The following is a 57,671-nucleotide window of genomic DNA, read 5'->3' as shown; positions in this document are numbered from 1 at the left end:
AGTGCAAAAGCCGAGGAGGTCCAGAACATAACGTTCATCGAATAATCGTCGGCCAGCCAACTGCCAATGGCTGGCCCCAGCGACATTCCCATTGCCGTAAACAGGCCCAGCATCCCCATCGCTTCGCCCCGTCGGTTAGCCGGAACCACATCGGCAACATAGGCGGCAGTAGCCGTTGGCTTGGTTCCGGTCGAAAAACCATGGATCAATCGAAGGGTCAGAAAGCCCCATACCGTAATCAGGTATGGATACAAAAAACCGCAGAGAAAGCACACTATAGAGCCAAAAGCCATCACCGGTACCCGCCCGACAGTATCGGTGATTTTACCGCTGAACGGCCGCGAAACACCAGCCGTAAAGGTGAATAAGGCAATAATTAACCCAACATATTCCCGTCCGCCCAGCTTCGTCAGATAGTCGGGGAGTTCGGGAATCATCATCGAAAAACTAGCCGAAAACAGGAAGTTGCTGAAACAAAGCAACCAAAAGGAGAGCGTATAGAGCGATGTTGACGATTGACGGGAAAATGGCAAGTTCGTAAAGCGACGTTTGTATCTGCAAAGGTAGCGGGTTCCGATGAACTGTAGGCTAAAAACCCAAATCCGGCTCCGTTATTTAGGTTCAGGAGTGGTATTACCACCATCGATAACAAACCGCCACTGCCCATTGCGCTGTCGCTTCCATACGGTTACATAAACGCCATACTGTGCTTTGCGCTTACCAGCCTCGTCTTTAGATGTCAGCATCCATTGACCAAAGGTGTAGCCTAATTCACCCGACTGAGCAGCATCGGCTTTTAGTACCTGCCACGACAGCACCGACCCATCGCTGGGCAGTTGGCTCATCTGCGCCCGAATGGCATCGAAACCCACTGTTGGGGCAGTTCCATCATTCATTTTAATGGCCTCATCGGCCGCATAGGTCGTAAAGGCCTTGGCCAAGCCCTGTTTTTCGGCCATAATACTAAAATTCTGGTCGGCTTCGCGAATTTCATCGATGGCTTTCTGGCGCATGGCGGCTGCCGGATTCATGGCTCGGGGACTATCAACCCGCGTTCGGCAGGAGGCTGCCCACACAAAAATTAGCAAAAGAGAAAGTGAGATCTTCATTTTGGGTAGGGAATGATTGGTTTTGTTTTGGCTAACTTTGCATAACAATGCATTCTTAAAAAAATGAATAATGAACAATGCGTAATGAACCCTAAACAATTGTAATGCCAAAAATAGACCCGGCTTTTTTGGCCAATTGCCGTTCATTATCCGTTATTCATTATCCATTATTCATTTTCTGTCATGTCTCGTAATCTAAAAATTGGTCTGTTCCTGACCTTTTCTATCCTGCTCACCACATTTACGTTTTATTTCTGGCAGGTATTCAAAAGCCCTAATCTTCAAGTTAGAGATAACGACAAAACGTTTGCTCTGCTTATTCCAAAAGGTGCAACGTTCGAATCGGTTATGGATACGCTCCAAAAGCACGATGTCATTAATGATGAGCTATCGTTCCGGTTTCTGGCAAAACTGATGAAATACCCGGAACGCGTGAAAGAAGGTCGTTATGAGATCAGGCCACGCATGGGCAACCGCGAAGCACTCGTTAAACTGCGTAGCGGTAGCCAGGATGCTATGCCCGTTACGTTCAATACGGTTCGGCTCAAAAGCGACCTCATCCAGCGGCTGGGCAGTAAATTTGAGTTTGGTCCCGCTGCTCTCGGTAACTTACTGAACGATCCGGCAACCTGCGAAAAATTCGGTTTCGATACAACCACTATCGTATGTATGTTTCTGCCCAATACCTACGAGTTTTTCTGGACAATTAAACCGGAAGCGTTTCTGGAGCGGATGGGCAACGAATATAAAAAATTCTGGACCCCCGAGCGTCAGGCCAAGGCTCAGGCCCTGGGCCTGAGTCAGACGCAGGTTCAGGTACTAGCCTCTATTGTAGCTGCCGAAACCAACAAACGCGACGAACAACCACGCGTGGCGGGCGTTTATCTGAACCGGCTCAAAAAGGGTATAAAACTCGAAGCGGATCCAACTGTCATTTTCGCCCTGCGCGATTTCGGCATCCGTCGACTCCTGAACAAACAACTGACCGTTGATTCGCCCTATAACACGTATCGTTATGCGGGCCTGCCTCCCGGCCCTATTAACCTCCCCGCTCCTGCCACAATCGACGCCGTTCTGAATGCCGAGCACCACGATTACCTGTATTTTGTAGTAAATGCCAACTTCAACGGCTACCATACGTTCTCAAAAACACTATCGGAACATCTGGCCAATGCCCGCCTGTATCAACAGGCACTTACCCGGATGAAAATCATGAAATAACAGTCGATCAGTTCATTGCGGGAAGGCCCTGAAAACGATGCTCATTGCTTTCCCGCAACACACGATCCTTTACGCTCCCTATGTTTACTTATGACGTTACCGGTATCCGCGTTCGGTATTACGATACCGATCAGATGGGCATTGTTTATTACGGAAATTATGCCCGTTTTTATGAAATCGGCCGGGTTGAAGCACTCCGTTATCTGGGTATGGAGTATAAAACCCTCGAAGAAAGTGGGGTCAGTATGCCCGTTTATGCTATGAATTCCCGCTTCATCAGACCCGCCAAATATGACGACCTGCTCACCGTCCGGGTAACGATTCCTCAACTACCCAATACCCGAATTCTGTTTCAGTACGAGATTTTCAATCAGGCGGGTATATTACTCAACACCGGCGAAACAACCCTGATTTTTCTAAAATCGGCAACGGGCCGACCGGGGCCCGCACCACATGATTTGCTGGACGCGATCAAACCTTTTTTCGAGCAGCCAGTTTAACTAAATGAACATGCAGTGGAAACTGACAATTAGTTAACCGCTTACTATACAGATCATTATTCCGACATCTTCCGGTAAAATTTAGTTTGTCACACTTTATCTGTCATTGATAATCAGATAATTCGCCGGTCTGCCAGTAAGACCATTCGCTGTTCGTAAGCTCTAGTTGCTGCCCTGCTCCGCCAATAACTCACTGACTTACGTATGTTTGAAAAATTAATGAGCTTTAAGTCGTTACGGAACACCCGCATTTGGCTCCGAACTCACAATGCGCTCAACTCCCGAATAAGCTGGTACCATTTTCTGCGAAGAATTACCACTCAGATTTCGCAAAACGATACCAGCGAGCGGGCGGCCTCGGTGTCTTACAGCCTGATTCTGGCCGTATTCCCAACTATCATTTTTCTCTTCACGCTGATTCCTTACATACCCATTCCGAACCTCGAAGAGCAAATTATGAGCTTTTTGCAGGAAGTGCTGCCCGGCGACACCTTCAGTACGGTCGAAATAACCATCCGCGACATCATCAGTCGACCTCGTGGCGGAGTTCTGTCGTTTGGTTTTCTGCTCGCCCTATATTCGGCAACGAGCGGTGTGGTTGCCCTGATGAATGCGTTCAACTCGTCGAATGAAACCGAAGATCGGCGCAGTTTTTTTAAGATTCGCGCCATTGCTGTTGGGCTAACATTACTTCTGGCCTTTGCGCTGGTTCTGGCTATCATTGTACTGATTGTTGGCGGTGTAGTCAGTGATTATTTATTACGGTTTGGCATTCTGAACAATGTTGTCTTTATTAACCTGTTAGCCTTAGGACGGTATTTACTGGTTTTTGCCGTTTTTGTAGCAACTCTGTCGGTCATCTACCATTTTGGTCCCGATGTTAAAATGAAATGGACTTTTGTGATACCAGGTTCCGTTTTGGCTTCAGTCCTTATTGTGCTTACCACGCTGGGCTTTTCCTACTATGTTTCCAATTTTGGCTCCTACAACAAAGTGTACGGGTCTATTGGCACACTGATCGCACTCATGATCTGGATCAACCTGGTGTCGCTGTTATTAATTATTGGTTTCGAAATGAATGTAGCACTCTATGATCTGGAAGGCGATCCTGATCCTAGTGTTGAAGCAAAAACAACAAACGCCACCCCTAATAGCTGAGATGGCGTTTGCAAACCCTAACCCATAAATGTAAGTTCGGTTGGTGGATCAGAACCTGATACCAACACAACCGCTCCTTTATTCTTCCGAAAAATCGTGCCAATTATGATACTTCGTTAATATTGATGTATTCTTTTTTCCGTTTACTCAAAAAAGTACAAACTGGTGACAAAGCATTTTTAAATTTGCATTAGATGCCACGGTATATAGTGTTACTACATCTTTATTGACTTATTTTATTTATTGATCAGGCTGCATGATTTCCGTTACCGGCCAATCTAACCCATTACCGATGAGCCCTTATCTCAATCGGATAAAGCCGTGGGTCAGCGTAATTTGTACCTGTTACAATCACGAAGCATACGTTGAACAGGCACTTCAATCGGTAGTTGACCAGAACTACCCCAATGTTGAACTTATTGTTATTGATAACGGCAGCAGCGATCGATCGGCAGAACGGATTGCTGCTTTTGTAGAACTACATCCGGGCATACGGTTTATCAAAAACCCTATTAACCTTGGCCTAAATCGCGCTTTCAATCAGGGGCTATCCCTTGCCGAAGGGCGCTATGTTATTGATCTGTCGGCCGATGATGTACTCCTGCCCAGTCGTATTTCGCAGCAGACAGCCTTATTCGAGGAACTGGCGGGACCATATGCCGTCGTTTTTTCCAATGCGGCTTATATTGATGAAGCCGGAAAAACAACGGCTATTCATTACGCCGTAGACGCCAATGGCCGGGCTCGCACGGAGGTTCCGTCGGGTAATGTGTTCAAACACATTCTGGAATCGTACTTTATTTGTACACCAACCATGATGATGCGTCGGGATGTGTTGAACGAATTAGGCGGTTACGATGAATCACTCGCCTACGAAGATTTCGATTTCTGGGTCCGATCCTCCCGGCGATACCATTACGCCTACCTGGACGAAGTGCTTACGCTGAAACGTCGCCTTTCCAGCTCGTTATCTACTCAGGTTGTTCTGCCCGATAATCAACTGCTCAGTTCCTCGCTGGCAATCTGCTATAAAGCCTTCGACGAGTGTGCCTGCTCCGCTGAATATCAGGCGCTGTCCCGTCGGATTCAGAAATTTATTCGAAAAGCTTTTTATGCCGAACAATTCGAATTGGCCTCTCAATTTGGGCAACTGCTTCAGCATATCGAACGTCCCAATCTGCTCACCAGCATCATTCTTAAGCTTAGTCGGCTGCACCTACCGGTCAATAGTTTATACCGGCATTACATCAAATGGAACCCACGCCCGCACTCTGCTTATCCGCAGGTGAAACTGGTTTAGTGCATTTGTAGTTTTTGATATACGGTAAACAGTTTTCAGATTGCCTTCGTTGAACAAATGGATGCACGAACTCCTGCCACGACAAGCCGTATCTATTCTCTATGCCAGCAGAATTCATTAAACTATATCCACAAAATCCAGATACTCGCCGGATCGAGTACATTGTGAAAGCCCTGCGCGAAGGAGCCGTAATTATTTATCCTACCGATACCATTTATGGTATGGGCTGCGATATTCATAATGCCCGGGCCGTTGAGCGGGTAGCCCGTATAAAAGGGATCAAACCTACAAAAAACGATTTCTCCTTTATCTGCTACGACCTAAGCCATATTGCCGATTATGCGCGGGTGGGCAATCAGGCGTTTAAACTGATGAAGAAACTACTACCCGGTCCTTACACGTTTATCCTGGAAGCCAGTGGCAGTGTTCCTAAATTACTGAATACAAACAAAAAAACGGTCGGAATCCGGGTTCCCGATAATAATATCCCTCGTCAGATTGTGCTTGAGCTTGGTCATCCCATTATTACAACCTCTATCCGTGATGAAGACGAAGTGATCGAATATTCAACCGATCCAGAGTTGATTTTCGAAAAATTTCAGCATCTGGTCGATATTGTTATCGATGGTGGCTATGGTGGAAATGTGGCCTCAACCATTGTTGATGCTACTGACGATGACTTTACGATAATTCGGCAGGGCTTAGGTGAAATAACGCTTTGAAAAGTTACAATTTGATTCTATACTTGCAGAATAGGGTAAACGCTTCGCTGTGTAGAGTTTAACCTGTTGCATTACAACTTATCCCAAACTCATCTAATTAACATGCGTTTATCCCTGGCCGCGCTTTCATTGCTGGCTCTCGGCCAATTTGTTGGCTGCTCTTCACCCTCCAAACAGGAAAACCCGTCGCAAACGGGCAAAATTACGACCGAAGCAACCGCAGCCCCTGCTGCTGCCAAATCCGACACCACCCAAACATCAACCGAATCAACTGAACCAGTTGCGGCAAATCCGGCACATTCAACCGGCGATTCAACACTCGATTCGCTCACCTATGCACCTACCGCAGCCATTCTGCCCGAAAAACGTATTTTCGCCTACTATGGCAATCCGCATTCAAAGAAAATGGGGATTTTAGGAAAGTATCCGAAAGACGAAATGCTGGAAAGGCTGGACCGTGAAATCAAAAACTGGGAAAAAGCCGACCCGAACACACCTATTCAGCCAGCGTTACATCTGGTAGCTATTTCGGCGCAGGGTGCCCCCGGAAAAGATGGTGGCTACCGGCTTCGCATGTCAGACAAAACGATCAAGAAAGTTTTGAAATGGGGAAACGAGCATAAAGCCATCGTATTCCTTGATATTCAGCGAGGCCATGCCCCACTGGGCCCCGAAATGGCCTATCTGGAAAAATACCTTAAGCTTCCCTTTGTCCATCTGGGTATCGATCCTGAATTTTCGATGGTGACAGGTGCCCGCCCCGGCACTAAAATTGGCAGTTACGATGCTGCCGATGTGAATCAGGCCGTCCAGTTTCTGAGTCGGATTGTGAAAGAAAACAAGCTTCCGCCCAAAGTTCTGGTTGTTCATCGCTTCACGCAGGGGATGATCAAAAACTATAAAAATATCAAACTCGACCCCAACGTTCAGATCGTGATGAACATGGATGGCTGGGGGCCACCCGTACTCAAAAAAGACTCTTACCACGCTTACATTCAGAAAGAGCCGGTTCAGTATACTGGCTTCAAGCTGTTCTATGACAATGATTTCCGTAAGCCGGGATCACGAATTATGACGCCCGAGGAAGTATTGGCCCTAACTCCTAAGCCAATGTATATTCAATACCAATAATCGCCGTATCGACGAATAAGCGGGTGTTTTCTCCTTCTTTTAATGCCCCGAACAACCCGGTTGTTCGGGGCATTGACGTTATTATATTATGCCGTTCTGATGAGGCATCGTTTCGGGAACAAACTGCCTGACAGTCCATTGCTCAGCAATTTTACCCTTGTCGAGCCTGAACGTGTCGTAGAATACAGCGGGCTTTTGATTCCATATACCTGCTGCCTGCACAACTACAAAATTCCCCTCCCCAATGATCCGATGTGCTTTCTGTATCGAAAACTGATCGGCAGGTCGTTGTAGAAACTCGGTCAGGCCAGTTAATCCATTGGCTATTTCCGGACTATGCTGCACCATATCCGCCCAAACATAGTATGGCAGCCTTTCGATTTGCCGATGTATTAACACGTCATAATATTGGTCGACAATAGCTTTGTTCGGTTCGGCATCGTCGGAAGGATCGACTTCCGCATCACCATTCATCATTGGGTTTCCATTGCGTGAGCTGTCAGGCTCATCCTGCATGGCATCCCAGTGTTCAAGCACTTTTCCTCCTTCCAGCCGAAACAAATCTACTACTACTTTTTTCCTGCCCCCCAGCTCAACGCTCAGATTAGTAGCCACATAGTTACCATCGGCAATTAACCGCATAAACGGTTTTGCAGGATTGACGGGCTTAGGCATTTGTTTCAAAAAGCCCAACGCTTCCATAAGGCCCGCTTTACCAGGTTTCATAGGGCTATGCTGAATATAGGTGTCGGCAATTATTTCATCGGCATAAGCCAGATCGCCCTGACCAACAACCCGCCGGTACAAATGCTGGATGATTGATTTATTACTTACGTACTGTTCCATAACAAAACTCTGGTTCACTTTTGAGTTAAGAACTTGTCCGGCATAGGGCATCCTGAGGAATGCCAGCATGCATACCAGACCTGTTGGGGAATTAACTGATCCCATCAGATGAAAAAACAGAAAAAAAAACGTGGAGAAAGACAGATCCGGGCGCCCCTGTCTGAACGGGTACAGACTATCGACCTTCGTGCCGGAAGGTTACCTTAAAGAAAGTCTGCGCTATGGAACCAATGTGATATTCAGGGGGGTAAAGATACTCTTTTTCGCTAAAACTCGCTTTCGCCCCCATCTTTTTCTTTCTTTTTTGCCTGCCGTAATCGATAGCTAAGCGTCAGGTTAATCTGCCGAAGCCGATATTGCGAACTGGTTTCCGTATAAAAATTCTCTCCCTGCGTAATGGAACGAAACCGACGGGAATTGAACACATCAATCACGTTGAGTGTCAGTGTGCCATTGTTGTTGAACAAGTCTTTACTGACGGCCAGATCCAGTGTAGCCAGTGCTTTCCGGCGTCCCTGCGGTGTTTTTTGTGGTGCTTCGTAATTACCGCGTAGCTGAATATCAGTAGCTCCGGGCAATGTAAAGCGCGAAATCATACGCGTAAACCAACTGTATGTATCACTCTGGTAATTGACATCGAGATTACTCCCATTCGTGATGGCGCGAAAAAAGTTGAAACTTCCATCGAGTTTCCACCACGAATAGGGCGAATATGAACCCGCAAATTCAGCCCCGAATGAATGTTCGCTCAACAGATTTTCGGGACGCGTGGTTGAATAACCCAGATCGTTAACCCGCCGAATCGACAGAATTTTGTTGTCGGTATGCCGATAATAGACCGACGAGCTGATCGACCCTTTGTTAAAATATTTGATATGACCAATCTCAAAAGCATTGGTAAACTCCGGATTCAAATTCGGATTGCCACTCCAAAAATTGCGGTTGTCGCTAAAGGTCATGAATGGGCTCAGGTCGTTGTATTGCGGCCGACGAATCCGGCGGCTGTAGCTAAGTTGCAATGCATGCTGACGTGGCAGCTCGTAGGTGACGTGTACACTTGGGAACAGATTGGCATAATGCCGTGGATTTACGTCGTTGGTTTGGCGCAGGGTGGTCGTGACGTCGGTGATTTCGCCCCGCAACCCAGCCTGGTATGCTAATTTGCGGGTTTTATTACCAATAATTCCATAAGCAGCATTGATTCGCTCCTGATATAGAAAATCGTTGGTAAGTCCCGGCAAGGCCGTCCAGTTTCCATCATCATTCTGTTGAGTCACCGAATAATTATTCGTCATATCCCGCGAGCTACTCCGAATTCCGGCTTCAATCTTCCCATTCTTGCTAAACGGCCGCACATAATCGATCTGAACCAGCAGTTGTTTTTCTGTTTCATCATTCAGCGAACGCTGTAGCACGGCGGGAGTGCTGGCCGTAATGCCGTCGGGCTCGTAGGTATGCTGATCAAAATACTGATCCGAACTTTCCCAGTTGTCCAGGTAGCGCACATCGGCCGTAAGCTCATGCCCTTCGCGAGCAAACGAGCGCTTGTAGGTGAGTGCATATTCAGAGTTAGGCTCCGTTTCGGTTTCATCCTGAGTGCGTGTGGTTGTGCTACGCAGGGAATTTGTTGAAAACAGATAATCGCGGTACAGAATGTCTGAATAACGTTTCCCTTTACTGATTCGCCATGTGTATGACGCCGTCAATATGTTTTTTGGATTGAAGAAATAATCGAGGCCAGCGCGGGCACTGTTGTTTAAGCCTTTTAGTCGATTGGTTGAATTTTGCTGGGTGATGAAGGTAGAATCATTTCGGAAAACCTCCTGATACAGCGAACTCCGACCGGGCGTATTCCGAAACGAAGCGGTATAATTGACGAAGAAATTGAGGTTTTTGCGACGGTAATTTACGTTAGCCGCTAAACCAAAATTGCTGGGATAGCCCGTAATTACGTCAAAAGAGCCGTTTATACCTTCTTTATGTTCTTTTTTAAGGACAATATTGATGATACCCCCCATTCCTTCGGCCTCATACCGCGCCGATGGGTTGGTAATGACTTCGATTCGTTCGATAGCACTGCCCTGTAATTGCTGTAAACCACTTCCTCCTTTCAGGCTAACCAGTCCCGATGGTTTCCCGTCGATCAGTATCCGAACGCTAGTGCTTCCCCGCAGGCTTACATTCCCCTCGGCATCGACCGCCACCGACGGCACATTACTTAATATATCGACGGCCGTACCGCCCGCATTGGCCAGGTCTTTACCAACATTGAAAATTCGCTTATCCAGCGATAATTCCATTTGACTCTTTTCCCCCCGTACTACTACTTCGTCCAGGCGTTTGGTGCTGGCTTTTAATAAAACTTTCCCTAAATCGACAGGACGATCAACAGCCTTAACGGGCGATAGTTTCCGCTCCTGATAGGCAACAACCGATAGTTTCAGCCAGAAAATCCCAGGTTGAGTTCGAATTTCAAATTTTCCCGACTCATCGGACAAGGCACCAGTAACCATCGACGAATCGGTCTGGCGATGCAGCGTAACCGTACCAAACGGAATCGGTTTTGCCTGCTCATCGATAAGTACACCTTTTATCAGTACCTGACGATCTGGTTTTTGTTGAGCTGTTGACAGGAAAGGAAAAAGAACTAGAAGCAGTAAAATTTTTTGCATGAAAGGTAAAGAGGCTAACTAATGCGTCGGGCTCACAAACGGCTTATGCTTAATTAATACCGGTTTAAACAAAATTTACTGCCTATCAGGAAGAAATATTAAAATAAGATGAAAACGACATGAACAACCTGCTGCAAACAGGGCACAAAAAAACCCGGTCGGCCGACCGGGTTTTCAGAAACGATTGGTGAAGAAAATTAACGATTCTCGACCAGGGCTTTAAATTCATCGACGGTTACGTCCTGCGCAGTAATGGTTACCTGCGATTTTGCATAGTCAAGTACTTTATCGTCAAACACCCGGTTAAAGGTGCTGGTATAATTCTGGCCATTGTTTTTCTCATCCAACAGGTAGTTACGAGCAATCCGGTCGATGGTTTTGTTCATCTCATCGTCTTCGCTGCTCATAAAGCCGAACTGTTCACGAACCATCTGACGAGTAACATCGAGTACTTCTTCAAAGTCAACCTTGATGTCAGCTTTATCAGCGATTTTATTTTTGATCAATTGCAATTTAACCGATTTCGTAAAGTCGTCGTATTGCTCATCGATCTGTTCGGGGGTGAATTTTCCTTCGTTCACTTCCATCAACCAGTTTTTCAGAAACTCATCGGGCAGCAAAATAGGGGTATTGTCTAACAGCGTTTTCTCAATATCCAGGCGCAGCAGTTGAGTGGCCTCACGAGCGTAGTTGCTCTTGATAATTTCAATAACTTTTTCGCGGAACTGCTCCTCATTTTCAACAGCACCAACGCCCAGAACTTTATCAAAAAACTCCTGATTCAGTTCGGCTGGCTCATGCCGGGTAATATCGTCAATTTCGAACGTAAACTCACCGGTTAGCTCAGCGGCTTCTTCTTTCTTAACTCCAGTAGCATTGGCCCGAGCTTTCTCATCCGGGAAAGCCTGCTCCAGCACAAACGTTACTACATCCCCTTTTTTCTTACCAACAAACGATGGTTTTGCATCCTCGGCCATCTGATTCATCGGGAAAGCGGTTTTTGCCGAAAACGAGTCCTCTGTTTCGGTCTCACCTGCCCGCTTCAGCTCGCCATAGATGGTATCACCATCGCCCACTTCTTCGCCATGAGCATGGGTATGAAACCGTTGCTGAAGGTCGGCGATGGTTGACTCAACCTCCGCATCACCCGCCTGAATGTCGTATTGATTAACGCTGGGCAGATCATTGAAGTCGATATCGAATTCAGAAGCCAGACCCAGTGTGTAGCTGAAGGCAAAATCCGTTTGGTTATCCCAGTCGATAGCATCAGCTTCTTCGCGATTCGGAACCGGATCGCCCACTACCTGTAATTTATTTTCGCGGATATACTGGCTTACCGTTTTGCTCAACATAGCGTTAATCTCATCAACCAAAATGCTCTTTCCATACATTTTCTGGATGAGCGAAGCCGGTACGTGTCCAGGCCGAAATCCTTTCAGTTGAACCTTCCGACCGTAATCTTTCAGTTTCTTGTCGACTTCTGGTTTATAATCGTCTGGAGTAAGAACGATTTTGAGCGAAGCGTTTGTATCGCTGGCTTTTTCTAACGTAATATCCACTATTGTGTTGGTTTAAAATGACTGAATGACTGAGTAATTGAATGATTGAATTGCTGGCACAGAACCGTTTCAGCATTCAATTATTCAATCATTCAGTCATTCAAAGATTTGTACGGGCGGAGGGACTCGAACCCCCATGCCTTGCGGCACCAGATCCTAAGTCTGGCACGTCTACCAATTTCGCCACGCCCGCGGCTCATTGTTTGTGGTTTACAGAGACAGTTTTATAGTACGTTTTCAGTCGATCAACTGGAATCTGTACGTCTTTGCTGCCGTAAACTTCCGTTTTGGAGGTGCAAAAGTACAAAAGAATTTTAATTCACCAAACGAATTTTGCGAAGGTTTTATTTTTAACAACCCGATGATCGTTTTTCGATTAATATTTTGTTATCTTGGTAGTATGAGTACAACCCTGTAGGCAATTAGCTGCAAAGACGCCATCCATGATGAATACCCTCGAACGTCGTCCCGACGTTGAACCCGTTATTGATTTAGAGCAGGAACGGCAGGAAATCCTGAAACGCTATCGGCGATTATTGCGGGCTGCCAAGCCCATGCTGAAGGGCGATGATGCCAAACTGATCAAAAAAGCATTTAATACCTCCGCCGAAGCGCATAAAAACATGCGTCGGCGCTCGGGCGAACCGTACATCTACCACCCACTGGCTGTTGCCCAGATTGCAGTCGAAGAAATTGGATTAGGCACCACTAGTATCGTAGCTGCCCTTCTCCACGACGTTGTGGAAGATACCGACACGACTATTGCCGACATCGAACGGGCATTTGGCTCTAAAGTTGCCCGCATCATCGATGGCCTTACCAAGATTTCCGGCATTTTCGAGTATGGCACCTCACAGCAGGCTGAGAATTTCCGAAAAATGCTGTTGACACTATCCGACGATGTACGGGTAATTTTGGTAAAACTGGCCGATCGGCTCCACAATATGCGGACGCTCGACTCGATGCCCCGCGATAAACAGCTAAAAATTGCGGCCGAAACGATTTACATCTATGCTCCACTCGCCCACCGGCTGGGTCTTTATTCCATCAAATCGGAGCTGGAAGATCTCTATCTGAAGCATGTTGAGCCGGACGCCTATAAAGAAATTGCCAAAAAACTACGCGAAACACGCATCGCCCGCGATCGGTTTATTGGCCGGTTTATCGAACCCATCGAAAAAGACCTGGCCGAAACCAAAATCAAGTATGTTATTAAAGGCCGCCCGAAATCCATTTATTCGATCTGGAATAAGCTGAGCAAGTCGAAAAAACCATTCGAAGAAATCTATGATCTTTTTGCGGTTCGGATCATATTAAACGTACCGCAGGAAGAAGAGAAAGCTGCTTGCTGGCGGGCTTATTCGATCGTTACGGATCATTACAAACCCAACCCAGATCGTTTAAAAGACTGGATCAGCACCCCCCGCGCCAATGGTTACGAATCGCTGCATACAACCGTTATGAGCCGGTCAGGACAGTGGGTTGAAGTACAGATCCGAACCGAGCGAATGAACGAAATTGCCGAGAAAGGCTACGCTGCTCACTGGAAATATAAAGGCAACGACACGCAGGCAGGAGCCGGTATCGAAGCCTGGATCAGTCAGGTTCGCGACATGCTGGAATCGGCCGGAAATGGCGATAAAAAAACCGCTATCGAGTTTGTCGACGATTTTAGAAGCAACCTGTATAGCGAAGAAGTTTTTGTTTTTACTCCTAAAGGGGATCTGAAAGTGCTGCAACGGGGAGCCACAGCACTCGATTTTGCGTTCGATATTCATACCCAGATTGGTGCCCGGTGTATGGCCGCTAAAGTCAACAATACATTGGTTCCATTGAGCCATGTGCTCCAAAATGGCGACCAGGTAGAAGTCATTACATCGAACCGGCAGAAACCCAGCGAAGACTGGCTTCGGTTTGTGGTTACCTCGAAGGCCAAAACCAAAATAAAAGACCTCATTAAGGAGGAGAACAAACGGTTTGTTACCGATGGCCGCGATATGGCGCAGAAGAAACTGCGGGTGCTGAGGATGGAGATGACAAACGAAACCATCAACCAGCTCCGGGCTTATTTCGGGTCGAAAACCTCCGACGACTTCTTCTACCGTATAGGAAAAGGCCATATCGACGTTCAGGAATTCAAGAAATTTAAAGCCGACAAGGAAGCAAAGGAAAACCGGCAGAATAAGCTCAATACCGATGCACTCCAGGACGCCAAATCGTTCACCAAAGAACTCAAAAAGATTCATGGCGAACGCGCAGATGCCGACATGCTGCTCATTGGCGAAGATATGGACCGTATCGACTACACACTCTCCAAGTGCTGTAACCCCATTTCGGGCGACGACGTGTTTGGTTTCGTAACCATCAACGACGGCATCAAGATTCATCGCGTAACCTGCCCTAATGCGGTCGAACTAATGTCGAATCATGGAAACCGTATTATTAAGGCCAAATGGACTTCGCAGAAGGAGCTGGCGTTTCTGGCGGGTTTGCGCATTACGGGAACCGACCGGGTTGGCCTGGTCAACGACGTGACGCGCGTTATCAGCAATGAACTGCACATTAATATGCGCTCTGTTACAATTGACTCAAAAGACGGTATTTTTGAAGGTAATATCCGATTGTATGTTCACGATACAGCTCACCTCGAAATTCTGATGCGTAAACTGGAGCGCGTTCCCGGCGTATTTGAGGTTGTTCGGTTCGATTCTTAACCGGTTTTCGGAAGTTGGCTTGCGGTTCATACGATTTTATTCACCCACCTGCCACCGTAAACCGAATACCGTATACCTCAAACCTATAACTTTGTACTTTCAATCATCGGAACGGATATGGCTGCGCCGAAACAATCTAATTTAGAATCTGCCCGGACAATTTTCACAGCTTACCTTGAGAACAAGGGGCTGCGCAAAACACCCGAACGATTCGCCATTCTGGAAGAGATCTACAACCGTGAAGACCACTTCGATGTGGATGAACTGTATATCTCGATGAAGAATAAAAACTACCGTGTCAGCCGGGCAACGGTCTATAATACGCTCGATGTACTGGTAGACTGCGACTTAGTAACCAAACATCAGTTTGGACGAAATCTGGCTCAATACGAAAAATCGTATGGCTACCGTCAGCATGACCATCTCATCTGTACGGATTGCCATAAAGTGATGGAGTTTTGCGACCCCCGTGTGCAAAACATACAGAATATGGTCGGCGATTTGCTGAAATTTAATGTTATGCATCACTCATTAATTTTTTATGGTGCCTGCGCCCGCGACTCCTGCGAAAACAAACAACTGTCTCAGGTGGCACAGGTTCCTGTTGAAGAATAAACGATACCCATGATCGGAACCAGGAGGTATGAAGTATGCTCCATACCTCCTGGTTCATGTTTCATACCCACTATATATGCATCTTGCTCAGTTAAATATATCGCGGATGCTTGCCCCAACCATCGATCACCCGATTATGGCTGACTTTGTTGCGCAGCTCGATACCATTAATCAGTTGGCCGAACAAAGTGATGGGTTTATCTGGCGCTTAAAGGGCGAAGGCAACAACGCTACCGACTTTCGACCATTCGACGATGAGCGTATCATTGTGAATATGTCGGTCTGGGAATCGCCGGAAAAATTGCAGACGTTTGTTTTTCGAACCTTACATACCGACGTGATGAAAGACCGACGCAAATGGTTCGAAAAACCAGATCAGATGACAACCGTCCTCTGGTGGATTCCCGTAGGGCATGTTCCTAGCGTAGAAGAAGCCAAAGAACGACTCAGCTATTTAAACCAGTTTGGCACTGGCCCAAACGCTTTTACGTTTCGGGATATTCAGCCTATGCCCATAACCAGGGCTGTTCAAAGTAATGAATTAGCATAATCATAGCCGCTTAAGCGGCCAATTCGAATGGTAGATGTTTTATTAGGCCTCCAGTGGGGCGACGAAGGAAAAGGTAAAATTGTGGACGTGCTGGCGCCACAGTATCAGGTTGTTGCCCGTTTTCAGGGGGGACCCAATGCCGGACACACGCTTGAGTTCAACGGATTTAAGCACGTTTTACACCAGATTCCTTCTGGGGTATTCAGAGACGATATTCTGAATATCATTGGCAATGGGGTTGTGCTCGACCCCATTGTGTTTAAAAAAGAAATTGACGGGCTGGCCAAATTCAACCTGCCACTTACGGCCAACCTCCAGATTTCCAAGAAAGCCTCGATCATCATTCCAACCCATCGTTTGCTGGATGCTGCCTATGAACAGGCCAAAGGGGAATCGAAAATTGGCTCTACCCTCCGCGGTATCGGTCCTGCCTATCAGGACAAAGTAGCTCGTCAGGGCTTACGCGTTGGTGATATCCTGTCGCCAAATTTCCCGGCTAAATACAACAAACTGGTCGCTTTGCACAAAGTAATTCTGGAACAGAACAATTACGATTATGCAACAATATTGCCAGATGCTGAAGCTGAGTTTTTTGCCGCTGTCGAATTCATGAAACAGTTCCAGCTAACGGATAGCGAATATGCAGTGAATCAGGCGCTTACCGACAATAGAAAGGTACTGGCCGAAGGAGCTCAGGGATCGTTGCTCGACATCGATTTTGGTTCGTATCCGTTTGTTACCTCATCCAATACCATGACGGCCGGAGCCTGTACGGGACTGGGTATTGCTCCCCGGCAAATTGGCGAAGTGTTTGGTATTTTCAAGGCCTATTGTACTCGCGTGGGTAGCGGTCCATTCCCTACTGAGCTTTCCGATGAAACTGGCGAGAAAATCCGTCAGGAAGGCCGTGAGTTTGGAGCAACAACCGGCCGCCCACGTCGGTGCGGCTGGCTCGACCTACCTGCGCTAAAATATGCCATCATGATCAACGGCGTTACGCAACTGGTAATGATGAAGGTCGATGTTCTGAATATTTTCGAAGAAATTCAGGTTTGTACTCACTACCAGCTTGCCGACGGCACACTAACCGAGCAATTGCCTTATGACCTGTGCGACACGGCTGTGACGCCGGTATACAAATCATTCAAAGGCTGGCAAACCGACCTGGCCAACATTCATTCCTTCGATGAAATGCCTGCTGAGCTGGCCGCTTATGTCTCATTTCTGGAAGAAACGCTTAGCCTGCCTATCAGTTTTATATCGACCAGCCCCGACCGCGAAGCCATCATCCATCGGCAGGCGGTAGGGAGTTTGTAGTAATGAGTTTTTAGTTTAGAGTTTTCGGTGCTTCGCTTGTTTAGAACCTCCTTTTGTGGAGCACCGAAAACTCTAGATCATATCCATTTGCTGATAAATTGTCCGAAGGGTTCTTTGTACTGATCACTGACCGGAATGACGGCCGACCCAATCTGGACAGAATTGCGTGTGATTGAGTTTATTTTCTCCAACGCTACAATATATGACCGGTGAATGCGCATGAACCGGCGGGAAGGCAATTTTTCTTCCAATGCTTTCAGGCTTGTCAGCGATAACAGCGGCCGGTCGGGATCGGTTTGGCGATAAACTTTTACGTAATCTTTTAATCCTTCAATATACAGTATATCACCATAGGCCACCCGCACCAACTGATATTCCACTTTTAGGAACAAATAATCGTCAGTAGCATCGGCTGGGCTAATCGGAATCGTAACCAGTGGTGCAGGAGCTGATTCTGGACGCTGAATCAGTTCGAAATAGTGACGGGCTTTGCTGGCCGCCCGCAAAAATTCTTCATAATTGAATGGCTTCAGCAAATAATCCAGGGCGTCGACCCGAAACCCATCCAAAGCAAAGTGATCGAAGGCAGTGGTGAAAATAATGCGGGTTTTATGGGTTCCGCGGTGACTTCGTTCCAGTACTCTGGCTAGTTCCAGCCCTGTCAGGTCGGGCATCTGTATATCCAGAAAAATCACATCGACAGGTTGTTGTAACAACCCCTGTAAGGCTTCTACCGCGCTACTATACCGACCTTTCAGCTCCAGAAAAGGAGTTTTTTCAATAAAGGCACAAACGAGTCCCAGTGCAAGGGGTTCATCATCGACAGCAATACAAGTCAGGGTCATGATAAGGTCAGCATAAGTTGAACCTGATATTCGCCAGCCGGATTCTGTTCTTCGATATGCAGCGAATACTGATCGGGATACAACAGATCAAGCCGACGGCGTGTATTGACCAGCCCAATACCATTACCAACCTCCAGCGACGGAGCTTTTTGTGGAAACAACGTATTGCGTACATCCATCAGTACCTGATGATCCGTTTGTTGAATACGAATAAAAATGCGGCTTTTATCAAGTGTACTAACCCCATGTTTAAAGGCATTTTCAACAAAAGGCAAAAATAGCATGGGGGCAATCGATTGGTCATGTAAGGGTGAGGGCGTATCCAGGGTAACGGTTACCTTATCAGTTAACCGAAGCTGCATAAGCTGAATGTAATCGCTCAAAAAATCGATTTCCTTACTAAGTAAGGTTGTACCGGCCTGGGTTTCATATAACACATAACGCATCATTCTGGAGAGCCGATGAAGCGCTTCGCGAGCCGTTTCAACATCGATCAACGTCAGCGCATAAATATTGTTGAGTGTATTGAAAAAGAAATGGGGGTTAATCTGCGCCTTCAGAAAAGATAGTTCAGATGTTGTTTTTGCCTGTTCCAGAGCCAGCCGGAGGTTAGCATCGGCCTGCCATTTTTGCACCAGCGCAATGCTGGTACTAATACCAAGAATCAGGATAACCGTAAAGAGTGTCGGCTGAATCCATCCATAATATTTTGGCTTTCCGGTTCCGTCGGGATGAAAAGCACGGTGCATCTGAACGGGCAGGTTAAACCCATATTCCATGCAGGCAACCAGAATCAGAGCCATGCAGGCAACCAGAATCAGAGCCATTACGTATTTTCCCGTTTGACTGCGCAGCAACAACCGGGGAACCAAAATCAGGGCATTCAGGTAAAACATGCCAATCATCAGGCCAAAAAATAACACCTGACGCACCCAGAACATTTGGGGAAGCTGAATATCAGAATTGAACGAAGGGAAAAAAAACAGCGAAAACCCCAGTAAAATCCAGCCCAGTACATGAATTAGTACCGAAACATAGCGACGGGAAAAAAGAGTAGAAGCCATCATTATAAAGAAAGCTACAAGTATATAGTAAAATTCCGGGAAATGGCTATCGAATCGGCACATTTCCAGAGTTTCCCGACAGTATCGAAATTCTGACCGACGAATGGCTCCATTCGGTATGTAGTCTGAGTATATTTCTATTCATCGGTAGAATTGAGGGTTCTGCCGACATTTTCAGGGCTTCGGTCTATTGCATTTTTGGGAGAAATAAAATGGTTGTTGCTTTGGCTGTTTAATCTCAGAAAACAATGCGCCACGCACTTCTATTTTTACTACTCACACTTGGATTCTGGAGCGGTCTTACCGGCATTTCTACTACCAACGCTCAATTTGGCCCTCCGGGGGGCGGCCCTCCGGGTTTTGGTGGACAGAACGACCGACGGAAAAAGGAATTTACGGGCGTTGCGGAGGATACCCCAAAAGGCAATGGTAAAATAAGTGGTATACTGCTCGATTCTACCTCGGGCAAACCCGTTGAGTTTGCAACTATTGCACTCATCAGTCAGAAAACAAATAAACCCGTCGACGGAACGACTTCGGATACGAAAGGCTATTTCTCGATGACAAAACTGGCTCCGGGCGACTATCGGCTTCAATATTCGTTTATTGGCTATAAAAACCTGGATTCCAAACCATTCACTATTGCTAAAGGGACCGACATCACGATCGGAACCGTAAAACTGGCAGCCGATGTTCGAACACTGGGCGAAGTGGTTGTGACTGGTCAGGCGGCCCTGGTCGAAGAAAAAGTTGACCGGCTGGTTTTCAACGCCGATAAAGATCTGACCTCAAAAGGGGGTGATGCATCGGACGTACTTAAACGGGTACCGATGCTTTCGGTCGATCTGGACGGTAACGTTAGCCTGCGCGGTAGTCAGAACATTCGCGTACTGATCAACAACAAACCCTCTACCATTGTGGCAGCCAGTGTTGCCGATGCATTAAAACAACTTCCGGCCGATATGATCAAATCGGTTGAAGTAATCACGAGCCCATCAGCTAAATATGATGCCGAAGGAGCCGCCGGAATCATCAACATCGTCACGAAAAAGAATACCCTGCACGGCCTGACGCTCAATGTCGATGCCGGAGCTGGACTGCGGGCGTCAAACCTGGGGTTAAATGGCTCATACCGGCAAGGGAAACTGGGGCTTTCTCTGGGCGGCTTTGGCCGGGCTATGTACAACCATGCCTCCTCGACGCTGGATCAGACCACACTGGTAGGCACTAATTATCAGCAAACTCACCAGGAAGGTACTGCCTTCGATAAGCCACTATTCGGGCAATACACCCTCGGCATCGACTACGACCTGGCTAAAGATCAGTCGCTATCGGCCAATATCCGCTATGGCACCCGCAATTTTGTTCAACAGCAAAATCAACTAACCAGCGCTTCCATTGGCGATTCGTTGCTGAGAATGACCAACCGCGATGTAAACCGGAAAGATCTCTCGAACTCGGTGGATATGAACATCGATTATGTTCGCACGTTTAAGCCACAGCAGGAATGGAGCATTTCAACCCAATTCAGCCGGACGGGCCTGACGAATAATTTTTATGCCGACATTCTCAACAACGGCACCACCCTCACGGCCCGCCAGCAAAACCTGAATAATAACACCAATCAGGAGTTTACGATCCAGACCGATTACCAGACACCGATCCGCAAAAATCAGTTGCTGGAGTTTGGGGGAAAATCTATCATGCGCCGGGTCGACAGCCGGTATCAGTATCTGGTTGGTAGCAGCACCGGCGAACTGTCGTTCGACCCAACGAACCCATCTGGCACGCTCTCGTATAACCAGAATATTGGTGCGGGCTACATTTCCTATACCTATGTAACGCCCAGCAAATACACCTTTAAAGTTGGTACGCGCTACGAATACACGAGCATATCGGCTACGCAATCGACCGAGTCGAAGCCGAATACGGACCTCAACATTCCAAACTATAGCAATCTGGTACCAAGCATTAACGTATCGAAAAGTCTGAAAGGTGGCAGCACGCTGAAAGCGGCCTATAACCGCCGTATTCAGCGGCCTGGTCTACAGCAATTGAACCCTAACCCTAACGCTGCAAACCCGCAAATGATTAGTGTTGGTAACCCCAATCTGAGTCCGGAGCTAACTGATAATTTCGAGTTGAGTTTAAGCTCGACGATCAAGAAAACGTATCTAAATGCCGCCATTTTCGGCCGGTTAACGAACAATGCTATCACGCAGATCCGCATTCCTTCAGATACGCTGGCAGGAGGGATCATCACGACCTACCAGAACATCGGCGTGCAGCGTACCTTCGGCTCAAACATCTTTTTCAATACCAACCTAACCTCTAAATGGAGTGTAAATGGTGGCATTGACGGTTATTATGTGTATATGCAGGGCCTAACGCCAGACGCCACCGGAGAATCGATTACCATCAAAAAATCGGGCGTAAGCATTGGAGGTCGCCTGATGAGCCAGTTGCAGCTGAACAAAGGCTGGAGTGCTCAGGTATTCAGTTTCTTCCGGGGACCAATGCCGCAGCTTCAGGGAACGATGGGGAGTTTTTATATGTACTCGCTGGGTTTCCGCAAGGACCTGGCCAACAAACGGGGCAGCATTGGTCTGGCCGCCGAGAACTTTGCCACCAATGGCGTAAGAATGCGAACGAACCTGAGTTCTCCATTGCTTACTCAGGTCAGCGTTACCAATCTCTACAACGCTAACGTAAAAGTGACATTCACATACCGGATCGGCAAAATGACCTTTGAGCAACCTCGTCGTAAGGCTCGTGGCGTGAATAACGACGACATCAAAGGCGGTGATGGCGATGGCGGTGGCCAGCAACAACAGGCCGCACCAGCCGCCGGAGGCCAGTCGGGCGGTGGTCGTCCTCGCTAATAGCTTCTAAAATTTTATCCAATAGTTTGTTTTAACCTGTTAACGTAACATAACCATGAAGTCGGTTCTATTATCTGTTGCCACTCTGCTGGCTGTTTCGGCCGCAAACGCTCAAACCTGGACAGTCGATAAGTCACACGCCAAAGTTGGCTTTACGGTTACTCACCTGATGCTATCGGAAGTTGATGGCAATTTCAAGACCTTCGATACAAAAATCATCTCGGCAAAACCTGATCTCTCCGATGCTGTTGTCGAATTAACCGCCGATGTCAATAGCATCAATACGGATAACGACCGGCGCGACGGGCATCTGAAAAGTCCCGATTTTTTTGATGCTGCCAAATTTGAAACGATTACCTTTAAAAGTACCTCGTTCAAGAAAGTTGAGGGTAAAAACTACAAGCTGGCGGGCAATCTGACCATGCATGGCGTTACGAAACCCGTCACGCTCGACGCCGTTCTGACGGGTCCTGTCACGATGGACAGTCCACGCGGTAAGCAGGACAAAGCGGGTCTAAAAATCAGCGGGACCCTGAAACGGTCCGATTTTGGCGTCGGCTCGGTTCCGACAACGGTCGTCAGCGATGAAGTCGAAATAAAAGCCAGTGGCGAATTTGCCAGGCAGGATGGCGCGGTAGCCGAAAAGAAATAATCTCATTTCCCAGCCGCAGGTTGTTCGCAGCCTGCGGCTTTTTTTAAACTATTCCTTTCCTATGATATCCAGAAGACATTTTCTTCGCGATGCCAGCGCCCTTGCTATCGGCGGTCTGGCGCTTCCTCAACTCGCCCATGCCAGCGATTTACTGGCGGGTGCCCCTACGCGACCTATCGGACTTCAGCTATTTACCCTTTTCCGCCCAATGAACGAAGACCCGAAAGGCACTTTAGAGAAAGTGGCGGCTGTTGGTTACAAGGAAATTGAATCGGCTTTCAACCTGCGGGGCGGATATTATGGCTACACGGCCAAAGAATTCAAAAAACTCGTAGCTGACCTGGGTATGACCTGGCGCGCCCATCATGCAGGTGGTGCTCCTTTCCGTCCACGTCCGGCCGCAGCAGGTGGACCTCCTCCGAGTGGGCAAGCACCGGGCGGTAGTGCCCAGCGTCCGGCGATGGATTTTTCAAAAATGCCTCCGCAACTTAATTTACGCGACAACTATCAGCAGTTAGTCGACGAAGCTGTTGAAGGAGGTCTCTCCTATCTGGTCTGTGCAAGCACACCCGTTGCCACGCTGGACGAAATTCAGAAATCGATCGAGGTATTCCAGAAAACGGGCGAAGCCTGTAAAAAAGCAGGGATTGGCTTTGCTTACCACAATCACTCCACCGAATTCGACCCCGTCGAGGGCGGCAAAACGCCGTATGAACTGATTCTGTCGCAAACCGACAAAGATCTGGTGAAGATGGAATTGGACCTGGCCTGGGCTACCAAAGCCGGTAAAGATCCGGTCGAGATCTTCAACCAACATCCTGGCCGCTTCCCGCTCTGGCACATCAAAGACATTAAGGCCGATAACAAAACCATTACGGAAGTGGGCAATGGCGTCGTCGACTTTAAACGGGCATTTGCTGCGGCAAAAGTAGCCGGACTGAAATACTTCTTTGTGGAGCAGGACATGGCCGCTACGCCTATTGAAAGCATCACAACGAGCTATACGAATCTGACAAAAATTCTGGCCTGATGATTCATAAAATGAGGTAGGCTAAAACCTACCTCATTTTATGAATCATTTCTGACCTTCCCTGTTAACTCAACTCGCCTAACTCATTCGTATGCTCCTGAAACCTTTTTCTCTTTCGTTATCAGTCCTGGCTAACACAGCTTTGTTGCTTGGACTAGCTTCGTTTACCTTACAGGACTCCCCCGGCAAGCCCGACGAAACCCGCTTTACACCCGTAGTGGTAGCCGAAGAACTCGACGAGCCAATGGCGTTTGACGTCCTGAAAGATGGCACGGCATTTATCATCGAGCGCAAGGGCGCCGTAAAAAAATATGATCCGGCCAGCAAAACGGTCGATCTGATCGCAACAATTCCGGTCAATACCAAATATACCTCCGCCGAAGGGCGTGTTTCTGAAGCCGAAGAAGGGCTGATGGGTTTATCGCTCGACCCTCACTTTGATCAGAATCACTGGCTCTATCTGTATTATGCGCACCCGACGGAGAAAAAACATATGCTCACCCGCTGGGAATTCCGCGACAACAAAATCCAGTCGGAGAAAGTGCTGCTGGAAGTCCCCACTCAGCGTGAAGTATGCTGCCATACGGGTGGCGGCATGACCTGGGACCGAGCTGGAAATCTGTACCTGACCGTTGGCAATAATACGGGCAACCAGCAAGCTGCCCAAACCGACGAACGACCCGGCCGCAGTAGTTGGGACGATCAGGGGCACGCTGGAAACACGAACGATTTACGCGGCAAGATTCTCCGGATTCACCCTGAAACCAATGGCACTTATACCATTCCAGACGGGAATCTTTTTCAGGCCCCCTCCGCCCCCAAAGGGGAAACCAGAGGCTGGTCTGCGGTAAATCCACCCCCTTCGGGGGACGGGGGGCTTACCCGCCCGGAAATTTATTCGATGGGCCACCGGAACCCCTGGCGTATTTCGCTCGACAGCAAAACGGGTTATATCTACTGGGGCGAGATAGGTCCTGATGCCACGGCCGATTCAGAGATTGGACCACGTGGCTACGACGAGCTAAACCAGGCGCGCAAACCGGGCAACTTCGGCTGGCCGTGGTTTGTCGGTAACAGGCAGGCTTTTCCGGTCTATGACTATGAGAACAAAAAGCCGCTCGACAAAAAAGACCCGGATCACATCGTTAACAACTCACCGAACAACACTGGCCTGAAAGAATTACCGCCCGTAGCGCCCTCGTTCATCTACTATCCGTATGCCGTTTCGGAAGAATTTCCGCTGGTGGGCACTGGATCGCGATCGGCTACGGGTGGCCCTATTTATCATCAGGCCGATTTCAAAGGTGCCAAACGCCCCTGGCCTGCTTATTATGAAGGCAAATGGATAGTCACTGATTTTTCGCGGGGCTGGATCATGGCCATCACAATGGATGCCGATGGGAACTACAAATCGATGGAGCGATTTCTCCCCAGCTACCACCCCGTTGAACCGATTGATATGAAATTTGGTCCCGACGGCGATATGTACGTTCTGGAATATGGCAGCAACTGGTTTCGCAGGAGTGATAATTCACGATTGGTTCGCATCGAATATAATGGCGGAAACCGCAAACCGATTGTTCAGGCGTTGGCAAGCAAACAGGGTGGCCCAATTCCCTTACAGCTCACCTTACTTGCTGACGGTAGCAAGGATAACGACGGCGATAAACTAAGCTATCAGTGGAAAGTTACGTCGCCCGGTACAGCACCACGGTTTTTTTCTACCGCCAACCCAGCCGTTACCTTCGATAAGCCGGGAGTCTATACGGCGACACTTACGGTAAGCGATCCACAGGGTGCCACTAATAGTCAGTCCGTAAAAATCATTGCCGGGAATGCTCCCCCAACGGTTTCGGTCAACCTAACGGGCAACCGAACTTTCTTCTTTCCCGATCAACCTATTCAGTACACGGTTCAGGTCGACGATAAGGAAGACGGCAGCCTGGCCAATGGCAAAATACCTGCGGCACGTGTAGCCATGAGCATCGACTATACTTCTGAAGGATTCGATTATGCCGAAGTGATGCAGACTCAGCGTAGCGTTGATGCCTCAACGCAGTTTGCCGTTGCTCATACGCTCATCAATCAGAGCGATTGCAAAGTATGTCATCAGATCAGCACAAAATCGGTAGGTCCTGCTTTCACGGCCATTGCCACCAAATATAAAGGCGATGCAGGTGCGCCTGATCGTCTGGTTGCCAAAATCAGACAGGGTGGCGTTGGGGTCTGGGGCGATGTGGCCATGCCAGGGCATCCGGCCATGTCGGTAGTCGATGCCAGTACGCTGGTTCAGTACATTTTGCACGTTAACGATAAAACCTATAGCAGCCTGCCACTGGCAGGAACATACGCACTTAAACTTCCAGAAGGCGACAATGGCAAAGGTTCCGTTCTGATCCGGGCGGCTTATACTGACCGTGGGGCTGCCGCCACCAAAGGGAGCAAAGAAGTTCCGGCTCAAACGACCGAACAACTGCTCGTATTGCACAGTCCGCAGCTCGATGCGTCGTCGGCCCAGGTTGTGCACGGAGCCGACATTAAAGCGAAAGGAATGGGCAAAGGCGAAAACGTGATTCCGTACAATAATAGTTACATCGCATTTCAGAAGCTGGACCTGACGGGTATCAAACAACTGGAACTGAACGCAGCCGCCCAGCGTCGCGAAGGTAGTGCCGGTGGAACAATTGAAGTGCGGATCGGTTCTCCAACGGGACCAATCATCGGTCAAACGACGGTGGAACTGGCTCCCGAAGTGGACATAGCTAAGCTTATGGCTCAGATGGAATCGAACGCAAAAGCGGGGGCAAATGGTGTAGCTTCGTCGTCGGGCGGTGCTCCCGGCAATAAACCAGCAACGGCCAAACCCGGTGCAGGTTTCAACCCGTTTGCCCGCCCACCCGTTTTTATTTCGCTGAAAGCTCAGAACGGCGTTCATGATCTTTATTTCATTTTCAAAAACGATCAGGCAAAATCCATTCAGCCACTGCTGTCGTTCTCCACGATCAAGTTTATGGATCAGGAAAAGGAACAGGCCAGCAATCAAAAGTAAATTCATTACAGATCGTTCATTTCTACAAAAAGCCATTGTGAGATACGTTCACAATGGCTTTTTGTATGCCAGTCCATCACGTAACGAAACTTCCCGAAGCCGACAAGAGGTAGTTTCCTACGTGCTAACTGTAGGATAAAAACCAGATTAAATAGTGCATCAAATAGAGTAAAAAGCACCACGCTCACGACTTATGAAACTACAAACATAAACGCTGAATTCGGTTCGATATCCGGTTTTCGGTTGGGCTGTTGAGTGCTCCAGTTCCATCGGGTTTTAACCAAATTTATTGGACTACCATTACCCCAGCCCCGAAAGGAAAGACAAGTTGATGTAGCTCAATCGTCCTGTCAGGAGCATAAACTCAATCTATTGAACAACCATAAACCGCATACTATAACCCAAGTCCCTTCCTATGAAAAAAAATACATGGCCAGCAACGCTCCTTCTTCTTTCGGCTCTGGCTGTTACATGCACAGTGTCAAAACAAACGGCGCAAACCCAGCAAACAGCGTCATCGACAAATGGGGGTTTAGAACCGAAGCCAACTATTAATCCGATTGCAAATCCAGCCCAATTAACACCGGAGCAAAGCCTGCAATCGTTTCGGGTACCGACCGGATATCATATGGAATTGGTAGCAAGCGAGCCAATGATTCACGAGCCGGTAGCCATTGCCTGGGATGGAAATGCCCGTATGTATGTTGCCGAAATGGATACGTACATGCAGGATGCCGATGCCACCGGCGAACACGAACCGGTGAGTCGGGTGATGTTGCTGGAAGATACCAACGGGGATGGAAAAATGGACAAAAGTTCTGTTTTCATCAACAAACTGCTGTTACCCCGAATGTTGCTGTGTGTCAACCACGAACTTATTGTCAATGAAACAGATACGTACGATCTTTGGCGCTACAGAGACACAAACGGTGATGGTGTAGCCGACGATAAAAAACGGATTTACCATGTTGACCGCAAAGCGCCCGGCAACCTCGAACACCAGCGCAGTGGCCTCGACTGGAATCTCGACAACTGGATTTATGTAACAGTTGATCCGGTTCGGTTTCGGTATACCAACGGTAGTATTCGGGTCGATTCGCTGTCCAGCGGTTCCAACGGGCAGTGGGGCTTAACGCACGACAACTATGGGCGGCTCTTCTTTAGCCGGGGTGGTGGCGAAAATGCGGGGTCTGGTTTCCAGATCAACCCAAAATATGGGGCACTGGAACTGGCTGATGCCTACGATGAAGAAACGTTTGCCCCCGTCTGGTCGATTATCGCGAATCCGGATGCCCAGGGCGGCCCCAAACGCTTACGTCCCGACAGTACACTGAATCATTTCACGGCCGGTTGCGGTCAGTCCATCTACAGGGGTGACAAACTCCCGACCGATCTGGTTGGCGACTACCTGATTTGTGAACCCGTAGCCCGGATTATCCGTCGCGCCCACGTGCTGCATCGGCAGGGAAAAACCCAACTCGAAAATGTGTATAAAGAGCAGGAATTCATTGCATCGTCGGATTTCAATTTCCGTCCGGTCAACACCTACACGGGTCCAGATGGTAACTTGTATATCGTGGATATGAACCGGGGTATTATTCAGGAATCGCAATGGACCCCCAAAGGAAGCTGGATTCGTCCGCAGATCGAACGGTTGGGGCTAGACAAGCATATTCAGCACGGGCGAATCTGGCGGCTCGTTCAGGATGGGGCCAAACCCAGCCCCAAACCACATATGCTGAATGAAACGGCCAGCCAGCTGGTGGCTTACCTTGACCACCCAAACGGCTGGTGGCGCGATAACGCGCAGCGCCAACTGATCGTGTTAGGCGACAAATCGGTGGTACCTGCTCTAAAACAGATTGCGACGGGTGCACAAAATAAAACCAGCGTATTAGCCCGCATTCATGCCCTCTGGACGCTGGAAGGTCTCGATGCCATTGATGTGGCAACGCTAAATGCAGCCCTAAAAGACGATGATGCCCAGGTACGCCGGACGGCAGTGTGGATTAGCGAACCCTATCTGAAGAAAAATGATGAAGTGCTTATCGGCCAGGTAGCCAGCCTGAAGAACGATCCGAGCACCGATGTACGGATTCAGGTTCTGGAATCTATGCATATGAGCGACTCCCCGAAAGCAAAAACGGTTGTAGAGGAATTACTGGCCCAAAATACCGACAACATGATGATTACCGCCGTTGAAGCCAGCATCCAGAAAAACAACGATTTCAAGCGCTATGGTAACAAACTGGGCATTCTATCGGCGGCCGATCGGGCATCAGTGCTGAAAGGTGCCGAAATTTTCAAATCACTGTGCTCATCCTGCCACGGAACCGATGGCAAAGGATTAGCCAGTCAGGTAGCGCCCCCAATTGCCGGATCGAAACATCTGGCAGACAAGGATCTGCTACTCAACATTCTATTAAAAGGATTATCCGGCCCTATCGACGGCAAATCCTACCCAACCCTGATGCCCTCAATGGCCGAAAATAACGATGAATGGATTGCTTCTGTCGCTAACTATATCCGGTTCGAATTCGGCACGCCCGTTTTCCCACCGCCAGGGCGCTCCACCGGTCAGACCAATAACCGACCTGCCACTCCAACGACTCCTCCAGCCGTACGGGTCGGCGGAACATTCGGTCGTCGGACTCTTCCCATGATTAGCACGAGTGAAGTCGCCAGACTCCGTCAGGAAACTGCCCAGCGAACCTCGCCCTGGACACTGACCGAATTAGAAAAAAACGGGCAGTAAAACAGGCAGTTAGTCATCCATGCGTTATCATTAGTGATTAGCGTCGTTGCGGTAAAACGAATGCAAACTCTCTACCGATACACTATGGCTTATCGTATTCCATTTTGCATTGGCCATAACAAATGATTATCAGCAAACTTGGTTGCATTGAGAGATGCCTCTTCATTTTTGCGTAATTTTGGCCTACAATACTGCACTAGACACATGGCTTTACTCAACCCATCTGATAACCTCTTCAACCGCCGGGGATTCCTGAAAAAAAGTTCACTGGCCACACTCACCACACTCTTAGGCACCGACATCGTTTTTGCCAATCAATTGCCGAAGCATTATCTGCCACTGGCATTCGATATCGACCCGATGGCAACCAAAGACAAAGGGCTGGTTGTTCTTAGCGACAAACCCTGGAATGTAGAAACACCCCCTCATTTGCTGGACGATGCCATCACCCCCGCCGATAAATACTTCATACGAAACAACGGGCTGGCTCCCGAAAAAGTCGACGCAGCAAACTGGACCCTGACAATCAAAGGCGAATCAGTTAAACAGGTTAAGACCTACAAACTTGAAGATCTAAAAAAACAGTTTAAGCACTATACCTATCAACTGGTGCTGGAGTGCGCCGGGAATGGTCGGGCCGGGTATTATCCGAAAACCTCAGGAAACCAGTGGACGCTGGGCGGTGTTGGCTGTGCCGAATGGACCGGTGTGCGGTTAAAAGACATATTGAATGATGCCGGTCTGAAAGACGATGCCGTCTATATCGGCTACTACGGCAAAGACCTGCATATTAGTCTGGACCCGAAAAAAGAAGCCATCTCACGGGGCGTTCCGATGCGAAAGGCTCTTGAAGACGAAACACTGGTTGCCTGGGCCATGAATGGTCAGGATATTCCCCTCGTCAATGGAGCTCCCCTCCGATTGGTTGTTGGTGGCTGGCCTGCATCGACATCGGGAAAGTGGTTGCATACCATTGCCGTTCGAAATAAAGTTCACGATGGCACCAAGATGACGGGCAAAAGTTATAAGGTACCCATCAACCCGGTTGAACCTGGTGTTGATCCGCCTGAAGATCAGTTTAAGATCATTGAATCGATGCCCATAAAGTCGCTCATTACGTATCCTCAAACGGGTGCTATGCTAACCAAAGGGCAACCCCTCAGCTTGCGTGGCCATGCCTGGGCTGGCGACCGATCGGTCCGTGAAATGCATCTCTCGGCTGACTTTGGCGCAACCTGGCAGAAAGCCGATTTGAAACCACCTAAAAATCGGCTGGCCTGGCAACACTGGACAGCCGAAGTGAAGCTTCCGCAGCCAGGCTATTACGAAATATGGGCCAGAGCAACTGACAGCGAGGGAGTTACACAACCAATGGTTATGCCGCAATGGAACCCGGAAGGCTATCTGAACAATGCCTGCCATCGGATAGCGGTAAAGGTTGGATAACGAAACGACAAAAGGATGAAAAGCGAAACCGTAGTTTTCTTTAGTATGTTTGTGCTGTTCGGGCTCGTATCAATGACAACACATTCGGGGGAAGAACACCCGATTCGATCGGCAAAGCCACCCACAGTGAGTTGGACAGCAATGGCACTGGACTCCGTCAGGAAAGACCCGGAAACAGGGCTGGCCATCGATCCGCAACTTATGCTGGTAAAAGGACAGTGTACAGCCTGCCATTCGAGTAAGTTGATCCTGCAAAGTCATTTTTCACGGGATAAATGGATCGAACGCATTCGCTGGATGCAACGAACCCAAAAACTCTGGGATCTGGGCGAATCAGAACCAGCCATCCTGAATTATCTTGTTAAATATTACGGTCCGGTTGACAATTCATTCGATGGTCGGCGCGAACCGCTCCATGATATCAACTGGTATAAACTGAAAAGCAGTCATTAAGCAGCAGACGAATGTCAGCAACGAATTTTTATCAGTCATTTTATCAGAACGATCAGTTATTTCGTCTGAAAAACGAGTTATGGGCAACCGAAAACCAGCCGGTTTTGGCCGACCCATTGTCTGTGGACGAAACAAGTGCTCCTGCCACTAAGCCAGCGGCTCCAACCGATCTGCTTACCGAACTAGACGCCTTGTCGACGGGCTCATCCCTTTCAATAGGAGAATCGAGCACTGCTTCTGCCGAAATTCTGGACAGAACGACCACGCAGGAACCAGACGAAGAAACGCCCGTATTTGTACCCGCTCCTGAGCCACTTCCTCAATCCGTTGCCCGCTCATCGACGCCCCCCATCATCCCTGCCGTTCAGCAACCGGTTCGCCCCCAGCTCAATCATAAAGTGCTGATTCTGGCCGATGAAGAACTAGATCCCAGCAATCTGTTATTTCTGGAAAAAATTCTAAAAGCCATCAACCTTAACATCGATGGCGTTGATCTGCTCAACCTGCATGGTGCGGGCGACCTGGACTTTGCAGCGCTGGTTGAAACGAAAAAAATTCATCATTTCATTACGTTTGGGGTTCCCTTTAAGCGGATTCATCTCGATATAGCAATGGATCGGTACCATCCTATTCGCTTTTTTGGGATCACTTTTCTGATGGCCGATTCCCTGCCCACCATCGAGGCTGATCTGAATCTTAAAAAGCGGCTTTGGGGTGCTTTGCAACGGGTATTCTTACAGCAACAATAAAGGGTAAATACAATAAGTACCATTTTAGATACATGATCTGGCCTTTCTTTGTCATTATTCGGGCCCAGATTTGCTTTATTAGGGCACTATTTACGTATTTACGGATGTTTTATACGCAACTATTCTGTTCATTAACCCACATACCGGGTTTACCGAATGACGCTAAGCCAACGTCTGCGCACTTTTTTTCGCCCTAAGGCAGCCTCCGAAATTTCGCCACCGGTTTTGAATCCGACTGGTCAGGCAGTACCACAACCCGGCTTTATCCAGCCAACGATAACCGCTCCTCAATGGCAACCATTACCGACTGTTTCTGGCAGTTCTTCTGTTGAGCCACTCCCTTATTGGCTCACGGATGAAGAAACCCTGCGGGATGAGGGCGTGTTGTATGGCCTGTCAACTGCCGAACCCGATGAGAAAATAGCTGAAATCAGCGCTTACTTTGCTTATCAAACGGCTCCGCTAGAAGCAACCATTGAACAACTTGGGCAAAAAGCAGGCGAATACGACCAGTTGATTGAGCAGTTGGAACGTCGTGTAGCCATCCGGCAACAGCAAATTACAATCCTCCAAAACCAGGAACCTGCACAAACCCACCTGCTCCGTACCGGCGTAAGCCTGACCTTATCGGCCGTGGTTTGTATCGGCAACTATTACCTGATTGACCATACACTGCACCCAGCATTTTCAAACACCTGGATAACCGCAGGTGTCTTTCTGGCGGGCATGTTCAATTTATTCGGACGAACATCGTTTTTCTACGAAGAAGGTACCCGGCTCAGTGGACGGCGGTTGATTGAAGAAACAGGCTTGCCTCTGTCAGCATCGATCTTTATACTGGTTCAGGCTTTGCAAACTCAGTCAACTTTACAGGCATGTAGTCTGTTTGTGTTTGTGTTTATGTTGTTTCTACTAGCGGGAAAACTCGTATTAAGTACCCTTACGACCCTGGAAGCAGGGCTGAAAACAGCCCAATTGAACCGGCGGTTAGCTATCGATAAACAGCAAAAAATTCCTGCCTGGGAGACTGGTCTGGATCAACTTCGGCAGGAAATCAGTCACCTGCAGGCAGAGAAGTGGCCAGTGGCAACAGCCCAGAAACAGGCCGACAGCCAACGGGCCCAGCTAAACACACAACGCGATCGGCTGGTTAATTTATTTCTAAGTGAGTTTGAACTCGCTCGCAGCCTCCGCAATAGGCTGACAGAACAGCAGCGGCAGGCCATCTTTAATTAAACAAGAATTCATTTGTTCGGTATCATTAGTTATTCAATTAGCCTATCAATAAAAAACTGTGTACACAACCAAGTACGTCTATCAACTAATGATCAACCACGTTAGGCTGGGTGACCAATGTATCAGTCAGCTTTAATGTCTAAACAGTACACAACAAATGGAGCCAACCAACAACCCCGACTTTCAGCACGGCTACACGAGCGGTGTGGAAGGTGTCAATCGGGAAACATACGAAGGTTACCTGTCCAGTCAGGTCAATACTGATTGGCTACAGGAACGAATTCAGGAAAAACGCGCTGAGCTTACGACAACCGAACAAAAACTCAGCGAAGCAACCGATGCCCGCAGAACAGCCTTTGCCGAACTTCAAAACCATACCCTCCAGGTCGAACGGCTGGATAAACAGGTGAAGCAACGGGAAACCGACCGGCTGGCACTAATAACCGATCGCGATAGCCTACGCGAACGCCGGGCTAAAGCAGCCCCCGATTATTCGTTGGTGGCTGGGCTTTTGTTCCTTATTGCGGGTATCTCCTTTCTGGCTGGCGATCTGATTATCTCACACGAAATTGTTGCTTACGCCCTCAATATACGTAATACCAACGAAGCCTGGGCGTTTGCGGTCGGGCTAGCAATGGTTTCAATCCTGCTGAAACCGGCCTATGATCGACTCATCGAGAAACCATACCACGAAAATCCAGAGCAAAACCAAAGCAAGTACGAGAAGTTTAAGATCACACTGGCTGTTTTTTCGGTTCTGACCCTGGCCGTACTGGGCTGGTTTCGGTATGAAGCCTACCGAACCGATCAGTTGAAAGCTGCCATCAACAAATCGGTACGCCAGCTTCAGTTAAGCACCGACCCCACGGCAGCCACCCAAGTGCTTAGTCCCTCAACCGTTGATAAGATCGAAAAGCAACTCAGCGAATCCAGCGAACTTAACCTCGCCTTAGTAAACAGCCCCTGGGCATTGCTATCGTTTGTACTGAGTGGCATTTTGTTCGCGCTGGCAGGCGCTGTCTGCCTTGGTATCGCGTTGCCGGTGCTCTCGGCTTTCTGGTTCCGATGGCTTCAGGCCGATATAAAGCTTTGGAAACTCCGCAGGCGGCTCAAACGACTTGACGCCGAAATTGCTCCCCTCGAAGCGCAACTGGCTGAGCAACGCACTCAGCAACATGTATTGCAGCACAATCTCGACCTGCTGCCTTCGCTCGAAGAACTGAAAGAACAGCGGCAGTTGGCTATTTCCGAATTAAATGAATTTTTGGCCGAACTGAAACTAGCCCAAACCGACAGCCGCATCAGTAATTTTAATGATGGCTATGGGCAGGGCGAAGCCAATCGCCAGGCTTTAAGCGATGAAGAGCAACAACAACTTCGCCGTGAAATGGCTACACGACAAAACGGGAAGCGGGTTAACGGTGTTAACCGACCGGGCGAAACCCATTCAGGCAACGGATCGGCCGAAAAAGGGACTAATGGAAAGGCCCAGCTTCGCCCCTACCAAACAATCCGCAAGTTTTTATCCGACGACATGTGATCTGATAGTCTCTCCAGTAACTAGCCTCCAGATCGGATCTGGAGGCTAGTTACTGGAGGAGAACTCCACCAGCTTGTTTTTCTATTCGGATGGGAGCAGATTACTGTTTATTTTGTAGCACTTTCTCCTAAAAGCAAGCTACTCGTTCATGAACAAGAACCGCCTGGAAGCGTTTTCGGATGGTGTATTCGCTATTGTAATCACCCTACTTGTATTAGATATTCACCTTCCCAAAACCGAAGCTATTTCTGACCGTGAGCTTCTGGCAATGATACGGTCAATTACGCCCAGCATACTGACCTATGTATTCACCTTTCTGGTTGTAGGTATTTTCTGGGTGGCGCACCACCGCATTTTCAATATGGTGAGGGAGGTCGACTCGTTTCTGCTTTTTGGCAATATTTTTTACTTGATGACGGTTGCCTTGATTCCGTTTCCTGCGGCCCTGCTGGCCAAACACCCTCACCTGGCCAGTTCCATCATTATCTACTCATCGTTGCTGGGTGCCATTGGTATACAGCATCTTGTTTTTGTTGATCATATCCACCGGCACTCAACGCTCCAGCATTCCATTTATTCGCAAAAACTGTACACTCAGGCCAACCGAATCGGCCTGGTTGGGCCCTGCTGTTATGCAACGGCTTGCATAAGCAGCCTCATACATCCCTATGCCAGTTTTGTTTTTATTCTCGCCCCACTGGTATTTTACATTGGGTTTGCGTCAAAATTTTATCGGAAGCCTATATGATGTATCATAAAAAACCTGATAGCCGTTCTACGGGCTATCAGGCCGGTTAAACTGCTCCAGTGCTATAAGCATGATGAAGAAGTGTTAAGCAAAATTATATTCGATAAATCAACAAATCAACGTTGTTCAATTCATATGAAAAAATTATTGAATAGTATTTATAGCACTATTTTATGGGTCAAAACCATATAGATCTACATTTTCTATTTATTAACGGATGCTAAGCCATATTTAATAGAACCCGGTTGAGTAGTGATTACGTGAGTTATGGTTCAACTGTGCTACAAACGATAATTCCCACCAGTATGACCAATGGGAATTTTGTGCCTGATGTGTCTAATCTTATCAGCAACTACAAATTTATTGAACAATATGAACGGACTAGGATATACTACTCTTAATTAATTAACCGGAAACCCAAATCTAATTTATAAGTAAGCATCCATAACGGTATATAGTATACGTTAACCTTTCGTTTAACCGCTTCTTCGTTACGGTACCATTGCATACCTATAAGGCAAGGCTAAGAGCGAATAGCTGCTCAGGCTAAAAGCCCAATTAGTCTGCCCAATTCCATAGAATCCGAAAACCCAGCCACAGCAACAGGGTAAGTAACAGGCCATATAGCAAACAAAGCAACAGGAACGCAACCCGGTTAAACCAGTCGAATTTATTCATCTTAACAGGGAAATTTGACCTAACCGGCATTTGATCGTAAATGCCTCGATCTCACCAGTTTTTATGCCAAGATATGCTCTTAGTTCTTCTACTTAATCAGACAAAAATCCCAGCCGACAGAGCCAGCCGGGATTAGCACACCAAAATGTTTCGATAAGTTCAAGCCTAAGATAATCAATAGGTTATGAGCAATATCGCGAATTAATTAACCGGCCTACTAATTAATTATTCGGCTATAACGTGCCAAAACCTCAGTTGATCCGGCCAGTCCGCATTAAGTAGGAAGGTTAAAAAGTTGGCCGCAACTACGGCCAAACCAGAAGACGCTACAGGAATCAGAAAACGATCAGTTATACTGGCCAAGTGCATAGAGCAGTTGCGGAGCACCGCACAAAAAAGCCAGCCCACAAATAGCGAACTGGCTTTCTATACCGACTTAACGTATTTCCCTTGAGAGGAATAACTTATTGCGGCAATACGGAACCGGGAGGGTAAGGGTTGCGTCAGATTCTTATTTATTTACTGAACGGTATTTCATGTGCAGATGGCCTTAATCATGAAATAACTTTCTGTAAGTCAGATATTTACACATAATACAGTTACTTGTAACCTATCATTGATAACAAATACATACCCTACCAAAAGATACCGATAAGTAAATAAGTTGTCTCTCTGAGCAAATTCTGAGTCAAAATAATAGAGTACAAACTACAGGACAGCAAATAATCAGGACATGAACACTTTCTTCGTTATTCTCGGAACAGGGTGCCAGTTTTGCTTATCGATTTATTTTATCGGTAAGCTATTTTCTCAGAAAATAAATGGGCAGTTACGGCTTCAATATGCATCCTCTGCCCTATTATTCGGCGGGTTCGGCTCGATGCTTATGTACAGTTTGTTACAGTTTGGACAACCTCAACAAAATTTGTCAAACGAGCCATCGACCGTAAAGCAAGTCAGATTTGTTCCTGATCAGACCCGGAAAACGGTTCGTCATAAAAATACGCCGGATCTGTTTGCATATATAAAATAAGCTTTGAAAATAATTTATCTGTTCCTTTTAGCTCATAGTTAATTGGTAGTATGCGCTCTTCTTTAGTACAAAAATACGCCCTTCTCAAATCTGTAGCAGCAGATTCAGCGGATATAGAAGTAGTCAATCAGTTGATGATTGATATTCTAAGGCTATTACATGATGAATTTGCTCATACATCCGGCAAGCAGAGAGCCGCTTACGAACGGGCTTATAGCCTGCTCGATTGTACTCTATCGGCCCATTTTTCCACTCGGCAGGATACACAGAATCCTTTTTACGTAAGTGAAGTCAGCTATCAGGTAGGACGTGATATTGAAATGGTTTTACCCAGGCCTCAGGTCTTAGCACAGAAAGGAGTAAGTTGAACAGGTCGATAGGTATAAACATTTTTCAGCAAGCGCTAACTGTTAGCGCTTGCTGAAAAATGTTTATACCTAAGCCTGTCCTAATTTGCCCAGTATAATGCTGTATTGAGAAAGCAGGCGATCGCGTAAAAACTTCTCGGCTTCCAGACTTTCGGAGGCCGAAATAGCCAGGATACTTAAATCTTTTCCATGCCTGCTTTTTTTTATTTCAGCTAATGCCTGAGCAAGCGTCTGAATTGTTTCCTCCGAACGACGTAGTTTAGCTTCGAGCGTGAGTTTCTGTTGATATAAGGTAGCCATGGGATAACGTGTGGATAATACACAATAAATATAAGCCCGATTCAATACATATTTACTCGATCGGGCAACAAATTAGTATCAGAAAAAAAGCAGAACCTCTACTTTTTCGGAAAAATAAAACCCAGAACGCTATTCAGCTCTGATTAAGAAGCAGAAAGTAAAGCCAGAATAAGACTACTTTCTGCCTGTTGGTTAAGCTCATTTATAACTGTAGTATGAGCAGACAACACTTTGCACCCATGAATTCGATCAGAAGAAATCTCTTTATTCATTTCACGGTTCAATTTTTCCAATTCCAGATGCATCTGATCAACTAACCTTGTCAACAAACTCACTGGGCATTGCCCAATTTGTATCTCCCGATTGTTAACGATTTGATTTCCATTCTTAAGGCAACTAATCAATTTACTATAATTCATATAAAAATCGGACACAGCTTCTGACCACTCGCTTAATATTCGCTGAAAATTGACATTTTCCTGTATGTACTGCTCGTTATCTGATGACATAAAATTGCCCGGCACTTTGTTTAACTTTGAAGTAGTTTTAAGGGCAAATTTCAGTAAAAAGTTAAACAAAACTGACAAAATCAGCCAATTTGCTTCAAATTAATTATTCAACATTGCACATATTAACTATAATATAAACTAAAAACCATAAATATTATACAAAAATAGGCATTAAATGTCACTTATATAACCATTTTTCACCACCAATGCAGGCTTATAAATTGTACTTTTTACACAATGGGTACGAAGCAACATAGTCTATTTTTTCAACTTTTCCTGGTCTCCGGTTTGCCCGGTCAAGCTATTCCAATACTTCTCTCTCAGGCTGCCAAATGGGGCTGAGTAAAATCATTGGCGAGTCTGACCGAACTCAATTTAGCGCACCAGAATGTATGATTACTTTGCCGAGTCACTATCTGAACCCCATAATACGGCATGGACTACTGCATTGTTTATATCAGTTCGACCCCACTATCTGAAGATGAATTAATTCGTCTAACGCAACGAAGTCAGACAAATAATCGCGCGCTGGGCATTACGGGCGTTTTGCTCTATTTCAATGGAAGTGTGATTGAAGTACTGGAAGGCGAACAGGAGAAAGTTAACTCATTGTATGAAGTCATTAAACGAGACCCCCGGCATCATCAGCTCATAAAACTATACGACCACTCGATTCCTTCCCGTTCGTTCTCGGACTGGTTTGTAGGGTATAAAACCATTTCAGCAACCGAAATGGATCAGTTTAAAAGCCTGATTCCTCTTATGGAAAAATCGGCTCCTCAATCCCAAAACCGGGGAAGTGTGATTATGGGTCTGGTAAAAATTTTCTATCAGGATAACTATCGAAATTAAGCCGGGGAGCAATACCCCGTCATTTGCCCGAACTAATTACTGGTTATCAAAAGCGATGTATCAACGATTCGTTTCTACCAAAAAGGGTGTTTTTCCCGTACTAAAAAGGGTATTTCACCCATGTAGCCCCATATAACGCAGTATACTTTTGCAGCCAGTATGTTATAGCGCCCTATCAAATCAGAAGACCAAACCAACCTAATTAGATTATCGTATGCTCGCTTGAGCACCTATAGTTTTTTGAGTAGTTTTTTATAGCTGGAAAGTCATGTTACGGTTGTGATATGACTTTTTGAGGGGTAAGAAAACCGGCCTAAGGCTGGTTTTTCTTTCTACCGGTCCTACCCTATGCTTTGACGATAGAGGGCTATTAAACCTTAAACCACACGGTCCGGATTAGCATCTACTAAATACAGCAAAGCCTCTCATCAACGAATGAGAGGCTTTGCTGTATTTAGTAGGAAGTAGCGGGCTCGAACCGCTGACCTCTGCTCTGTCAAAGCAGCGCTCTGAACCAACTGAGCTAACCTCCTTTTTTGCCCATTGCTGAGCGTTGGGGTTGCAAACTTACAAAACTTCTGCTTTTCCCAAACGAACTCCATAAATTTTTTGCGAAGGAATACGCCACAAGAGTAGTAGCCCGATCACAAAAAGTACCAGTAAGGCGAGCACACTATTGCGCATACTGCCCGTTAGTTGTTCAATCAGTCCATAGAGCAGCGTTCCCATCACAATCGATGACTTTTCGGTAACGTCATAAAAGCTGAAATAGGAAGCGGTGTCGGTCGTAGCCGGAATCAGTTTCGAATAAGTCGAGCGGGAAAGTGACTGAATGCCTCCCATAACCAATCCCACTACGCCCGCCAGCGCAAAAAACTGCGATTCGGTGGCAACGAAATAAGCACAGGCACAAATACCAATCCAGATCACAACGGCAATCATCAGCGCATACGTATTGCCCAGTTTCTCCGACAACCGCGAAAAACTATAAGCGCCCGGAATAGCCACCAATTGGATCAACAATATAGTGATGATCAGGCTTTGCCCAGGCAATTTCAGTTCATCGCTACCAAAAATGGTTGCTACATACATGACTGTCTGAACGCCCATGTTATAAACCAGAAACGCAATCAGAAAGCGTTTAGCCAGTGGACGATCCTGGAGTTCGGTCCACACGTGCCGAAGTTCCTTAAACCCATTGAGCAGATAATTGCTGGTTTTTCGTTCTTTTCGAATGCCGTCGGGTAGCCGACGGAATGGGATCTGGGCAAATCCAATCCACCACAGGCCAACCGTCAGAAAGGCAATGCGGGAAGCTAGTGCTTCGGATATATTACCGAACCATTCGCGCTTTAAAATGACCAGCAGGTTTAGAATCATTAGCAGCACACTGCCAATGTACCCCATTGAAAAGCCACGGGCACTGACCCGATCGAACTGATCTTCCGTTGCAATATCGGGCAAATACGAGTTGTAGAAGACAATACTACCACTCCAGCCAATGAGGCTTATCCAGAAACAGATGACGGCGAAGGTGGTTGTTTCACGCGTAAAAAAGTACAGCAAACTACAACTGATGGCGCCCGTATAACAAAAAAACTTCATGAATGCTTTTTTTCGGCCACTGTAGTCGGCTATAGCTGAGCATACCGGTGATAGCAGCGCCGTAAATAGAAAAGCTGCCGAAACCGTATAGGAAAACAGGACGGAGTTTTTAATCGGAAAGCCCAGAAAACTAATCATTGGACCACCTGCATCATTGAGGGCTGTGGCCGAAAAGTATACGGGAAAAATGCTGGAGACAATTACCAGCGAATGAACAGAATTAGCCCAGTCGTAATACGTCCAGGCAGTAAGGGTTCGGGGGTTGTTCTTCATCAATGAGTGAATTAGCGAATGCAGAAGGGTCGACCAAATTATTCACTCATTCACTCATTCGCTAATTCACTCATTAAAAAATTTATCACCGCCCGCGTAAAAGCATGATTTGAATCGCCAGCCACCATATGCCCTGCCCTGTCAACACTAACACTTTGTACGTGTGGCACAGTATCCAGAAATTCGGCCATAACTTTTTCACTGACGACGTCGCTCATCCCCCCCCGAACAATGAGCGTGGGAACCGTCAGGGCCTGAGCAGCCCGATATAGGCGTTCTTCGGTTCGGATCTGCTGGTCGGGCCGGGTGTTGTTTCGCCACAATGTCAGCATAGTTGGGTCCCAGTGCCAATAGTAACGTCCATTTCGGAAGCGTAGATTTTTTTCGAGACGGCTATGATCAGCAGGACGGGGCCGATGGGGCAGATAAGCGGCAACAGCTTCGGCCGCTTCGTCGAGGCTGGCAAATCCATCTAGGTTTTTGCTCATGAACGTAAAAATCCGTTCAATACCTTTCTGCTCGGCACGAGGGGCAATATCTACCAGCACTATGGCAGTGCAGATTGGCTCGGAGCCTGGGGGTCGTTCGCCTTCAGCAATCAGAGCGGTCATGCCTCCCATCGAAGCGCCTACAATGGCGGGTTTCCGATCGAGTTGAGCAACAATGGCCCGCAAATCACTGGCTAAATAATCGAGCGTATAATGCCCTTCGGCCGACCAGTCGCTATCGCCATGCCCACGGGCGTCGGGCGCAATGGCATACCAGCCAGCATCGGCCAGAAATTTTGCCGTATCGCCCCAGGAATACCGGGTTTGTCCACCACCGTGCAAAAGTAATACGGGCCGATGCTTCGGATTGCCATATGCTTCGGCCGTGATAAAAAAACCGGGTTCCGTTTCAACATGGAGAATTGGCATGAGGTACGTATTACCGTTAAAGAGATGGCGTAAATTCCAGATTGATGTCGGTATCGACCCCGTTTACCGGCGCACGCTGACGAAGCGTCAGCTTTGTTTTGGTCAGGACAACAATCGGGAAATTGCCTTTGAAACCTGTTACATCAACATCAATAGATTGATTATCGGATGCCAGTTTCCAGGTACCTCCATTCGGAATTTGCCCTGTCAGGTGGTTAATGGCCCGCACGGTTCCATCGTCTTTAAACTGCATATCGAGTTCGAACAGTAGCAGCGTGGTTGTATTCATCTGGCTGGTACCGATGGTTTTGTCATCGGTAGTCGATACCCGATTGAGCAGCCACTTATTGGCCACCAGCAGATCGGTTTGCGACTGCGCTGTAGGCGTGGGTGTGTCATCATTTTTTTTACAGCCAGCAAAAACGATGGAGAGCAATAAACCAATGAGAGCAACGCGGATCTGTTTCATAAGCGCATAACGGATAGCCATTTGTATCATTACAAACGGGAATGAACGCGATATTCGTTTATCGACTGGTCTACCCGATGGCATAAAATTCTTTAGTTTTGACGAAAAAAACTAAGCATGGGGGTTAGAAATGGTCTTGGGGCAGGTGTTCTTTTTTGCTTGTTTAGCCTGATTTCGCCACCTGCCATGGCACAGGAGCAATGCGCAACGCCCTTATCGTTTACCCCCGTCAGTCAGTCAAATCTGATCGAATGGAGTAAATTTCCGGACTTTACGCTGCCGTTTCCAGTCATTTATGGCGGTCCGCGTTTTAGCGACCAGCAGGCCAGTCCGCTCCGGCATGGGTTTAGTCATCTGGTTTCGGTAAAGGATAACGAAGTGCTAGGCGGCTTGGTAAAAACAGCCCAGCGGGCGACGGTCTATTACGGATTCGCTACGGGGCTCAATCAACCCTGGGAAACGCTCGAAAGTCCCTGGAACAACGATATGATGGCTTATCGGGCTAAATGGGATCAGTTTTTATCGGAGCTTTCGGGCGGGCAAAAGAACGCGGCTGGCCAGTATCTTATTCAAACCAATCGCCTGACGCTGGATATTGAACGCATTCAGGAAACCGATACCCGTATTCTCGCGCTTAAGCAGAATACGAGTGTCCCGAACGAATACCGACAGTTGACGGATGCTAATTTTATTGCAGCATATAAAAACGCCATTCGAAATCTGTATGCCGAAGGAATGCGGTATGTTCGTCAGCACGCTGATCTGACGGGCATTACGGTCAGCAGCTATGCCGATACACCGATCCTGAATACCTACCTAAATGTGATTGGTAACTCCTGGACTGACTGGAGCACAAATCTGAGCCGGGTGAATTATCTGGTAAAAGATTCGACGGGTCAAAACGTGGGTGGACCGTACTACAATCAGTTGGATGCCTTAACTCCTTCGGCTTATTATTATTACGATTACCCCAATCCGCTGGCGCAGGATTATCTGGCTTATCTGCTATTTCAGGTAGAAGTAAATCGTGCCTGGAGCAATAAGCCTATTATTCCGTGGGTGTGGATGCGATATCACGACAGTTCGAGCAGTTATCCAAATTTCATTCAGCCGTTTATGGCCGAAGCCACGGCTATTTTTCCTTTTTTTTCGGGGGCGTCGGGCCTGTGGCTCTGGGAAAACCCGTCGTTCGACCAAACCCGAACCGATACCTATGCAGCCTACGAGCATTTTATTCATGGCCTGTACCGGCTGTCGAGGTTTGCCGATATGTTTCAGGGTACCTATGAACTGGTCATTGAAACCCCTGCCCGCGATTTGATGGATAAACAACTGCCAGTTTGGCGAGGTGTAGTGAAAGACAACAAAATTCTGATTGCCGCTCAGAATCCCTATGCGGCCAATGGCCAGCAAACCAGTGTAGTCGTTCGTTATAAAAACTGGCAGCAAACCATTTCATTAGCCGGTCGGGAGGTCTACCTGTGCCAGTTCGACATGAGCGCCGTGACGGCCAATGAGCCGCTTTTCAGCCATGTCGGCGTATACCCTAATCCGGCCAATACGGAACTAACCATTTCGTTTCCGCAACGACCTGCCAGTGCTACATCACTTAATTTACTCACAATACAAGGGCAAACGGTCCTGAACAGGCAGGTAAGCCGCAATCTGGAAACGCTATCAACTGGCGCACTCCCCGCCGGACTCTATCTGTTACAGATCCAGAACCAGACCGGAACCGAAATTCGGAAAGTACTGATAACGCATTGACTGGAGATTGGTTAATTAGTCATTAGCTTATTTTCTAATGACTAATTAACCAATCTCCAATGACCAATTATAGATTTCCTTTTTTCATTTCTTTCACTGCATAATCGGCCGCGCGGGCGGTAATGGCCATGAACGTGAGGGATGGATTTTGCGTCGACGTAGAGGTCATGCAGGCACCATCGGTAACAAACACGTTTTTGCAGGTATGGAACTGGTTCCACTTGTTCAGCAACGAAGTTTTGGGATCTTTCCCCATCCGAACACCACCCATTTCGTGAATGTCGAGACCAGGTGCTTTGTCGGGTTTGTCGTGCGTCTGAATGTTGGTAAAGCCCGAAAGTGTTAGCATCTCGGTCATTTGCTCGTGGAAATCCCGAATCATTTTCTCATCGTTGTCGTCGTAGGCAACCGAAACCCGTAGCTGCGGAATACCCCAGGGATCGGTCAGGGCCGAGTCGAGCGCAACATAGTTGGTTTCTTTCGGAATGGTTTCGCCCATCATGTGCGAACCTACGCGCCAGTTGCCGTATTTTTTGGTCATCAGGCTGTTTTTTAACGTTTCGCCCATGCCCGACTTGTCAACGTCCATCATGCGGCTGGCCCCAAACCCGGCGGCATAGCCCCGCAGAAAATCCGTTTCCTGCTTGAACACGTTCCGAAAACGGGGAATATAGCTACTGTTCGGACGGATACCTTCGGTTGTAACATCGGTAAAACCTTCGTGTTCGGCCGAAATGGTAGTCCGGAAATTATGGAAGGCCATGTATTTTCCGAGCAGACCATTGTCGTTACCCAGTCCGTTCGGGAACCGATTCGATTTCGAGTTCAGTAGAATCAGGTTCGAGTTTAGACAGGCGGCATTGACGAAAATAATTTTGGCGTAGTACTCGGTCATCTGCTTGGTATGCGCATCGACCACCCGAACGCCGGTTGCCTTATTCTTTTTATCGTCGAAAATAATCGAGTGAGCTACCGAGTCAGGTCGGAGCGTCATTTTGCCCGTTTTGGCGGCCCAGGGTAACGTCGACGAATTACTGCTAAAATACCCACCGTAGGGACAACCGCGCTGGCACAAGGAGCGATTCTGGCATTGTCCACGACCTTGCTGAAGATGAATGGGTTGCGGTTTGGTGAGGTGCGCACAACGCCCGATAATAACCGGACGCGTGTTGTTATAGTGTTTGGCTACCTGCTGACTGAAATGCTTTTCAACGCAGGCCATTTCGTGCGGGGGCAGAAATTCGCCATCCGGGAGTTGAGGTAGCCCGTCTTTATTACCAGAAATACCGGCAAACCGCTCTACATAACTATACCAGGGTGCAATGTCGGCATACCGAATGGGCCAGTCGACGGCGAACCCATCGCGGGCGGGTCCATCGAAATCATAATCAGACCACCGTTGCGTACCGCGTGCCCACATGAGCGATTTACCACCCACCTGATAGCCACGAATCCAGTCGAAAGGTTTTTCCTGAATATACGGGTGCTCAGCATCTTTGACAAAAAAATGAACGGCATCTTCCCGGTTTGCGTAGCATCGGCTGGCAATGGGGTTGGCATCCAGATAGTCTTTGGTAAGTTGCCCGCGGTGCTGAAATTCCCAGGGCTGCATCATGGTTGTTGGGTAGTCGGTAACGTGTTTGACGTCGCGCCCGCGCTCCAGCACCAGCGTACGCAATCCTTTGCCGGTGAGTTCTTTGGCTGCCCAGCCACCACTAATACCCGATCCAATCACAATGGCATCGAACGTCCGGTCTTTTACAGAATCTATATTGAGGTAAGACATTGTCTGAAGAGTTTGAGTTTACGGTTTACGGTGGTTCCACAGTACTATGGTTTTAGTAGGCGGAGCTACCGTAAACCGTAAACTGAAAACCATAAGCCTTAAACAATGAACCATAAACTAATTTGATATAGGTACGCAGCCATGGTAGAAACCCGGTGCCATATTGAATTTCAGTTGATTAACCATATAATATTCCGAACTGGTGTAGCCCTGAATGGTCAGATTTTTCACCATGTCGACAAATTGTTTGCCAAGAGGATCGGGAAGGGAAGCCAGTTTCGTCAGCGTGTCCAGCCGTTGCATCGAGTCGCAGTCGGCAAATGCTTTCGAGTAGGCTTGTTTAGCCGTATCATCCACTACTACAAGGCCCTGTTTTAATCCGGTTTGGGCGGGTTCGCCATAGCAATCCTGAATCATTCGCATCACAAACTGATGCACCTTTAGCGATTTAGCACCGGGCGTACTGGTTTCCGGAATTATTGTCTCCACGATGTCGGCCAAGAGATCTTCTTCGGTGGGTAATAAGGTCGAAACGGTTCCTATTGAATCCGGTGTCCAGCCCGATGCCCAGGCCGGAAGGCTAATCAGGCCGCCGAAAGCCAACGCTACATTTTTTATAGCGGAACGTCTTTGCATAACGATCGTCAAATTTAGAGAGTCAAAAAAAAGGTATTACAGGTAGTTATGAAGTCGATAAAGCGGGAATTGGGCCGAGTAGCTAGACATTTTCGCCGGAAAACGCTGATTGTCAAAGACTAAAACTATGGATGGGCGGCTGCAGACAGACATTGAACAAAGCCAAAATTAACTAAAAAAAATTAAATTATCCAATAAGCGAAATTAGGCAATTCTGATCTGGGGCTTGCACTGATTGCGTAAATGAATCCTCAAATTGCGCAAAAACTGATTTGACTCAAAACGCAGATGGATAAATGAGCCTATTCGTGATCAAGTGTTTTAGAATTTGTCCTACACCAATTTGGAAACGTTGCCGGGAACGTTTGCGTAAAAAATTGAATATAACCATGAAATAATACGGAAATTGCCAGCAAAATTTTGGTCAGGCGAGCTGCGGTGTAACCAAATGCCCATAACTATTCCCGATCCCGATACAAGAGTTTATGAAGAAATTTCTGGTAGTCTCCCTACTTGTTCTCCCCTATCTGGTGGTTGCGCAACCTACCACCGAAGCAAAACACCCCTGGTCGCAACGGATGGCAGCTACGATTATGGCCGCCAAATCGGACGCACAGGGTCATCTGAAAGATGATCCACATGCACATTGGGAGTACGAAACGGCCGTTTTTCTGCAATCGGTCGAGCAGATCTGGTACCGAACTGGCGATGCCCGCTATTTCGACTACATCAAGCAAACGATGGATCGGTTTGTGGAATCTGACGGAAGCATCCGTACCTACAAACCCGAAACCTACAACATCGATTTCATAACACCCGGCCGGTCGTTGTTGATGCTCTGTCAACAATCATTGCCCGATAAGGAAAAATATCGAAAAGCGGCCGATATACTTCGGAAACAACTCGCCGAACAGCCCCGCACCAACGAAGGCGGTTTCTGGCACAAGAAAATATACCCCTATCAGATGTGGCTCGACGGCCTCTACATGGCCGAACCCTTCTACGCCGAATATACCCGTCTGTTTGAGCCTGAAGGTAAGGATTTTACCGACATTATTAACCAGTTTGTGTGGATGGAGCAGCACGCCCGCGATACTAAAACCGGACTCCTTTACCACGGCTGGGATGAAAGTCGCCAGCAGAAATGGGCCGACCCCAAAACGGGTAAATCACCAAATTTCTGGAGTCGATCCATTGGATGGTATGTGATGGCGCTGGTCGATGTGCTGGATTACATTCCTGCCAATCATCCGCGCCGGGCAGAGGTGGTTGCCATTTTGCAACGGCTTATGCCTGCTGTGGTGAAATATCAGGACCCGAAAGAAGGATGCTGGTATCAGGTAACCAATCGGGGTGGCGACAAAGGCAACTATCTGGAAGCATCGGGAACGAGCATGTTCGTATATGGGCTGGCCAAAGGCGTACGGATGGGCTATCTGCCCGCATCTATGATGACATACGCCCGGAAAGGCTATGCCGGTATGCTGAAAAATTTTATTTCGACCGACGAAGCGGGTCATATCCACCTCGAAAAAACCGTAAGCGTTAGCGGATTGGGCGGTAACCCCTACCGCGATGGCAGTTATGAATATTATCTCCGCGAACCACTTCGTCAGGACGATCTGAAAGGTGTTGGCTCCTTCATTATGGCCAGCGTCGAAATGGAAATTGCCGATGAAACTTCATTAGGCAAAAATAAAGTGGTAGGACTGGATACCTATTTCAACCATGAGTCGCGCAAAGGCCTTAATGGTCAGCCCGAACCGTTCCACTACACCTGGGAAGATCGGCAGCATTCGGGTTTCTGGCTCTGGGGCAATACGTTCCGCGACCTGGGAGCCAAAACCGTATCCATTCCAACGGCTCCAACGGCGGCTGCGCTGAAAAACGTTGATGTCTATATTATTGTCGACCCCGACACCCCGAAAGAAACGCTAACCCCCAATTATGTGAATCAGGCCGAGATAAAAGCCATCAGCGACTGGGTGAAAGGCGGTGGTGTTCTGGTGCTGATGGCAAATGATACCTCAAACTGCGAGCATACGCATTTCAATCAGTTGGCTGCGGCTTTTGGCGTACAATTTCTGCCAAAAAACGTAAACATGGTGAAAGGCGATCAGTATGAGCAGGGCATGGTCACAATTGTGGCAGGCAATCCAATTTTTCCGCAAGTCAACACCGTATACATTAAAGAGCTTTCGCCCCTAAGCGTAAAAGCACCGGCCCATGCAGTAGTCAGTAAAGGCGACAATGTGATTATGGCAACCGCCAAACTGGGTAAAGGAACCGTGTTTGTGGTAGGTGATCCGTGGTTATATAATGAGTATACCGATGGCCGAAAAATACCGGCCCGTTACCAAAATTTTAAAGCAGGAAAAGAACTGGCAACCTGGTTGTTAAAGCAGTAAAAATTAGCCATTGGTCATTAGCCATTGGATAAGAAAAAGTTATTATCTAATGACCAATAACTAATTAGAAACCGGATGCGTTGAGGAACGAATCATCAATCGGGCTGGAATGCGCACTGGATTTGACGGCGTATTTTTCGGCTTGCCTTCGATCAGATCGATTAACTGCCCAGCCGCCACCTGTCCAATTTCCAGAGCGGGTTGCTCAACGGTGCTCATGGCTGGGGCCAGCAAATCAGCCACCGTAATATTAGTAAACCCTATGAGCGAAATACGCTCTGGAATGGCAATATTACGTTTCCTGAGGGCAGCCAGGCAGTTCAGCGCCAGCCGGTCGCTGGCGGCAAACAATGCATCGGGCGATTGGTCGAGTAACTCATCAATGATTGGCAATACTTCATTGTTGGTAAATTCAACGTGCCGAATGAGGTTTTCGTCGTAGGGGATTCCGTATGTATCCAACGCGGCCCGGTAGCCGGCCAGCCGCTCCTGGGTTATCGAAATGTGCGGAGGTACCGTTACGTGGGCAATCCGGCGGCATCCCGACTTGATGAGGTGTTCGGTGGCCGAAAAAGCCCCCATAAAATTGTCGGCTGTCACACAGGGAACATCGAGTGATGTCGAAATCCGATCGAAAAGAACGATGGGCAGTTTTTTTTCCTGAAGGTGCTGAAGATGTGCAATGTCGAATGTATTGCTGGCCAGCGAAATAAGCAGCCCGTCGGTCTTGCGGGCAACTGCCTGCTGAACCGTTGCTACTTCGCGTTCGTAGGATTCATGGCTTTGGAAAATAATAACATGATAGCCTCGGCTATAGGCCACCGCTTCGATACCGTTGATAACCTGTGAAAAGAAAACATTGGCAATTTGAGGAACAATAACCCCAATGACCCGACTCCTGTTTTCTTTTAAACTCAGGGCAATTGGGTTTGGGCGGTAATTGAGCCGTTCGGCATATTCGGTGACCAGCCGTTTAGTTTCCGGGTTAATTTCATAACTATCCCGCAACGCTCGCGAAACCGTCGAGGTTGAAAGATTTAAGGCACGGGCAATATCTTTAATGGTTACTGTATCCAAGGTAGCTATTGATAAAATACAAAAGAGTATAAATTCATGAAATGCAGATTGGCATTGATGGCAACTTATGGGAGATTTTTCAATATAACGCTATAAGCGGAAAAAAGAAAACCGGTAACGTTCCCGATAACGTTTGCGTGAATAAATATCTTTAAAAGTTTCTATATAAAAGACATCCTGATTAATCTTAATCGCTCATTCTCTCAGTTAGTCAAGTATTTTATATGAACCATTCATACTCACACAGACCCCCAGGGTATGAATACCCGGTTTCTAAACGCCCCTTTGGGGTTGGGGGCTTTTTATTCAGATGAAAAAACCCTTTCTGAACGACGACTTCCTATTGCAGACCGAAACGGCCCGGCAGCTTTATCATGAATTTGCCAAGTCGATGCCCATTATTGATTACCATTGCCATTTACCGCCCGATCAGATCGCCGAAAATCGTCAGTTTAATAACCTAACCCACATCTGGCTCTATGGCGATCATTATAAATGGCGGGCCATGCGCAGCAATGGTGTTGACGAAAGCTTCTGTACCGGCAACCAATCCGATTTCGCCAAGTTTCAGAAATGGGCCGAAACCGTTCCCTATACCGTTCGCAATCCGTTGTATCACTGGACGCATCTGGAGCTTCAACGGTATTTCGGTATCAATGAAATTCTGAATGGGAATAGCGCCCGTCGTATCTACGATATATGCAGCGAACAACTACAAACGCCCGAGTTTTCGGTGCGCAATCTGCTTCGGCGGATGAATGTGGAGACCGTTTGTACAACCGATGATCCGGTCGATTCGCTGGAATATCATCAACAGTTGCTGAACGAACGAATGGCAGGTGGTAGTTTCGAAATAACGATTCTGCCAACTTTCCGGCCCGATAAGGCAATGGCCGTTGAAGACCCAAAACTGTTCAATCAATACATTACCCGTCTGGAATCGGCCAGTGATGTGTCGGTTACCACGTTCGAAGATTTCCTGGAAGCCCTTCGGCAACGGCATGATTATTTTGCTGCCATGGGCTGCAAATTGTCGGACCATGGCCTTGAGCAGATTTATGCCGAAGAATACCGGACTTCCGACATTCGGACCATTTTCGATAAAATCCGGGCTGGCAACGTACTCGATATGCAGGAAATCCTGCAATTTAAATCGGCGATGCTCGTATATCTGGCCGAACTGGACTGGGAGAAGGGCTGGACACAGCAGTTTCATCTGGGTGCCCTACGCAATAATAACAGCCGCAAATTACGTCAGCTTGGTCCCGATACGGGCTGGGATAGCATTGGTGATTTTTCGCAGGCAGCAGCTCTGGCCCGGTTCCTCGACCGGCTCGACAGTACGGATAAGCTGGCCAAAACGATTTTATATAACCTCAATCCGGCCGATAATGAGCTGATGGCTACCATGATTGGCAATTTCAACGATGGGTCGGTGGCCGGAAAAGTCCAATTTGGCTCTGGCTGGTGGTTTCTGGATCAGAAAGAGGGTATGGAACGCCAGATGAATACTCTTTCGAATATGGGACTGATTAGCCGTTTTGTAGGAATGCTTACAGATTCACGCAGTTTTCTGTCTTATCCGCGTCACGAATACTTCCGTCGAATTCTGTGCAACCTATTCGGGAACGATATCGAAAATGGCGAACTACCCGACGATATGGAATGGATTGGTCAGGTTGTTCAGAACATCTGTTATGGTAACGCCAAGACATTTTTTGGCTTCAGTAACGAACCAGTCTCGTTGCTGGTCTGATTTGGCCCTTCCCGGTAAGCCTATTGAGAATTGGCTTACCGGGACGAAGTTATTATGAATAAGTAATGGCTATGCCCGATTGGCTTTTCTACCGTTAACCAGCTAACCTAATCCGGTAGTGGCTCCGGGTCGGATACCAGCCAAATACACCTGCCGGAAAAAAAAGTCCTACCCGCATTTTTTTCATTTCTACTCCGCATGAATAAACCCATTGGAAGTTACCGTTGGACCATCGTAGCACTGTTGTTTTTTGCTACAACCATCAACTACCTCGATCGACAGGTTGTGGGCCTGTTGAAACCGACCCTGGAAAAGGAGTTTAACTGGTCGGAACTTGACTACAGCCGAATTGTACAGGTTTTCTCTGCTGCTTATGCCGTTGGCCTGTTATTATTTGGTCGGTTCATTGATCGGATTGGAACGAAGCTAGGCTACACCATTGCCATTATTTTCTGGAGCATAGCGGCTATGGGGCACGCCATGGCCAGCAGCACCCTCGGCTTTATTTTTGCCCGAATTGGCCTGGGCCTGGGCGAAGCAGGCAATTTTCCGGCTGCCATCAAGACCGTAGCCGAATGGTTTCCAAAGAAAGAACGGGCACTGGCAACTGGTATTTTTAATTCAGGAGCGAACATAGGGGCCGTTATTGCTCCTATTGTGGTGCCCTGGATTCTGGGGGTTTACGGTTGGGAAATGGCCTTCATTGCTACAGGTGCCGTAGGGTTTATCTGGCTGATTTTCTGGTATTTCAGCTACGAAATCCCCTCAAAGCAGGCTCGCTTGTCGAAAGAAGAGTACGACTACATTCACAGTGATAACGAACATACGCCCGACGAAGTGGCCGATCATGGAGAATCGGTTTCCTGGGCGAAACTATTGAGCTATCGGCAAACGTGGGCGTTTGTTTTTGGCAAAATGCTTACCGATCCTATCTGGTGGTTTTTTCTGTTCTGGCTACAGGATTATTTCTCGACTACTTTCAATCTCGATACCAAAAAACCAAATATGTATCTGGCGGTGCTCTATACGCTGGTAAGTATTGGAAGTATTGGTGGCGGCTACCTGTCGTCCTGGCTGATTGGACGGGGATGGAGTGTCTGGAAAGCGCGTAAAACATCAATGCTTGTTTTTGCGGTACTGGTTGTGCCCGTTATTGCGGTTCGTTTTGGTCCGGGAATCTGGGGAGCAGTGGCCCTGATTGGTCTGGCAGGAGCTGCCCATCAGGCCTGGAGTGCCAATATTTTCACGACAGCTTCGGATATGTTTCCCAAGCGGACCGTTAGTTCGATTGTCGGTATTGGCAGCATGGCAGGTTCTGTTGGAGGAATCATTTTCCCGGAAATAGTTGGCCGCATACTGGATAGCTACAAACAGGCCGGAAACCTACAGGGCGGCTATGGCATCATCTTCCTGATGTGCGGTTCTGCTTATCTGCTGGCCTGGCTGGTTATGCACCTGTTCACCCCTAAAATGCAGCCCGTTAATCTGGAAGCGCAGCAAAACGAGCCTGTTGCTTAACTTTGTACGGGAAGGGTTTATAGTTGCGCTGCACGGGAAGGTATATGCTAATAAGCAGCGCAACCATAAACCCTTCCCGTAAACGCATTAACGATGGCATTTTATTACAGCAAAGCGCTTCATATTATTTTCGTCGTGACCTGGTTTGCAGGTCTGTTTTATATTCCCCGGCTCTTTATTTATGCTACCGAGGCCCGGCAGGAAGCAGAACCGGGTCGACGTGTTCTTCTGAATCAATTGCTGCTTATGCAACGCCGGTTGTGGTACGGCATCACCTGGCCATCGGCAATTATCACCCTGCTACTGGGATTGAATACCTGGTATAACTACGGTTCTACTCCTGACTGGCTGGTGTATAAGCTCGTTCTGGTTGCCGGGCTCTATGCTTACCACGGGTTGTGTCATGCCCTTTTTCGGCAGGAACAGCGGGGCGAATTTCGGTACACATCCAATCAACTGCGTATCTGGAACGAAGTAGCTACCCTCTTCCTGTTTGCCATTGTGTTTCTGGTAGTATTGAAAGACGCCCTGAATATGCTATGGGGCCTGCTTGGGCTGCTGGCGCTGATGATTATATTGATGCTGGCCATTCGCCTGTATAAGCGCATTCGGAATGGGTAATCACTAAAAAATAATAATTGTTTCTAACGTAATTTTACTCTTCAAGATTTGAAAGAATAATTATTTTGTTATTATATTTAGTGCCTTAATATATATTTAAGTTTACTTATTTCTTTTTCTTTTAGGGAGGTCTTATGAAGTTAATTTATGTCTTCTTTTTCTTTTGTATAATAAATCAAACTTACGGTCAGCAGAAAGAATTAGAATTAATACACAACTGTCAGGGAAGATTGTCTGGTTTTGCTACTGTAAAAGTCATTGATAAGAGAGACTCAAGTGGGAAACAGATGATTGGTATTGTTCAGAAAGGTGCATTAAATAAGCCTGTGAAGGTTGTATTCAATGGTGAATTGACAGACAGCCTTGCCGCTTTTTTTATCGATCAGTCTGCTAATTCGAATCCATTGCCCTTAGTGCTAATACTCAATGAATTGTTCATTAGTGAGGCTATAGATAATATGACCGAAATTGGACGGTTTCGTTTATCCCTGCGATTGTTTATTGGTAAGCAGTCAGATCAATATTCAGAAATAGTGGCCATCGACAGTTTGTATACAGTAAAAGGACTAGACGTAACGAAGAAATTACTACGATCTATTAGTGAACAGTTCTGTAAAATATCTCAATTAGCCGCAGAGAAGCAACCTATCTTAGATACCGATGCCGAAAAATATACGTTTAAGCAATTGCACTATTTAGATAGTCTGGAAAAAATGAAATTACCTATGTACCAAACGGACCATCCGTCAGTGGGGCTTTACAAAAATTACAAAGAATTTAAACAAAATACACCTGGCGTAACGGCCGAACTATCTATTGAGGAGCGTAAAAATGGCTTCCGGGTTTATATATGGGATGAGAAACGAAAAAATAAAACCAAGTTACCTTCTACGGGATTATATGCTGTTTCCGATGGTACTACTTTGCTTAGGGCTACGCCATTAGGTTTCTTCAAGATTTTGAAGAAAGGGGGCGACTTTTATTATTGGCGACCTCAGGTGAATAAATCTCACCATAGTTTAGTACCAGCGGCATATATGTATGGGGCACTTGGAGGCCTGGTTTATGGACTTATAGAAGCTGCATCAGCAGGCAATAACAAATGGTTGCTACAAAAAATTAATTATCGGAAAGGTAGTGCGGCTCCTGTTTCCTGGACAACGGCTAAAGAAAATTAAAGGACTCCGGTGGTTTACAGAATTGTTTTTTGCCAATGATTCTATGAAGGCCAGTATAGCAAAGTTGATAATTAGCAATAGGAGCCTCGGTCTTATGAAAGTAATCTTTACCCCAACAAATTTTCCAGGAAAAGGGCTAACTTGCTTGTTATGATGGAACGAATAAAACTAAATCTGGGAATCGCATTGGCTTTCGTTTTCGTGCTGGCCGGTTGCCAGTCGCGGGGCCCCTGCGAGTCGGCACCCGTTACCGAAAAAGCTCCCCAGGGCGAAATTGACCAGCTAAAACAGTTTATCGAGTCGAACAAAATTGATGCTAAAGCCGATGAGCGTGGTTTTTATTACTCCATTCAGAAACCCGGCTCCGGAGCTAAACCAACTGTTTGTTCAGAAGTAAGTGTAAACTACAGGGGCGAGCTAACCAATGGCTCCAGTTTTGATTCTGGCAACGATGTTCGTTTTGGACTAAATCAGCTTATTGTAGGCTGGCAGGAAGGCATACCGCTCATTGCTCCCGGCGGCAGCATTACGCTCTATTTACCGCCAAGTCTGGCCTACGGCTCCATGGAGCAACCCGGCATTCCGGCCAATTCCATTCTGGTCTTTAAAATAGATCTGCTCAAAGCAAACTAACGATTTCGGTACGCTCCAACTACCCAACATCAGATCGGACTTACCTATGTCCGATCTACTAGTTTCGCTTCAGGATGCGCTCCCGATGTTGTATACCCCAGTTTCGCAGAGCCTCAGTAACACCCTGTAAGGTCGCGCTATAATCGGTCAATTCATACTCGATGGAAACAGGTGTGGTTGGGTATACGCGCCGAACAATAAACTCATTCATTTCCAGATCCTTAAGCTCTTTACTCAGCACCCGTGGCGTAATACCGTTAACGGCTCGCTGAATCTCACCGAACCGGCTGGCTCCATTGTCCAAGGCAATAATTATGGGAAGTTTCCATTTGCCATTCAGCACATATAACGCATCCTGAACCGCTTGCAGGCTCTGATTGCACTCGTGAGCCGAAGCCGGTTTGGGTCCCCAGGCCGAAAAAACAGGCTCTTCAATACCATCGACAGTGCTCATAGGTCTTTTCATTTTAACCGCATCCTGATGCGATTGTCAGGTTTCATACAACTCGTTGCGTTTGCCAGTATGAAGATACGACAAGGCCCTCAATCTGATAGTCGGTATACCAAACAATAGCACTATCCTTTAGGATACCACTTACAAAGTGATAGTTAGTTACCGTACGTTTGCTTAGTCAATCGACAATAAAAACAACCTAATTATCTGTGAGCGATGAATCCCAAAATCAAAAAAATTCTGACAATAGTCATGACGGCTCTGGCCGCTGGCCTGGTAATCCTGAGTGGCGTTATGAAATTTATGCAGTCGGCCGAAGTTGTTGAGACTCTCAACAAGGTCGGGGTAGGTTCCTATATCATCGGATTAGGTACTATGGAAATCGTGTTTGCCCTCCTGTTTCTATATCCTAAAACGATGAAGATCGGCTTTGTGCTGTTATCGTGTTATTTCGCAGGCGCTTTAGCAACTGAATTGTCGCACGGCACACCGCTCAATGCCTTCATGCCCATTATACTGGTCTGGATTGCCGCATTTCTGCGAGACCGGCGCATCTTCCTGGCAACAGAATAACTGAGAATAAGCCAAAAGTAGCGGGCGTTCAAGTAGGCAAGGAGTGTTTCCTTGCCTACTTGAACGCCCGCTACTTTTGGGGTCAATCGGATAAATTTCACTCATCCCCACGCCCTATCATTGCTCATAGTCAATCAAAGTATATTACTCTACCGGTTCTGGTGAATTATTCCAATTTCTTTACAAAAAAATACCATCACTCTTGCAATTTACATACGATTGCTTATACCTTTGCCCTCATCAACTTAGTGCGTTAAGTTAATGACCTCAACCCTACGCTGGCTTATTGCGTTCCTGCTGTTTATCGCCACCGGTCTTAGTTTTCTGGATCGACAGGTGTTATCGATTGCAATCATCAAGATTCAGGAAGAATTCAAGCTCACCGACATACAGTATG

47 protein-coding genes and 2 tRNA genes (2 of these 49 cut by a window edge) are annotated in these 57,671 nt (G+C 47.4%); 32 read left to right on the top strand and 17 right to left on the bottom strand.

Going from position 1 to position 57,671, the window contains the following annotated elements; genetic code table 11:
• A protein-coding gene (locus WBJ53_RS15385; RefSeq protein WP_338877037.1) for an MFS transporter crosses the window boundary here: on the bottom strand, positions 1-533 show its start. It extends 724 nt beyond the left edge of the window; 533 of the gene's 1,257 nt are visible here — the first part of the coding sequence; its start codon is at positions 531-533; the stop codon falls past the left edge of the window.
• A 78-nt stretch (positions 534-611) separates the two neighbouring features.
• Positions 612-1,109 (bottom strand): DUF4440 domain-containing protein, encoded by a 498-nt coding sequence (locus tag WBJ53_RS15380; RefSeq protein ID WP_338877036.1) that lies wholly within the window; start codon positions 1,107-1,109, stop codon positions 612-614.
• Between the two features lie 183 nt (positions 1,110-1,292).
• Here WBJ53_RS15380 and mltG point away from each other — a divergent pair, with 183 nt between their 5' ends.
• From mltG to WBJ53_RS15350, 6 genes are all read left to right on the top strand, one after another.
• Positions 1,293-2,330, top strand: a complete 1,038-nt coding sequence (mltG, locus tag WBJ53_RS15375) for an endolytic transglycosylase MltG (RefSeq protein WP_338877035.1) — start codon at positions 1,293-1,295, stop codon at positions 2,328-2,330.
• 80 nt (positions 2,331-2,410) lie between these two features.
• Positions 2,411-2,830 (top strand): thioesterase family protein, encoded by a 420-nt coding sequence (locus WBJ53_RS15370; RefSeq protein ID WP_338877034.1) that lies wholly within the window; start codon positions 2,411-2,413, stop codon positions 2,828-2,830.
• A gap of 204 nt (positions 2,831-3,034) precedes the next feature.
• On the top strand, positions 3,035-3,988 hold the full coding sequence (locus WBJ53_RS15365; protein ID WP_338877033.1) for a YihY/virulence factor BrkB family protein: 954 nt from the start codon (positions 3,035-3,037) through the stop codon (positions 3,986-3,988).
• Positions 3,989-4,280: 292 nt separating this feature from the next.
• Positions 4,281-5,288 (top strand): glycosyltransferase, encoded by a 1,008-nt coding sequence (locus WBJ53_RS15360; protein ID WP_338877032.1) that lies wholly within the window; start codon positions 4,281-4,283, stop codon positions 5,286-5,288.
• A gap of 101 nt (positions 5,289-5,389) precedes the next feature.
• Entirely contained in the window at positions 5,390-6,010 is a 621-nt protein-coding gene (locus tag WBJ53_RS15355) for an L-threonylcarbamoyladenylate synthase (protein WP_338877031.1), read from the top strand.
• A gap of 102 nt (positions 6,011-6,112) precedes the next feature.
• Positions 6,113-7,141: a hypothetical protein gene (locus WBJ53_RS15350; protein ID WP_338877030.1), complete on the top strand. Its 1,029-nt coding sequence runs from the start codon at positions 6,113-6,115 to the stop codon at positions 7,139-7,141.
• Positions 7,142-7,222: 81 nt separating this feature from the next.
• On the opposite strand, the gene WBJ53_RS15345 is transcribed toward WBJ53_RS15350, so the two are convergent.
• From WBJ53_RS15345 to WBJ53_RS15330, 4 genes are all read right to left on the bottom strand, one after another.
• Positions 7,223-7,987, bottom strand: coding sequence for a nuclear transport factor 2 family protein (locus WBJ53_RS15345; RefSeq protein WP_338877029.1), 765 nt, complete (start codon positions 7,985-7,987; stop codon positions 7,223-7,225).
• 266 nt (positions 7,988-8,253) lie between these two features.
• Complete coding sequence (locus WBJ53_RS15340; RefSeq protein ID WP_338877028.1) at positions 8,254-10,659, bottom strand: TonB-dependent receptor; 2,406 nt, start codon at positions 10,657-10,659, stop codon at positions 8,254-8,256.
• Between the two features lie 197 nt (positions 10,660-10,856).
• Positions 10,857-12,218: a trigger factor gene (gene tig / locus WBJ53_RS15335; RefSeq protein WP_338877027.1), complete on the bottom strand. Its 1,362-nt coding sequence runs from the start codon at positions 12,216-12,218 to the stop codon at positions 10,857-10,859.
• Positions 12,219-12,329: 111 nt separating this feature from the next.
• Positions 12,330-12,411: transfer RNA gene (locus WBJ53_RS15330), tRNA-Leu, on the bottom strand.
• A gap of 250 nt (positions 12,412-12,661) precedes the next feature.
• Here WBJ53_RS15330 and WBJ53_RS15325 point away from each other — a divergent pair.
• The 4 genes from WBJ53_RS15325 (at position 12,662) to WBJ53_RS15310 (ending at position 17,414) form a co-directional block, all read left to right on the top strand.
• Positions 12,662-14,932 (top strand): bifunctional (p)ppGpp synthetase/guanosine-3',5'-bis(diphosphate) 3'-pyrophosphohydrolase, encoded by a 2,271-nt coding sequence (locus tag WBJ53_RS15325; RefSeq protein WP_338877026.1) that lies wholly within the window; start codon positions 12,662-12,664, stop codon positions 14,930-14,932.
• Positions 14,933-15,049: 117 nt separating this feature from the next.
• Positions 15,050-15,547: a transcriptional repressor gene (locus WBJ53_RS15320; RefSeq protein ID WP_338877024.1), complete on the top strand. Its 498-nt coding sequence runs from the start codon at positions 15,050-15,052 to the stop codon at positions 15,545-15,547.
• Positions 15,548-15,623: 76 nt separating this feature from the next.
• On the top strand, positions 15,624-16,097 hold the full coding sequence (locus WBJ53_RS15315; RefSeq protein WP_338877023.1) for a DUF3291 domain-containing protein: 474 nt from the start codon (positions 15,624-15,626) through the stop codon (positions 16,095-16,097).
• Between the two features lie 27 nt (positions 16,098-16,124).
• Entirely contained in the window at positions 16,125-17,414 is a 1,290-nt protein-coding gene (locus WBJ53_RS15310) for an adenylosuccinate synthase (RefSeq protein WP_338877022.1), read from the top strand.
• 77 nt (positions 17,415-17,491) lie between these two features.
• On the opposite strand, the gene WBJ53_RS15305 is transcribed toward WBJ53_RS15310, so the two are convergent.
• Positions 17,492-18,259, bottom strand: coding sequence for a LytTR family DNA-binding domain-containing protein (locus WBJ53_RS15305; protein WP_338877021.1), 768 nt, complete (start codon positions 18,257-18,259; stop codon positions 17,492-17,494).
• On the bottom strand, positions 18,256-19,323 hold the full coding sequence (locus WBJ53_RS15300) for a histidine kinase (RefSeq protein ID WP_338877194.1): 1,068 nt from the start codon (positions 19,321-19,323) through the stop codon (positions 18,256-18,258). Before WBJ53_RS15300 ends, WBJ53_RS15305 begins: the two co-directional genes overlap by 4 nt.
• 248 nt (positions 19,324-19,571) lie before the next feature.
• Between WBJ53_RS15300 and WBJ53_RS15295 the strand changes: the two genes are divergently transcribed.
• The 12 genes from WBJ53_RS15295 (at position 19,572) to WBJ53_RS15240 (ending at position 37,942) form a co-directional block, all read left to right on the top strand.
• Positions 19,572-22,205 (top strand): TonB-dependent receptor, encoded by a 2,634-nt coding sequence (locus tag WBJ53_RS15295; protein WP_338877020.1) that lies wholly within the window; start codon positions 19,572-19,574, stop codon positions 22,203-22,205.
• Between the two features lie 55 nt (positions 22,206-22,260).
• Positions 22,261-22,857 (top strand): YceI family protein, encoded by a 597-nt coding sequence (locus tag WBJ53_RS15290; protein ID WP_338877019.1) that lies wholly within the window; start codon positions 22,261-22,263, stop codon positions 22,855-22,857.
• Between the two features lie 61 nt (positions 22,858-22,918).
• Complete coding sequence (locus tag WBJ53_RS15285) at positions 22,919-23,887, top strand: sugar phosphate isomerase/epimerase (RefSeq protein WP_338877018.1); 969 nt, start codon at positions 22,919-22,921, stop codon at positions 23,885-23,887.
• 91 nt (positions 23,888-23,978) lie between these two features.
• Entirely contained in the window at positions 23,979-26,936 is a 2,958-nt protein-coding gene (locus tag WBJ53_RS15280; RefSeq protein ID WP_338877017.1) for a PQQ-dependent sugar dehydrogenase, read from the top strand.
• A 415-nt stretch (positions 26,937-27,351) separates the two neighbouring features.
• Positions 27,352-29,691, top strand: coding sequence for a c-type cytochrome (locus tag WBJ53_RS15275; protein WP_338877016.1), 2,340 nt, complete (start codon positions 27,352-27,354; stop codon positions 29,689-29,691).
• A 204-nt stretch (positions 29,692-29,895) separates the two neighbouring features.
• Entirely contained in the window at positions 29,896-31,137 is a 1,242-nt protein-coding gene (locus tag WBJ53_RS15270) for a sulfite oxidase (RefSeq protein ID WP_338877015.1), read from the top strand.
• 15 nt (positions 31,138-31,152) lie between these two features.
• The gene (locus WBJ53_RS15265) at positions 31,153-31,590 is read left to right on the top strand and encodes a hypothetical protein (RefSeq protein WP_338877014.1); all 438 of its coding nucleotides are present in this window, start codon (positions 31,153-31,155) and stop codon (positions 31,588-31,590) included.
• 11 nt (positions 31,591-31,601) lie between these two features.
• Positions 31,602-32,339, top strand: a complete 738-nt coding sequence (locus tag WBJ53_RS15260) for a hypothetical protein (protein WP_338877013.1) — start codon at positions 31,602-31,604, stop codon at positions 32,337-32,339.
• Between the two features lie 156 nt (positions 32,340-32,495).
• Positions 32,496-33,575, top strand: a complete 1,080-nt coding sequence (locus WBJ53_RS15255; RefSeq protein WP_338877012.1) for a hypothetical protein — start codon at positions 32,496-32,498, stop codon at positions 33,573-33,575.
• 157 nt (positions 33,576-33,732) lie between these two features.
• Positions 33,733-35,115 (top strand): hypothetical protein, encoded by a 1,383-nt coding sequence (locus WBJ53_RS15250; RefSeq protein WP_338877011.1) that lies wholly within the window; start codon positions 33,733-33,735, stop codon positions 35,113-35,115.
• A 148-nt stretch (positions 35,116-35,263) separates the two neighbouring features.
• A complete protein-coding gene (locus WBJ53_RS15245; protein ID WP_338877010.1) occupies positions 35,264-35,863 on the top strand; it encodes a TMEM175 family protein in 600 nt (199 codons plus the stop codon).
• Positions 35,864-37,624: 1,761 nt separating this feature from the next.
• Complete coding sequence (locus tag WBJ53_RS15240) at positions 37,625-37,942, top strand: hypothetical protein (RefSeq protein WP_338877009.1); 318 nt, start codon at positions 37,625-37,627, stop codon at positions 37,940-37,942.
• Between the two features lie 69 nt (positions 37,943-38,011).
• On the opposite strand, the gene WBJ53_RS15235 is transcribed toward WBJ53_RS15240, so the two are convergent.
• A complete protein-coding gene (locus WBJ53_RS15235) occupies positions 38,012-38,242 on the bottom strand; it encodes a hypothetical protein (RefSeq protein ID WP_338877008.1) in 231 nt (76 codons plus the stop codon).
• A 944-nt stretch (positions 38,243-39,186) separates the two neighbouring features.
• On the opposite strand from WBJ53_RS15235, the gene WBJ53_RS15230 reads away from it, so the two are divergent.
• Positions 39,187-39,603 (top strand): BLUF domain-containing protein, encoded by a 417-nt coding sequence (locus WBJ53_RS15230; protein ID WP_338877007.1) that lies wholly within the window; start codon positions 39,187-39,189, stop codon positions 39,601-39,603.
• A gap of 458 nt (positions 39,604-40,061) precedes the next feature.
• Here WBJ53_RS15230 and WBJ53_RS15225 read toward each other — a convergent pair.
• From WBJ53_RS15225 to WBJ53_RS15210, 4 genes are all read right to left on the bottom strand, one after another.
• Positions 40,062-40,136: transfer RNA gene (locus tag WBJ53_RS15225), tRNA-Val, on the bottom strand.
• 34 nt (positions 40,137-40,170) lie between these two features.
• Positions 40,171-41,481 (bottom strand): MFS transporter, encoded by a 1,311-nt coding sequence (locus WBJ53_RS15220; protein WP_338877006.1) that lies wholly within the window; start codon positions 41,479-41,481, stop codon positions 40,171-40,173.
• Positions 41,482-41,531: 50 nt separating this feature from the next.
• A complete protein-coding gene (locus WBJ53_RS15215) occupies positions 41,532-42,398 on the bottom strand; it encodes an alpha/beta hydrolase (protein WP_338877005.1) in 867 nt (288 codons plus the stop codon).
• A gap of 16 nt (positions 42,399-42,414) precedes the next feature.
• Positions 42,415-42,867, bottom strand: coding sequence for a hypothetical protein (locus tag WBJ53_RS15210; RefSeq protein ID WP_338877004.1), 453 nt, complete (start codon positions 42,865-42,867; stop codon positions 42,415-42,417).
• A gap of 186 nt (positions 42,868-43,053) precedes the next feature.
• On the opposite strand from WBJ53_RS15210, the gene WBJ53_RS15205 reads away from it, so the two are divergent.
• On the top strand, positions 43,054-44,634 hold the full coding sequence (locus tag WBJ53_RS15205; RefSeq protein WP_338877003.1) for a T9SS type A sorting domain-containing protein: 1,581 nt from the start codon (positions 43,054-43,056) through the stop codon (positions 44,632-44,634).
• Positions 44,635-44,701: 67 nt separating this feature from the next.
• Here the strand turns inward: WBJ53_RS15205 and WBJ53_RS15200 are convergent, their stop codons facing one another.
• Both WBJ53_RS15200 and WBJ53_RS15195 read right to left on the bottom strand, forming a co-directional pair.
• The gene (locus tag WBJ53_RS15200) at positions 44,702-46,420 is read right to left on the bottom strand and encodes a GMC family oxidoreductase (protein WP_338877002.1); all 1,719 of its coding nucleotides are present in this window, start codon (positions 46,418-46,420) and stop codon (positions 44,702-44,704) included.
• Between the two features lie 117 nt (positions 46,421-46,537).
• Positions 46,538-47,056, bottom strand: coding sequence for a gluconate 2-dehydrogenase subunit 3 family protein (locus WBJ53_RS15195; RefSeq protein ID WP_338877001.1), 519 nt, complete (start codon positions 47,054-47,056; stop codon positions 46,538-46,540).
• Between the two features lie 485 nt (positions 47,057-47,541).
• Between WBJ53_RS15195 and WBJ53_RS15190 the strand changes: the two genes are divergently transcribed.
• Positions 47,542-49,464: a glycoside hydrolase family 88 protein gene (locus WBJ53_RS15190; protein WP_338877000.1), complete on the top strand. Its 1,923-nt coding sequence runs from the start codon at positions 47,542-47,544 to the stop codon at positions 49,462-49,464.
• 60 nt (positions 49,465-49,524) lie between these two features.
• Here the strand turns inward: WBJ53_RS15190 and WBJ53_RS15185 are convergent, their stop codons facing one another.
• Entirely contained in the window at positions 49,525-50,541 is a 1,017-nt protein-coding gene (locus WBJ53_RS15185) for a LacI family DNA-binding transcriptional regulator (protein ID WP_338876999.1), read from the bottom strand.
• Between the two features lie 310 nt (positions 50,542-50,851).
• Between WBJ53_RS15185 and uxaC the strand changes: the two genes are divergently transcribed.
• From uxaC to WBJ53_RS15160, 5 genes are all read left to right on the top strand, one after another.
• Positions 50,852-52,297, top strand: a complete 1,446-nt coding sequence (gene uxaC, locus WBJ53_RS15180) for a glucuronate isomerase (protein WP_338876998.1) — start codon at positions 50,852-50,854, stop codon at positions 52,295-52,297.
• Positions 52,298-52,495: 198 nt separating this feature from the next.
• Positions 52,496-53,815, top strand: coding sequence for an MFS transporter (locus WBJ53_RS15175; protein ID WP_338876997.1), 1,320 nt, complete (start codon positions 52,496-52,498; stop codon positions 53,813-53,815).
• A 93-nt stretch (positions 53,816-53,908) separates the two neighbouring features.
• Positions 53,909-54,436, top strand: coding sequence for a CopD family protein (locus WBJ53_RS15170; protein ID WP_338876996.1), 528 nt, complete (start codon positions 53,909-53,911; stop codon positions 54,434-54,436).
• A 134-nt stretch (positions 54,437-54,570) separates the two neighbouring features.
• Positions 54,571-55,614, top strand: a complete 1,044-nt coding sequence (locus tag WBJ53_RS15165; protein WP_338876995.1) for a hypothetical protein — start codon at positions 54,571-54,573, stop codon at positions 55,612-55,614.
• Between the two features lie 150 nt (positions 55,615-55,764).
• A complete protein-coding gene (locus WBJ53_RS15160) occupies positions 55,765-56,247 on the top strand; it encodes an FKBP-type peptidyl-prolyl cis-trans isomerase (protein WP_338876994.1) in 483 nt (160 codons plus the stop codon).
• A 58-nt stretch (positions 56,248-56,305) separates the two neighbouring features.
• On the opposite strand, the gene WBJ53_RS15155 is transcribed toward WBJ53_RS15160, so the two are convergent.
• Positions 56,306-56,701, bottom strand: a complete 396-nt coding sequence (locus WBJ53_RS15155; protein WP_338876993.1) for a helix-turn-helix domain-containing protein — start codon at positions 56,699-56,701, stop codon at positions 56,306-56,308.
• Positions 56,702-56,917: 216 nt separating this feature from the next.
• Here WBJ53_RS15155 and WBJ53_RS15150 point away from each other — a divergent pair, with 216 nt between their 5' ends.
• Positions 56,918-57,274, top strand: a complete 357-nt coding sequence (locus WBJ53_RS15150) for a DoxX family protein (protein ID WP_338876992.1) — start codon at positions 56,918-56,920, stop codon at positions 57,272-57,274.
• A 261-nt stretch (positions 57,275-57,535) separates the two neighbouring features.
• A protein-coding gene (locus WBJ53_RS15145; RefSeq protein ID WP_338876991.1) for an MFS transporter crosses the window boundary here: on the top strand, positions 57,536-57,671 show its start. It continues 1,118 nt past the right edge of the window; only the first 136 of its 1,254 coding nucleotides appear in the window; it begins with the start codon at positions 57,536-57,538; the stop codon falls past the right edge of the window.

The organism is Spirosoma sp. SC4-14 (genome assembly GCF_037201965.1).
Taxonomy (GTDB): Bacteria; Bacteroidota; Bacteroidia; order Cytophagales; family Spirosomataceae; genus Spirosoma.
The sequence above is the reverse complement of the archived record's forward strand: the minus strand, read 5'-3'. Positions and strand labels throughout refer to the sequence as shown.

Coding starts and splice junctions, on each gene's coding strand:
- WBJ53_RS15280 (WP_338877017.1), top strand. CDS start 23,979: ATGCTCCTGAAACCTTTTTCTCTTTCGTTATCAGTCCTGGCTAACACA.
- WBJ53_RS15315 (WP_338877023.1), top strand. CDS start 15,624: ATGCATCTTGCTCAGTTAAATATATCGCGGATGCTTGCCCCAACCATC.
- WBJ53_RS15360 (WP_338877032.1), top strand. CDS start 4,281: ATGAGCCCTTATCTCAATCGGATAAAGCCGTGGGTCAGCGTAATTTGT.
- WBJ53_RS15295 (WP_338877020.1), top strand. CDS start 19,572: ATGCGCCACGCACTTCTATTTTTACTACTCACACTTGGATTCTGGAGC.
- WBJ53_RS15245 (WP_338877010.1), top strand. CDS start 35,264: ATGAACAAGAACCGCCTGGAAGCGTTTTCGGATGGTGTATTCGCTATT.
- WBJ53_RS15340 (WP_338877028.1), bottom strand. CDS start 10,659: ATGCAAAAAATTTTACTGCTTCTAGTTCTTTTTCCTTTCCTGTCAACA.
- WBJ53_RS15325 (WP_338877026.1), top strand. CDS start 12,662: ATGATGAATACCCTCGAACGTCGTCCCGACGTTGAACCCGTTATTGAT.
- WBJ53_RS15285 (WP_338877018.1), top strand. CDS start 22,919: ATGATATCCAGAAGACATTTTCTTCGCGATGCCAGCGCCCTTGCTATC.
- WBJ53_RS15275 (WP_338877016.1), top strand. CDS start 27,352: ATGAAAAAAAATACATGGCCAGCAACGCTCCTTCTTCTTTCGGCTCTG.
- WBJ53_RS15165 (WP_338876995.1), top strand. CDS start 54,571: ATGAAGTTAATTTATGTCTTCTTTTTCTTTTGTATAATAAATCAAACT.
- uxaC (WP_338876998.1), top strand. CDS start 50,852: ATGAAAAAACCCTTTCTGAACGACGACTTCCTATTGCAGACCGAAACG.
- WBJ53_RS15290 (WP_338877019.1), top strand. CDS start 22,261: ATGAAGTCGGTTCTATTATCTGTTGCCACTCTGCTGGCTGTTTCGGCC.
- WBJ53_RS15205 (WP_338877003.1), top strand. CDS start 43,054: ATGGCACAGGAGCAATGCGCAACGCCCTTATCGTTTACCCCCGTCAGT.
- WBJ53_RS15195 (WP_338877001.1), bottom strand. CDS start 47,056: ATGCAAAGACGTTCCGCTATAAAAAATGTAGCGTTGGCTTTCGGCGGC.
- WBJ53_RS15155 (WP_338876993.1), bottom strand. CDS start 56,701: ATGAGCACTGTCGATGGTATTGAAGAGCCTGTTTTTTCGGCCTGGGGA.
- WBJ53_RS15365 (WP_338877033.1), top strand. CDS start 3,035: ATGTTTGAAAAATTAATGAGCTTTAAGTCGTTACGGAACACCCGCATT.
- WBJ53_RS15350 (WP_338877030.1), top strand. CDS start 6,113: ATGCGTTTATCCCTGGCCGCGCTTTCATTGCTGGCTCTCGGCCAATTT.
- WBJ53_RS15305 (WP_338877021.1), bottom strand. CDS start 18,259: ATGACCCTGACTTGTATTGCTGTCGATGATGAACCCCTTGCACTGGGA.
- WBJ53_RS15300 (WP_338877194.1), bottom strand. CDS start 19,323: ATGGCTTCTACTCTTTTTTCCCGTCGCTATGTTTCGGTACTAATTCAT.
- WBJ53_RS15215 (WP_338877005.1), bottom strand. CDS start 42,398: ATGCCAATTCTCCATGTTGAAACGGAACCCGGTTTTTTTATCACGGCC.
- WBJ53_RS15265 (WP_338877014.1), top strand. CDS start 31,153: ATGAAAAGCGAAACCGTAGTTTTCTTTAGTATGTTTGTGCTGTTCGGG.
- WBJ53_RS15200 (WP_338877002.1), bottom strand. CDS start 46,420: ATGTCTTACCTCAATATAGATTCTGTAAAAGACCGGACGTTCGATGCC.
- WBJ53_RS15190 (WP_338877000.1), top strand. CDS start 47,542: ATGAAGAAATTTCTGGTAGTCTCCCTACTTGTTCTCCCCTATCTGGTG.
- WBJ53_RS15260 (WP_338877013.1), top strand. CDS start 31,602: ATGTCAGCAACGAATTTTTATCAGTCATTTTATCAGAACGATCAGTTA.
- WBJ53_RS15320 (WP_338877024.1), top strand. CDS start 15,050: ATGGCTGCGCCGAAACAATCTAATTTAGAATCTGCCCGGACAATTTTC.
- WBJ53_RS15345 (WP_338877029.1), bottom strand. CDS start 7,987: ATGGAACAGTACGTAAGTAATAAATCAATCATCCAGCATTTGTACCGG.
- WBJ53_RS15235 (WP_338877008.1), bottom strand. CDS start 38,242: ATGGCTACCTTATATCAACAGAAACTCACGCTCGAAGCTAAACTACGT.
- WBJ53_RS15355 (WP_338877031.1), top strand. CDS start 5,390: ATGCCAGCAGAATTCATTAAACTATATCCACAAAATCCAGATACTCGC.
- WBJ53_RS15170 (WP_338876996.1), top strand. CDS start 53,909: ATGGCATTTTATTACAGCAAAGCGCTTCATATTATTTTCGTCGTGACC.
- WBJ53_RS15250 (WP_338877011.1), top strand. CDS start 33,733: ATGGAGCCAACCAACAACCCCGACTTTCAGCACGGCTACACGAGCGGT.
- WBJ53_RS15220 (WP_338877006.1), bottom strand. CDS start 41,481: ATGAAGAACAACCCCCGAACCCTTACTGCCTGGACGTATTACGACTGG.
- WBJ53_RS15240 (WP_338877009.1), top strand. CDS start 37,625: ATGCGCTCTTCTTTAGTACAAAAATACGCCCTTCTCAAATCTGTAGCA.
- WBJ53_RS15310 (WP_338877022.1), top strand. CDS start 16,125: ATGGTAGATGTTTTATTAGGCCTCCAGTGGGGCGACGAAGGAAAAGGT.
- mltG (WP_338877035.1), top strand. CDS start 1,293: ATGTCTCGTAATCTAAAAATTGGTCTGTTCCTGACCTTTTCTATCCTG.
- WBJ53_RS15255 (WP_338877012.1), top strand. CDS start 32,496: ATGACGCTAAGCCAACGTCTGCGCACTTTTTTTCGCCCTAAGGCAGCC.
- WBJ53_RS15230 (WP_338877007.1), top strand. CDS start 39,187: ATGGACTACTGCATTGTTTATATCAGTTCGACCCCACTATCTGAAGAT.
- WBJ53_RS15210 (WP_338877004.1), bottom strand. CDS start 42,867: ATGAAACAGATCCGCGTTGCTCTCATTGGTTTATTGCTCTCCATCGTT.
- WBJ53_RS15370 (WP_338877034.1), top strand. CDS start 2,411: ATGTTTACTTATGACGTTACCGGTATCCGCGTTCGGTATTACGATACC.
- WBJ53_RS15160 (WP_338876994.1), top strand. CDS start 55,765: ATGATGGAACGAATAAAACTAAATCTGGGAATCGCATTGGCTTTCGTT.
- WBJ53_RS15270 (WP_338877015.1), top strand. CDS start 29,896: ATGGCTTTACTCAACCCATCTGATAACCTCTTCAACCGCCGGGGATTC.
- WBJ53_RS15150 (WP_338876992.1), top strand. CDS start 56,918: ATGAATCCCAAAATCAAAAAAATTCTGACAATAGTCATGACGGCTCTG.
- WBJ53_RS15175 (WP_338876997.1), top strand. CDS start 52,496: ATGAATAAACCCATTGGAAGTTACCGTTGGACCATCGTAGCACTGTTG.
- WBJ53_RS15380 (WP_338877036.1), bottom strand. CDS start 1,109: ATGAAGATCTCACTTTCTCTTTTGCTAATTTTTGTGTGGGCAGCCTCC.